The sequence below is a fragment of the Marichromatium sp. PS1 genome, from assembly GCF_041155115.1.
GTDB lineage: Bacteria > Pseudomonadota > Gammaproteobacteria > Chromatiales > Chromatiaceae > Marichromatium > Marichromatium gracile.
The window spans coordinates 83,399-141,069 of record NZ_BAAFHB010000006.1 but is presented as its reverse complement, the minus strand read 5'-3'; the positions used below and the strand labels follow the sequence as shown (position 1 = coordinate 141,069).

The 57,671-nt window shown below is 66.7% G+C and carries 41 protein-coding genes, 1 tRNA gene, 2 pseudogenes and 1 CRISPR repeat array (2 of these 45 running past the window's edge); of the genes and pseudogenes, 22 read left to right on the top strand and 22 right to left on the bottom strand.

Annotated elements, in window-relative coordinates; translation table 11 throughout:
* From cobM to cbiB, 3 genes are all read left to right on the top strand, one after another.
* Nucleotides 1-658 carry part of the coding region annotated (cobM, locus tag ACAM26_RS16230; protein WP_369614112.1) for a precorrin-4 C(11)-methyltransferase on the top strand (this coding region is incomplete at its 5' end). Its footprint begins 120 nt before the window's first position, so 658 of the 778 annotated nt are shown.
* Nucleotides 659-1,028: 370 nt separating this feature from the next.
* A complete protein-coding gene (locus tag ACAM26_RS16225; protein ID WP_132230686.1) occupies nucleotides 1,029-2,180 on the top strand; it encodes an adenosylcobinamide amidohydrolase in 1,152 nt (383 codons plus the stop codon).
* Entirely contained in the window at nucleotides 2,171-3,115 is a 945-nt protein-coding gene (gene cbiB / locus ACAM26_RS16220; protein ID WP_369614111.1) for an adenosylcobinamide-phosphate synthase CbiB, read from the top strand. The genes ACAM26_RS16225 and cbiB overlap by 10 nt, the downstream gene beginning before the upstream one ends.
* 282 nt (nucleotides 3,116-3,397) lie before the next feature.
* Here the strand turns inward: cbiB and ACAM26_RS16215 are convergent, their stop codons facing one another.
* A complete protein-coding gene (locus tag ACAM26_RS16215; RefSeq protein ID WP_123140663.1) occupies nucleotides 3,398-3,724 on the bottom strand; it encodes a multidrug efflux SMR transporter in 327 nt (108 codons plus the stop codon).
* Between the two features lie 258 nt (nucleotides 3,725-3,982).
* On the bottom strand, nucleotides 3,983-4,345 hold the full coding sequence (folB, locus tag ACAM26_RS16210; RefSeq protein ID WP_369614110.1) for a dihydroneopterin aldolase: 363 nt from the start codon (nucleotides 4,343-4,345) through the stop codon (nucleotides 3,983-3,985).
* A gap of 99 nt (nucleotides 4,346-4,444) precedes the next feature.
* Here folB and plsY point away from each other — a divergent pair, with 99 nt between their 5' ends.
* Complete coding sequence (gene plsY, locus ACAM26_RS16205; protein ID WP_369614109.1) at nucleotides 4,445-5,038, top strand: glycerol-3-phosphate 1-O-acyltransferase PlsY; 594 nt, start codon at nucleotides 4,445-4,447, stop codon at nucleotides 5,036-5,038.
* 75 nt (nucleotides 5,039-5,113) lie between these two features.
* On the opposite strand, the gene ACAM26_RS16200 is transcribed toward plsY, so the two are convergent.
* Entirely contained in the window at nucleotides 5,114-6,259 is a 1,146-nt protein-coding gene (locus ACAM26_RS16200; RefSeq protein WP_369614108.1) for a TMEM43 family protein, read from the bottom strand.
* A 6-nt stretch (nucleotides 6,260-6,265) separates the two neighbouring features.
* Nucleotides 6,266-7,321 (bottom strand): tRNA (adenosine(37)-N6)-threonylcarbamoyltransferase complex transferase subunit TsaD, encoded by a 1,056-nt coding sequence (gene tsaD / locus ACAM26_RS16195; protein WP_369614107.1) that lies wholly within the window; start codon nucleotides 7,319-7,321, stop codon nucleotides 6,266-6,268.
* Nucleotides 7,322-7,515: 194 nt separating this feature from the next.
* Here tsaD and rpsU point away from each other — a divergent pair, with 194 nt between their 5' ends.
* The 6 genes from rpsU (at nucleotide 7,516) to ACAM26_RS16165 (ending at nucleotide 13,016) form a co-directional block, all read left to right on the top strand.
* Nucleotides 7,516-7,731, top strand: coding sequence for a 30S ribosomal protein S21 (gene rpsU, locus ACAM26_RS16190; RefSeq protein WP_005220880.1), 216 nt, complete (start codon nucleotides 7,516-7,518; stop codon nucleotides 7,729-7,731).
* A 130-nt stretch (nucleotides 7,732-7,861) separates the two neighbouring features.
* Nucleotides 7,862-8,305, top strand: a complete 444-nt coding sequence (locus tag ACAM26_RS16185) for a GatB/YqeY domain-containing protein (protein ID WP_234525067.1) — start codon at nucleotides 7,862-7,864, stop codon at nucleotides 8,303-8,305.
* 41 nt (nucleotides 8,306-8,346) lie between these two features.
* On the top strand, nucleotides 8,347-10,077 hold the full coding sequence (gene dnaG, locus ACAM26_RS16180) for a DNA primase (protein ID WP_369614106.1): 1,731 nt from the start codon (nucleotides 8,347-8,349) through the stop codon (nucleotides 10,075-10,077).
* A gap of 73 nt (nucleotides 10,078-10,150) precedes the next feature.
* The gene (rpoD, locus tag ACAM26_RS16175; protein ID WP_062275170.1) at nucleotides 10,151-12,022 is read left to right on the top strand and encodes an RNA polymerase sigma factor RpoD; all 1,872 of its coding nucleotides are present in this window, start codon (nucleotides 10,151-10,153) and stop codon (nucleotides 12,020-12,022) included.
* Between the two features lie 163 nt (nucleotides 12,023-12,185).
* Nucleotides 12,186-12,262: transfer RNA gene (locus tag ACAM26_RS16170), tRNA-Ile, on the top strand.
* A 115-nt stretch (nucleotides 12,263-12,377) separates the two neighbouring features.
* Complete coding sequence (locus tag ACAM26_RS16165) at nucleotides 12,378-13,016, top strand: type II toxin-antitoxin system RnlA family toxin (RefSeq protein WP_369614105.1); 639 nt, start codon at nucleotides 12,378-12,380, stop codon at nucleotides 13,014-13,016.
* A 55-nt stretch (nucleotides 13,017-13,071) separates the two neighbouring features.
* Here the strand turns inward: ACAM26_RS16165 and ACAM26_RS16160 are convergent, their stop codons facing one another.
* The gene (locus ACAM26_RS16160; protein ID WP_369612975.1) at nucleotides 13,072-13,782 is read right to left on the bottom strand and encodes an IS1 family transposase; all 711 of its coding nucleotides are present in this window, start codon (nucleotides 13,780-13,782) and stop codon (nucleotides 13,072-13,074) included.
* 238 nt (nucleotides 13,783-14,020) lie between these two features.
* On the opposite strand from ACAM26_RS16160, the pseudogene ACAM26_RS16155 reads away from it, so the two are divergent.
* Both ACAM26_RS16155 and ACAM26_RS16150 read left to right on the top strand, forming a co-directional pair.
* Nucleotides 14,021-14,461: pseudogene (locus ACAM26_RS16155) on the top strand (RNase LS family HEPN domain-containing protein); the annotation flags it as partial.
* Entirely contained in the window at nucleotides 14,458-14,796 is a 339-nt protein-coding gene (locus ACAM26_RS16150; RefSeq protein WP_369614104.1) for a type II toxin-antitoxin system RnlB family antitoxin, read from the top strand. The pseudogene ACAM26_RS16155 and the gene ACAM26_RS16150, both read left to right, overlap by 4 nt.
* A gap of 379 nt (nucleotides 14,797-15,175) precedes the next feature.
* On the opposite strand, the pseudogene ACAM26_RS16145 reads toward ACAM26_RS16150, so the two are convergent.
* Nucleotides 15,176-16,283: pseudogene (locus tag ACAM26_RS16145) on the bottom strand (IS3 family transposase).
* 147 nt (nucleotides 16,284-16,430) lie between these two features.
* Nucleotides 16,431-17,012: a class I SAM-dependent methyltransferase gene (locus tag ACAM26_RS16140; protein WP_369614103.1), complete on the bottom strand. Its 582-nt coding sequence runs from the start codon at nucleotides 17,010-17,012 to the stop codon at nucleotides 16,431-16,433.
* Nucleotides 17,013-17,546: 534 nt separating this feature from the next.
* Between ACAM26_RS16140 and ACAM26_RS16135 the strand changes: the two genes are divergently transcribed.
* From ACAM26_RS16135 to ACAM26_RS16120, 4 genes are all read left to right on the top strand, one after another.
* Nucleotides 17,547-18,839, top strand: coding sequence for an HNH endonuclease domain-containing protein (locus ACAM26_RS16135; RefSeq protein ID WP_369614102.1), 1,293 nt, complete (start codon nucleotides 17,547-17,549; stop codon nucleotides 18,837-18,839).
* Between the two features lie 245 nt (nucleotides 18,840-19,084).
* On the top strand, nucleotides 19,085-19,585 hold the full coding sequence (locus ACAM26_RS16130) for a GAF domain-containing protein (RefSeq protein WP_369614101.1): 501 nt from the start codon (nucleotides 19,085-19,087) through the stop codon (nucleotides 19,583-19,585).
* A 109-nt stretch (nucleotides 19,586-19,694) separates the two neighbouring features.
* A complete protein-coding gene (locus tag ACAM26_RS16125; RefSeq protein WP_369614100.1) occupies nucleotides 19,695-23,003 on the top strand; it encodes a PAS domain S-box protein in 3,309 nt (1,102 codons plus the stop codon).
* On the top strand, nucleotides 23,003-24,184 hold the full coding sequence (locus ACAM26_RS16120; protein ID WP_123140673.1) for an EAL domain-containing protein: 1,182 nt from the start codon (nucleotides 23,003-23,005) through the stop codon (nucleotides 24,182-24,184). Before ACAM26_RS16125 ends, ACAM26_RS16120 begins: the two co-directional genes overlap by 1 nt.
* A 163-nt stretch (nucleotides 24,185-24,347) precedes the next feature.
* Nucleotides 24,348-24,885: a CRISPR direct-repeat array (repeat unit 37 nt; unit sequence GTCCGAACCAGAGACCCGATCTAAAGGGGATTAAGAC).
* A 107-nt stretch (nucleotides 24,886-24,992) separates the two neighbouring features.
* Here the strand turns inward: ACAM26_RS16120 and murF are convergent.
* The 3 genes from murF to ACAM26_RS16105 are packed head-to-tail and all read right to left on the bottom strand — an operon-like array spanning nucleotide 24,993 to nucleotide 30,483.
* Nucleotides 24,993-26,345 (bottom strand): UDP-N-acetylmuramoyl-tripeptide--D-alanyl-D-alanine ligase, encoded by a 1,353-nt coding sequence (gene murF, locus ACAM26_RS16115; RefSeq protein ID WP_369614099.1) that lies wholly within the window; start codon nucleotides 26,343-26,345, stop codon nucleotides 24,993-24,995.
* The gene (locus tag ACAM26_RS16110) at nucleotides 26,324-28,864 is read right to left on the bottom strand and encodes a YbcC family protein (protein WP_369614098.1); all 2,541 of its coding nucleotides are present in this window, start codon (nucleotides 28,862-28,864) and stop codon (nucleotides 26,324-26,326) included. Before ACAM26_RS16110 ends, murF begins: the two co-directional genes overlap by 22 nt.
* Before the next feature lie 14 nt (nucleotides 28,865-28,878).
* Nucleotides 28,879-30,483 (bottom strand): NADH-quinone oxidoreductase subunit L, encoded by a 1,605-nt coding sequence (locus tag ACAM26_RS16105; protein WP_369614097.1) that lies wholly within the window; start codon nucleotides 30,481-30,483, stop codon nucleotides 28,879-28,881.
* A gap of 964 nt (nucleotides 30,484-31,447) precedes the next feature.
* Here ACAM26_RS16105 and ACAM26_RS16100 point away from each other — a divergent pair.
* Nucleotides 31,448-36,607, top strand: a complete 5,160-nt coding sequence (locus tag ACAM26_RS16100) for a RecQ family ATP-dependent DNA helicase (RefSeq protein WP_369614096.1) — start codon at nucleotides 31,448-31,450, stop codon at nucleotides 36,605-36,607.
* Nucleotides 36,608-37,046: 439 nt separating this feature from the next.
* Here ACAM26_RS16100 and ACAM26_RS16095 read toward each other — a convergent pair whose 3' ends face one another.
* From ACAM26_RS16095 to ACAM26_RS16085, 3 genes are all read right to left on the bottom strand, one after another.
* Nucleotides 37,047-37,505: a hypothetical protein gene (locus tag ACAM26_RS16095; protein WP_369614095.1), complete on the bottom strand. Its 459-nt coding sequence runs from the start codon at nucleotides 37,503-37,505 to the stop codon at nucleotides 37,047-37,049.
* 160 nt (nucleotides 37,506-37,665) lie between these two features.
* Entirely contained in the window at nucleotides 37,666-38,106 is a 441-nt protein-coding gene (locus tag ACAM26_RS16090; RefSeq protein WP_123142088.1) for an NUDIX hydrolase, read from the bottom strand.
* A gap of 22 nt (nucleotides 38,107-38,128) precedes the next feature.
* The gene (locus ACAM26_RS16085) at nucleotides 38,129-39,064 is read right to left on the bottom strand and encodes a DUF808 domain-containing protein (protein ID WP_369614094.1); all 936 of its coding nucleotides are present in this window, start codon (nucleotides 39,062-39,064) and stop codon (nucleotides 38,129-38,131) included.
* A 127-nt stretch (nucleotides 39,065-39,191) separates the two neighbouring features.
* Here ACAM26_RS16085 and ACAM26_RS16080 point away from each other — a divergent pair, with 127 nt between their 5' ends.
* Entirely contained in the window at nucleotides 39,192-39,662 is a 471-nt protein-coding gene (locus ACAM26_RS16080; protein WP_005220913.1) for an SCP2 domain-containing protein, read from the top strand.
* A gap of 101 nt (nucleotides 39,663-39,763) precedes the next feature.
* Here ACAM26_RS16080 and ACAM26_RS16075 read toward each other — a convergent pair whose 3' ends face one another.
* The 9 genes from ACAM26_RS16075 to ACAM26_RS16035 form a co-directional block, all read right to left on the bottom strand.
* Nucleotides 39,764-40,261, bottom strand: coding sequence for a universal stress protein (locus tag ACAM26_RS16075; protein ID WP_082805985.1), 498 nt, complete (start codon nucleotides 40,259-40,261; stop codon nucleotides 39,764-39,766).
* Complete coding sequence (locus ACAM26_RS16070) at nucleotides 40,258-41,658, bottom strand: TRAP transporter large permease (protein ID WP_123140680.1); 1,401 nt, start codon at nucleotides 41,656-41,658, stop codon at nucleotides 40,258-40,260. Before ACAM26_RS16070 ends, ACAM26_RS16075 begins: the two co-directional genes overlap by 4 nt.
* Nucleotides 41,655-42,200, bottom strand: a complete 546-nt coding sequence (locus ACAM26_RS16065) for a TRAP transporter small permease (protein WP_123142086.1) — start codon at nucleotides 42,198-42,200, stop codon at nucleotides 41,655-41,657. The genes ACAM26_RS16070 and ACAM26_RS16065 overlap by 4 nt, the downstream gene beginning before the upstream one ends.
* 179 nt (nucleotides 42,201-42,379) lie before the next feature.
* Nucleotides 42,380-43,387 (bottom strand): TRAP transporter substrate-binding protein, encoded by a 1,008-nt coding sequence (locus ACAM26_RS16060; RefSeq protein WP_132230467.1) that lies wholly within the window; start codon nucleotides 43,385-43,387, stop codon nucleotides 42,380-42,382.
* A 626-nt stretch (nucleotides 43,388-44,013) separates the two neighbouring features.
* On the bottom strand, nucleotides 44,014-45,375 hold the full coding sequence (locus ACAM26_RS16055) for a sigma-54 dependent transcriptional regulator (RefSeq protein WP_005220922.1): 1,362 nt from the start codon (nucleotides 45,373-45,375) through the stop codon (nucleotides 44,014-44,016).
* Nucleotides 45,372-47,240 carry an ATP-binding protein gene (locus ACAM26_RS16050; RefSeq protein ID WP_132230469.1) on the bottom strand — a complete coding sequence of 623 codons (1,869 nt, stop codon included), beginning with the start codon at nucleotides 47,238-47,240 and terminating at the stop codon, nucleotides 45,372-45,374. Before ACAM26_RS16050 ends, ACAM26_RS16055 begins: the two co-directional genes overlap by 4 nt.
* Nucleotides 47,241-47,325: 85 nt before the next feature.
* Nucleotides 47,326-48,264 carry a U32 family peptidase gene (locus tag ACAM26_RS16045; RefSeq protein ID WP_369614093.1) on the bottom strand — a complete coding sequence of 313 codons (939 nt, stop codon included), beginning with the start codon at nucleotides 48,262-48,264 and terminating at the stop codon, nucleotides 47,326-47,328.
* A gap of 148 nt (nucleotides 48,265-48,412) precedes the next feature.
* Nucleotides 48,413-49,408, bottom strand: coding sequence for a peptidase U32 family protein (locus ACAM26_RS16040; RefSeq protein WP_123140684.1), 996 nt, complete (start codon nucleotides 49,406-49,408; stop codon nucleotides 48,413-48,415).
* A gap of 20 nt (nucleotides 49,409-49,428) precedes the next feature.
* Nucleotides 49,429-50,403 carry a TIGR01212 family radical SAM protein gene (locus ACAM26_RS16035; protein ID WP_369614092.1) on the bottom strand — a complete coding sequence of 325 codons (975 nt, stop codon included), beginning with the start codon at nucleotides 50,401-50,403 and terminating at the stop codon, nucleotides 49,429-49,431.
* 205 nt (nucleotides 50,404-50,608) lie between these two features.
* Between ACAM26_RS16035 and ACAM26_RS16030 the strand changes: the two genes are divergently transcribed.
* The 4 genes from ACAM26_RS16030 to ACAM26_RS16015 all read left to right on the top strand — a co-directional run.
* Nucleotides 50,609-54,466: a DUF3683 domain-containing protein gene (locus ACAM26_RS16030; RefSeq protein WP_369614091.1), complete on the top strand. Its 3,858-nt coding sequence runs from the start codon at nucleotides 50,609-50,611 to the stop codon at nucleotides 54,464-54,466.
* A 308-nt stretch (nucleotides 54,467-54,774) separates the two neighbouring features.
* The gene (locus tag ACAM26_RS16025) at nucleotides 54,775-55,704 is read left to right on the top strand and encodes a chemotaxis protein CheV (RefSeq protein ID WP_123140687.1); all 930 of its coding nucleotides are present in this window, start codon (nucleotides 54,775-54,777) and stop codon (nucleotides 55,702-55,704) included.
* 108 nt (nucleotides 55,705-55,812) lie between these two features.
* Nucleotides 55,813-56,106, top strand: a complete 294-nt coding sequence (locus ACAM26_RS16020) for a PilZ domain-containing protein (RefSeq protein ID WP_123140688.1) — start codon at nucleotides 55,813-55,815, stop codon at nucleotides 56,104-56,106.
* Nucleotides 56,107-56,183: 77 nt separating this feature from the next.
* Nucleotides 56,184-57,671, top strand: partial view of an AAA family ATPase gene (locus tag ACAM26_RS16015; protein WP_369614090.1) — the 5' portion only. The gene runs 231 nt beyond the window's last position; 1,488 of the gene's 1,719 nt are visible here — the first part of the coding sequence; the start codon lies at nucleotides 56,184-56,186; its stop codon lies off the right edge, out of view.

Here is a 57,671-nt window from a genome sequence, read left to right as displayed (position 1 = left end):
CGCGCTGCAGTGGGCCTCGCCGGAGTGCGAGATCGCCGACTCCAAGTCGATGGACCTGGCGCAGGTCACCGAGTGGCTGCTCGATCGCGCCGCGCGGTGCCAGACGGTGGTGCGTCTGCAGACCGGCGACCCGACCCTCTACGGCGTGGTCGCCGAGCTGGCGCGCCCGCTCGACGCCGCCGGGGTCGAGGTCGGTATCGTCCCCGGGGTGTCCTCGGCGATGGCCTCGGCGGCGGCCGCCGGCGAGTGCCTGACCCTGCCCGAGGTCACCCAGACGGTGATCTTCACCCGCGTCTCCGAGCGCACCAAGATGCCCGAGCGCGAGCACTTCGCCGGGCTCGCCGCGCACGGCTGCACCCTCTGCATCTTCCTCTCGATCGAGCGTATCGAGTCGATCGCCCAGACCCTGGAGGAGGCCGGTTGGGCTGCCGATGCGCCGGTGGTGGTGGTGCACAAGGCGACCTGGCCTGGCGAGGAGCTGGTGCTGCGCGGCACCATCGCCGACATCGCCGCGCGTTGCCGCGAGGCCAAGGTCGAGCGTCAGGCGCTGATCCTGGTCAGCCCCGCGCTCGGCGCCCGCCAGCACGCCCCGCGTGCCACCTCCAAGCTCTACGACGCCAGCTTCCCGCGCCGCTTCCGCCCGGCGCGCGAGGATTGACAGTGAACCGCAAAGGCGCAAAGGACGCGAAGCAGAGAAGCGCGTGATGGGCTTCCAGGCGGGGGCAGTCGACAGTGTGGCGGTTCATCCTTCCGATGACTGTCTCGCGATGCAGGCGTCCACTGGCGGCTGAGGGCTGATTGTTTACCCGGTAACCAAGGTCACTTCGCGCGTCCCTTGATTGCAGGGGGCGCGGTCGAATCATCCTCGGCCATCGCCACTGTTCATCGGCCTTTTTCGCCAAGCATGCCGCGCCTTATCCGGCCCGTCCGGCTCATCTTTGCGCCCTTCGCGGCTTTGCGGTTCAATCCCGCTGGCCGCCGAAGACCTTTCCTCGCCCCCACGATTCAGCCACTCTCAGGTCCCGCCCATGTTGCTCGAAGAGACCGATCGTTATCAGCTCCATCGTCGGGGCCGCTATCTGTACGCCGCGCTGGCGCGACCGCACCGGGTGCTCAGTACCTGCCGGATCAACGGCGGGCTGCGCGAGGATCTGAGCCATGTGGCCAATCACCAGGGCTGCGAGGGCGTGGCGCACGATCCGCGCGGGGCCACCGCGGTCGACGAGGGGCCGGGTGGCTATCATGTGCGCGCCTGCGAGGATGCCGGGTTGCCGCCGTCGCGCACCGCGCTGATGGCCACCGCCGCCAACATGCAGTGCGCGGTGCTCGGGCGCGCCGCCGAGGGCGATCTGGCGGTGACCGTGGCCGCCACCGCCGGGGTGCTCGGTAACGCCACCCGTGCCGGGGATCGCGCCGGTTGGGTGGAGTGCGAGGAGGGCTGTCGGGCACGCGGTGCCGCGTCCGAGACCGCGCCACCCGAGCGTGGCGCCGGTACCATCATCACCCTGGTGTTCATCAATCAGCCCTGTACGCCCGCCTGTCTGGTGCGCGCCGCGACCCTGGTGACCGAGGGCAAGAGCGCGGCGGTGCTCGATCTACGTGTGCCCAGCCTGCAATCGAGCGCGCTGGCCACCGGCACCGGCACCGATCAGCTCGCCATCGCCGCGCCGCTGGCGCGCGAGGGCGAATGGGAGCGGCAGTGGGCCGGCGGGCACAACCTGCTCGGCGAGCTGCTCGGGCACGCCACCCATCAGGCGGTGACCCGCTCGCTGCTGTTGCAAAACGGGCTCTGTCCCGAGCTGCGGCGCAACCTCTGCGGCGCGCTCGGGCGTCACGGCTGCGACGAGCAGGCGCTGTGCCGCGCCGCCGAGCGCTGGCTGTCGGCCGAGCTTGCCGAGGTCTTCGCCCGTAACCTGCAGGCGCTGGTGCACGATCCGCTGAGCGCGGCGGCGGCCTTCGCCCTGGCCGAGGTGCTGGATCTGGCCCGCGACGGGGTGTTGCACGCCGAGATCGCCCGCGAGGCGGTGCTCAACCAGGCCGCGCAGCTCGGCGCGGCGGTGGCGGTGTGTCCGGATGCCTTCGTGGCGCTGCGCGAGCGTCTGCTCGCCGAACCGGGGCTTGCGCCCGCCGAGCTGGCGGCACTGGCGGTGGTCGAGGGGTTTGCGCGCAAATGGAACTGACCTCTTCCGTCGCGCTGGTCCTCGGCGCCTGTCTGCTCGATGCCTTGCTCGGTGATCCGGTCTATCGTCTCCACCCGGTCCGGCTGATCGGCGCCTGGATCCAGACCTGCGAGCGCGTGCTCTTCGCGCGCGGGCTCGATGGCTATCTCGGGGGCGTGCTGCACTGGCTGCTGGTGGTCGGCGGCGCGCTCGGGGTGTGGTGGGTCGGCCATCTCGGGTTCGCTGCGCTGCACCCGGCGCTCGCCTTCGGCTGGGATCTGTTCATCGCCTACAGCCTGCTCTGTACCCGCGACCTGCTGGGGCAGGGGCTGCGGGTGCTGCGCGCGCTCGATGATCTGCCGGCGGCGCGACGGTACATGGTGATGCTGGTCGGGCGCGACACCGACCGGCTCGATCGCGCCGGGATCGTCCGCGCCACCATCGAGAGCCTGTCGGAGAATCTCACCGACGGCGTGCTCACGCCGCTGTGGGCCTTGTGTCTGTTCGGGGTGCCGGGGCTGGTGGTGGTCAAGGCGATCTCCACGCTCGATTCGATGATCGGTTACAAGAACGATCGCTATCGTCGCTTCGGCTGGGCCGGGGCGCGTTCGGATGATGTGGTGCACTGGCTGCCGGCGCGCCTCTCGGTGCCGCTGATCGCGCTCGCCGCCGCGCTGTTGCGCGGCCATCCCCGGCTGGTGTGGCCGGCGTTGCGCTATCGCACGCTGCTGCCGAGCCCGAACTCGGGCTGGAGCGAGGCGGCCTGCGCCGGGGCGCTGCGGGTGCGGCTGCTCGGTCCGGTGTGGTACGGCGGCGTGCTGATGGGTGAGGCCTACATCGGCGACCCCGACTGGCCCGCCGACCTCGACGGCGCCGACCTGCGCCGCGCGCTGCGGCTGATCCTGGTCGCCGCGCTGCTGGCGCTGGGGTTCGGGTTGATGGTCGTTGCGAGCTGAAGACGAATCAGCCGCCAGCGGATTGAACCGCAAAGCCGCAAAGAACGCGAAAGGGAAAGTGACCAGCTATCAGTCTCCAGCTTTCAGCCGCCAGCCTCCAGTCGGCGTCCTCACTCAGCGACCGTCGCAAACGGCAAGCCGCGTAGGATGGGCAAAGTGCAACGTGCCCATCTTCACACGCCATCCGCCTCTTCGCCCGGCACGCTGCGCGTTGCCCGGCCTACCGCACTGGAGGCTGATAGCTGGAGGCTGGCGGCTGAAAGCCGGCGGCTCGCCTCCCCCTTACTCCGGCGAGACCAGCTTGAGTCCGACGATGCCGATGACGATCAGGCCGACGAAAAAGAAGCGGGCGAGGGTGGCCGGTTCGGCGAACAGCCAGATGCCGATGGCGAAGGCGCCGACGGCGCCGATGCCGGTCCAGATTGCGTAGGCGGTGCCGATCGGGATGTCGCGCTGGGCGAGCAGCAGCAGTGCGCCACTGGCGACCATGCAGGCGGCCGCGAACAGGATCCAACCCCAGCGCATGCCCTGATCGGTCATCCCGAGCTTGAGTCCGACCGGCCACCCCCATTCGAACATGCCGGCGATGACGAGATAGATCCAGGCCATTTTGGTGTCGCGTCTCCGTGATGCGTGGGTGGTGAAATCAGGCGAGTTGGCTCTGTGCGAGCCGTGAAGTAGGAGCCGCCAGCCGCCAGTGGCCGTCTGCCCTCACGCGGCTCGGCTTTCTTCGCGTCCTTTGGGTCTTTGCGGTTCAATCTCCTGGCGGCTGGCGGCTGGCGGCTGGCGGCTGGCGGCTGGCGGCTGGCGGCTGGCGGCTGATCGCTGGAGGCGCTTCTCTCCAGCACGTTCTTGGGTCTCAGCGGCTCAGCCGTTCTGACGCGAGCCGCGCTCGATTTCGATGCCGACGTCGATGCCCACGCCGATGGCGCCGGGTTTGTTGATGCGCAGTCGTACCCAGGGGATGCCGAACTCCTCGCGCAGCACGGCGGCGCAGCGCTCGGCCAGGGTCTCGATCAGCTCGGCGCGGTTGTCGGTGACCTCGCGGCGGATGCGGCGGGCGACGGCGTCGTAGTCGAGGGCGTCGTCGATGTGGTCGGTGGCGGCGGCGCGGGCGGCGTCGGTGGCCAGCTCCAGGTCGAGGATCAGCGGGCGTGGCTGCTCCTTCTCCCAGTCGTGGATGCCGATGACGGTGTCGACGCGCAGGCCGCGGATGAAGACGGTGTCCATGACAGGCTCCGGTGGCGGCGAAAAGCGAGAGAGGATACGCCCCCGCGCCGGTACGCGCGAGGCTTGACCTGTGGCGGTATCCCGGGTCCAATGCGCGCCATGATCACATCCATCCTGCTCATCATCGTCGCTTATCTGCTGGGCTCGCTCTCCAGCGCCATCATCGTCTGCCGTCTGATGGGGCTGCCCGATCCGCGCACCCAGGGCTCGAACAACCCCGGCGCGACCAATGTGCTGCGCTTCGGCGGCAAGAAGGCCGCCGCCATCACCCTGCTCGGCGACAGCCTCAAGGGGCTGGTGCCGATGCTCGCCGGGCACCTGCTCGGGCTCGACCCGGTGGCGCTCGCCGGGGTCGGTCTGGCCGCCTTCATCGGCCATCTCTACCCGGTGTTCTTCGGCTTCAAGGGGGGCAAGGGGGTCGCCACCGCGCTCGGCGTGCAGTTCGGCCTCTACTGGCCGATCGGGCTCTGTGTCGCCGCGGTGTGGCTGTTCGTCGCCAAGGTGCTGAAGATCTCCTCGCTCTCGGGGCTGATCTCGATGGCGCTGGCGCCGCTGTTCGTATGGCTGTTCTGGGACGAGAAGCCGCTGATCGGTATGCAGCTGATCATCACCGGGCTGCTGATCTGGCGTCACCGCAGCAACATCCGCAACCTGCTCGAAGGCACCGAGGGACGGATCAGCGCGGGCGACTGAGTCGTTCGCCGCCGCCCAGCTGTCGCGCTCACCACGAACGCGCCGCCTGCCGATGCAGGCGGCGCGTTCGTGCGTTCAGGCGGTGGTGCTGGTCGCGGCCTGTCGTGCGCCCTTGCGCCACTGTCCGGCGCCGAGCACGGCGAACAGCAGTGCGGCGACCAGCAAGGCGCCGCCGAGCAACGGACGATGTGCGATCCAGGCCAGGGCGATGACCAGGCTGCCGGTGGCCAGTGCGAGCAGCGCCGCGACCAGTCCGGTGGCGAAGCCGACCAGGCTGCCGAGCATCGGGATCAGGTCGGCGATGACCTTGAGCGGTGCGAGGATCAGCGCCAGGCCGATCCACAGCGCCACCACGCCGCCCACGCGCAGCCCCCAGGTGAGCAGGGCGTTGGCGCTGTGGGCGTGCTCGAACATGGTGATGGCGTCGATCTGCCCCGGCTCGAGCAGGGCGATGGTGCCGTGCTTGAGTCGCGCGGTGACCAGGGTGTCGCCCTGCTGGCGCCCGATCGCGCTGATCTCGCCATCGGGGTCGACCACCCGGAAGCTGACTCGCAGGTCGCCGACCTCGGGGTTCGCCGGTGTGCCCTTGTAGAAGCCGCTGCCGTCGCTGACGAAGCCCGTCGGTGCCTCCTCGGCGTCGACCGGGAGCGTCCGCGCGCCGCCGATCTGCGAGACGAACGCGGGTGCAAGGCGAAAGGCGCCGAGGGTCACCCGGTCGGCCTGCCACTGCTCGCTGGTGTAGGGCATCGTCGGGTTGTGATGGCCCTCGGGGTGACGGAAGCCGCTGGAGTCGATCGGTTGGCTCGACCAGGTGCGCTGGTAGCTGTAGGTGGTCCGCGTGGTCTCGCCGCCGCCGAGTTCCTTGACCGTTTCCGATTCGCGCTGCTCGCTCCACTGATACATCTCGACCTGGCGCTCCAGGCGGATCGCCGGGACCTCGATGGCGAAGATGGGGTCGCGCAGCCGTGCATCGGTGTGGGTCGCGCCGCTGAGATGGACGAGTTCGCCATCATTGGCCGGGTCGACCGGTGTGGCGGCGATCGAGACCACGGCCTCGGCGCCGGCATCGAGGGTGCGGGTGCGATCGATCGCGCGTCCCTCGTTCCACCACAGCAGCGAGCTGGCGACGACCACCAGGATGAGGCCGAAGAGGATGCCGGTGAGCGCGCCGCCGATGCGGCTGAACCAGGAGCGGTGGGTGGTCTCGGTGAAGCTGTCCATCGTGCTCTATATCTCCGTTTCGATGGCAGGGGTGAGCGGTGCGAGCTCTTCCATCGGCCAGCGCGCGCGGGGTTTGAACAGCAGCGGCTCACTCGCGCCGGCGGCGAGACGCTGCCAGCCGGCATAGGCGATCATGGCGCCGTTGTCGGTGCAGAGTTCGGGGCGGGGGTAGTGCGCCTCACAGCCCTCGGCGGCGAGCGCCTCGCCCATGCGTGCGCGCAGCCTGCGGTTGGCGCTGACCCCGCCGGCGAGCACCAGGCGGCGGCGCCCGGTCTCGCGCAGCGCGCGGCGACACTTGATCACCAGGGTGTCGACCACCGCCTCCTCGAAGGCGCGGGCGATGTCGGCGCGGGTCTGTGCGTCGATGCTGCCGCCGCTTTCCGCCTCGGCCTCGCGCAGGGTGTTGAGGGCGAAGGTCTTGAGGCCGCTGAAGCTGAAGTCGAGTCCGGGCCGGTCGGTCATCGGGCGCGGGAAGCGATAGCGCGTCGGATCGCCCTGCTCGGCCTCGCGCGAGAGCGCCGGTCCGCCGGGGTAGGGCAGACCGAGGATCTTGGCGGTCTTGTCGAAGGCCTCGCCGGCGGCGTCGTCGAGCGACTCGCCGAGGATGCGGTAACGCCCCACCCCGGTGACGTCGACGAGCTGGGTGTGTCCGCCCGAGACCAGCAGGGCGACGAAGGGGAAGTCGGGGGCCGAGTCCTCCAGCAGCGGTGCGAGCAGGTGCCCCTCCATGTGGTGCACGCCCACCGCCGGCACGCCGAGCGCCCAGGCGAGGCTGCGCCCGAGCGCGGCGCCGACCAGGAGCGCGCCGATCAGCCCGGGGCCGGCGGTGAAGGCCACGGCGTCGATGTCCTCGCGCGTCAGTCCGGCCTCGTCGAGCACCTCGCGGATCAGCGGCAGCGCCTTGCGGACATGATCGCGCGAGGCCAGCTCGGGCACCACGCCGCCGTACTCGGCGTGGATCGCGATCTGGCTGTAGACCGCGTGGGCGAGCAGACCATGCTCGCCGTCGTACAGGGCGACGCCGGTCTCGTCGCAGGATGTCTCGATACCTAACACACGCATGCCGCAATGGCCCTCGAACACTGGAATCGCAAACGGTTTAGTATACGCGCTCGGGCCCACAGGCCCCGGTCCCCTGGCGAGGTTTCTCGCCGGGGTGTATGTGCTTTCGTCTTTGCAATCGACTCGGGGTTCTCGTAAAATCCCCCTTCTTTGTATTGCCCAATCAACCCACTTGGAGCCATAAAGGACAATCCATGCCCAGCGTTCGCGTCAAAGAAAACGAGCCGTTCGAGGTCGCCATGCGACGTTTCAAGCGTTCCTGCGAGAAGGCAGGGGTGCTTGCTGAGGTCCGCCGTCGCGAGTTCTACGAAAAGCCCACCTCCGAGCGCAAGCGCAAGAAGGCTGCGGCCGTCAAGCGCCACCAGAAGAAGCTGCAGCGCGAGGCACGTCGCTGGGAACGCCCGTACTGAGGTTCCATCCCCGGCGTATCCCTGACCGAGGTCGACGGACCGGCGCCTGTCTCGCCCTGTCGGTTCCGTTGCGCGTCCAGAGCGAAACGATCTCGGCCTGACCCCATCCCTCAGGCTTCCTGAAAGACACATGCTCAAGCAGCAAATCCAAGCGGATATGAAGTCCGCCATGAAGGCGGGCGACAAGGACCGGCTCGCGGTGATCCGGCTGATCATGGCCGCGATCAAGCAGCGCGAGGTCGACGAGCGCATCGAGCTCGACGACGCCCAGGTGCTGGCGGTGCTCGACAAGATGGTCAAGCAGCGTCGCGACTCGATCGATCAGTACACCCAGGCCGGTCGCGACGACCTGGCCAGCGGCGAGCGCGCCGAGGTCGAGATCATCCAGACCTATCTGCCCGCACAGCTGACCGAGGCCGAGATCGCCGCCTGTATCGACGAGGCCGTCGAGACCACCGGTGCCGCCGCGATGAGCGACATGGGCAAGGTGATGGGCGTGCTGCGCCCGAAGATCCAGGGGCGTGCTGACATGGGCGCGGTGAGCGCGCTCGTCAAGCAGCGGCTCGGGGGCTGAGTACCGGATCGTCGCGCGCCTCCGGGCGTTGGCATCCGCGCATGGCTGGCAAGATCCCTCCGGAGTTCATCGATGATCTCCTCACGCGCGTCGACATCGTCGATGTCATCGGCGCGCGGGTCCAGCTACGCAAGGCCGGAAAGGAATTCCAGGCGCGTTGTCCCTTCCACGAAGAAAAAACCCCGTCCTTCACCGTCAGTCCGGCCAAGCAGTTCTATCATTGTTTCGGCTGCGGCGCTCACGGTACCGCCATCGGTTTCCTCATGGAGCACGATGGTCTGCCGTTTCGCGAGGCCATCGACGAACTGGCCCGGCTCGCCGGTGTCGAGGTCCCGATCGAGGGCGGGGAGCAGGTGCGCGGGCCGGATCACGGCCCGTTGTTCGCCCTGCTCGACGAGGCCGACGGGTTGTTTCGCCGCCAGCTGCGCGAGCACCCGCAGGCCGCGCGGGCGATCGATTATCTCAAGTCGCGTGGGTTGAGCGGCGAGATCGCCGCCCGTTACGGTATCGGTTTCGCGCCCGGGGGTGGTGATTTCCTGCTCTCGCGTCTGGGGCGTACGCCTGAGCGCTGTCGCCAGCTCGTCGACTGCGGTCTGATCGGCGAGCAGGACGGGCGGCGCTACGATCGCTTTCGCGATCGCATCATCTTCCCGATCCGCGATCGGCGCGGTCGGGTGATCGGGTTCGGGGGGCGGATTCTCGGTGACGGCCGCCCCAAGTATCTGAACTCGCCGGAGACGCCGCTCTTTCACAAGGGTCGCGAACTCTACGGACTGTTCGAGGCTCAGCGCGGTGTCCGGCGCGGGCTCGAGCGGGTGCTGGTGGTCGAGGGCTATCTCGACGTCATCGCCCTGGCGCAACACGGTATCGACTGCGCCGTGGCGACCCTGGGGACCGCGACCACCGCGGACCATCTGCAGCGCCTCTCGCGCACCGCGCCCGAGTTGGTGTTCTGCTTCGATGGCGACCGAGCCGGTCGCGACGCGGCCTGGAAGGCGTTGGAGACCACGCTGCCGCTGGCCAGCGGCAGCCAGACCCAGCGTTTCCTGTTCCTCCCCGAGGGCGAGGACCCGGACACCCTGGTGCGCAAGGAGGGCGCCGAGGGCTTCCTTGCCCGGGTCGAGCAGGCGACGCCGCTGTCGCAGTTCCTGTTCGACCAGCTCACCGCCCAGGTCGACATGACCACCATCGATGGCCGGGCGCGGCTCGCGCCGCTGGCCCGGCCATTGATCGATCGGGTGCCCGCGGGGGTCTTTCGTGACCTGCTCGAGCAGCGCCTGAGCGAGCTGGTCGGGCTGGAGCGGCGCGCGCCCTCGTCGCGACGTCGAACATCGCGGGCGCCGCGTCAGAGCGCGCTGGAGCAGCAGCGCCCGAGCCGTACCGCCTGGGCCATCGCGCTGCTGCTCAATCACCCGTCACTGATGGCGCGGGTGGACGAGCTGCCGACGGACTGGCGACGCGCCTCGAATCAAGGGGTCGGAATCCTCGTGGAGTTGCTTGAAACCATTCGGCAGCACCCAACTCTCACCAAGGCTGCGTTGATCGAGCGCTGGCGTGATCACCCGCACTTCGATTATCTGCAGCGCCTGAGCGTACATCCGTTCCTGCGGCATGTCTCCGAGGAGGGCGCGGGGGCGGAGTTCGATGGGGCGCTGGAGCGGCTCGGTGCCGAGGTCCGCAAGCGCGAATGGTTGCGCAGCCTCGACGACAAGCTGCGTGCACGGGTCGGGCGGGACCCGGATGATCCACGCACTCATCGCGATGACTCATAACTTTGTGATTTTTCGTGCTACAATCGGAAGTTTGCTCAAAAGCCGCCTTCCGCAGCATTAGTCAAGGTATCCCATGGACCAAGAACATCATCAGTCGCAGCTGAAGCAGCTGATCGCCAGGGGCAAGGAACAAGGGTTTCTGACCTATGCCGAGGTCAACGATCACCTGCCTCCCGGTATCGTCGAGGCCGAGCAGATCGAAGATATCGTGCGCATGATCAACGACATGGGGATCATGGTCCATGAAACCGCGCCCGATGCCGATGACCAGACCCTGAGCGATTCTGCGGTCTCCGACGACGAGGCTGCGGAGGCGGCGGCGGCGGCGCTGGCCTCGGTCGACAGCGAGTTCGGTCGCACCACCGACCCGGTGCGGATGTACATGCGCGAGATGGGTTCGGTCGAGCTGCTCACCCGCGAGGGCGAGCTGATCATCGCCAAGCGCATCGAGGACGGCCTCAACCAGGTGCTTGCCGCGCTGTCGGTCTACCCGCGTGCAGTCGAGCGCCTGATCGAGCTGTTCGACCAGGTCGAGCGTGAGGAGAAGCGCCTGACCGATGTCATCTCCGGCTTCAACGATGCCACCGATGACGAGCCGGCCACCCCGGTCCAGCACGGTCAGTCCGCCCAGCAGAAGGACAAGAACAACGCCGCTGCCGACGACGACGCCGATCACGATGGCGACGCCGACGATGACGACGACGACGAAGACGACACCCCGGTCGACACCGGCCCCGATCCTGAGGATGCGGCACGCCGCGCCAAGCTGCTGCGCGAGCACTTCGCGGTGATGCGCGAGGCGCTGGAGCAGTACGGTCGCGACGACGAGCGTTCGCGCAAGGCGATGGCCGAGACCTCCGAGGTCTTCCTCCAGTTCAAGCTGGTCGCCGCGGTGTTCCAGGAGCTCGCCGAGCTGCTGCGCGGCACCATCGAGCGCATCCGCGCCCAGGAGCGCCAGATCCAGTCGCTCTGTGTGCGTCAGGCAGGCGTGCCGCGCAAGGCCTTCATCGAGGGCTTCAGCGGCAACGAGAGCAGCCCCGAGTGGCTCGACAAGCTGCTTGCCAGCGGCAAGCCCTATGCCGCGCGTCTCGAGCCCCTGGCCGCCGACGTGCGTCGCGCCCAGCGCAAGCTCCAGGACCTCGAGCGCGAGAACTTCCTCACCATCACCGAGGTGAAGGACGTCAACCGCAAGATGTCGATCGGCGAGGCCAAGGCCCGTCGCGCCAAGAAGGAGATGGTCGAGGCCAACCTGCGACTGGTGATCTCGATCGCCAAGAAGTACACCAACCGCGGGCTGCAGTTCCTCGATCTCATCCAGGAAGGCAACATCGGCCTGATGAAGGCGGTCGACAAGTTCGAATACCGTCGCGGCTACAAGTTCTCGACCTACGCCACCTGGTGGATCCGTCAGGCGATCACCCGCTCGATCGCCGACCAGGCGCGCACCATCCGTATCCCGGTGCACATGATCGAGACCATCAACAAGCTCAACCGCATCTCCCGTCAGATGATCCAGGAGATGGGCCGCGAGGCCACCCCCGAGGAGCTGGCCATCCGCATGGACATGCCCGAGGACAAGGTGCGCAAGGTGCTCAAGATCGCCAAGGAGCCGATCTCCATGGAGACCCCGATCGGTGACGACGAGGACTCGCACCTCGGCGACTTCATCGAGGACGCCGGCGTCGTCTCCCCGGTCGACTCGGCCACCTCCGAGGGGCTGCGCGAGGCCACCCAGAACATGCTCGCCAGCCTCACCTCGCGCGAGGCCAAGGTGTTGCGCATGCGCTTCGGCATCGACATGAACACCGACCACACCCTCGAAGAGGTCGGCAAGCAGTTCGACGTCACCCGCGAGCGCATCCGCCAGATCGAGGCCAAGGCCCTGCGCAAGCTGCGCCACCCGACCCGCTCGGAACGCCTGCGCAGCTTCCTCGACGCCGACTGATCGGCTATCCTTTCGACCCGCCCATCCGCGGCGGGTCAGACCCCATCGGGCCGTTAGCACAGCGGTTAGTGCAGGGGACTCATAATCGATTAGTCGAGGCCCGAAGGAAGCGTTAGAATTTCCACCTTCGAAGCCTTGGCTGGCGAAGGTAAAATCAGAAAAAGGGCCTATAGCTCAGTTGGTTAGAGCAGCCGACTCATAATCGGTAGGTCGCAGGTTCAAGTCCTGCTGGGCCCACCATATCAAAGCCCCGAGCCGCAAGGCTTTTGGGGCTTTTTGCTAGCAGTTAAGCTTTCCTATAATGTGCTTACACGAGCTTACATTTGAGCTTGGCAACACTCATAGGGAGTGATCAATGTCCGACTACAAAGACCTAAACCTAAACCGCGAAGCGCTTGATGCAAATATCCAGCGCTTCTTAGAGTTGAACGGCCACCAACTAGACGGGCAGATTCAAAATACAGCCGTAAAGAAACGTGTTGTGTTCGGTTCAGCTGGCGCAGAGTTTGCGATGGTAGACCTGCATCTGAACAACACAGGCACTACAACCATCCAATGGAAACTGGGAAAGAATAAGCCTCTTGGCGAGACGCTGGCTGTCTTCCTAAAAAACACAATTGACCCTGCTGAGTTCGAAAATGTGAATTACTCTCTTAAGGGGATAACCACAGATTCCTTCGAGCCGATATTGGACTGTGTTACCGAGTCGGATGATATTGAAATCAACGTCTTGCGAGACGAAAAGCTGTGCAAGCAAGTAACACTGAAAAGCATTGCGCACCAAGATCAATTGACCCTCACTCATCATCGGGGTACACGAGTCTTGCAAATTCAGGGCAAGCCTCTGTCATGTTACCGCCGTGTCGTTTTCATGCTGACAGACCTGTTAGACCTTAAGGGTCTTGAGCAAGTGTTATATCGTAAAGACGAAAGTAGTGCGGAGATCGTTAGAACTGAGATGGCAGAGGATTATCTAAATAACCTCTTTCGGTAGTGCCCTGACCGATAGGGTTTTGAATCTCTCGATGTGTTTGGCTTCCCACAATGAATCACACGCACATCTTGGCGTTGTAGTGATGAATGAAGTTCCAGAGTGCACCAAGATGGTTTTCCTGGTTCTTCGAGAACGCGAGCGACTTTCTCACCAAGCGGGAGATACGCTGCCGGAGTGTACCGTTAAACCGTTCGATATGGTTGGTTTCCCCTTGTGACTTCGCACTGGGATAATGTCGGTGTGCCGGGATGATCCGCGCATAGGCGCTCCAAAAATCTGTGTAGACGGGAGCGGAAGTCTGATATTGCGCTGGGATGGAATCCCACAGAGCCTGTGCGGAGCGCTCCGTACGATCGCCAACATGGACCCCGACGATACGCCGGGTCAGGCGATCCATAGCGAGCCAGATCCATTGTTTGTTCAGGCGTTTTCCGACAAAGGACCACAGTTCGTCGCACTCCAGGATTACTCCGTAGGATGTGGTGTTTTTTTTTAGCGCGACCTGACGAGGAACCTTCTTGTACTTCTCGTTCACGTAGTTCTGCAGCCAAGCCTCGGAGACCTTCACCGCACGGGCAATTCCGGCCAGGGAGATTTTTTCCAGCAGCAACCGATCGATCAGTTCGCGGGTTTCCTGAGAAACCTGCCCCTTGGCAGGATGGATAACGAACTGGCGACCGCAATCTTGACACTTGTATAACTGCTTTTTCAGCCGGTTGAATCCATTTTTGGTCACATGGTTGGAGTGACACTGCGGACATGTCAGATACATTTTCTTCAACCTTAAAGAAATGGATTCTGATCTTATCGAAACCTATCGGTCAGGGCACTACCCAATCTTGACACTTGTATAACTGCTTTTTCAGCCGGTTGAATCCATTTTTGGTCACATGGTTGGAGTGACACTGCGGACATGTCAGATACATTTTCTTCAACCTTAAAGAAATGGATTCTGATCTTATCGAAACCTATCGGTCAGGGCACTACCCCTCTTTCCAACCACCTACGATGCACTACCTGAAAAAATACGGCGACTGCTTATCTCTGGGTGCTGCATAAAGCTAGCATCGCCAAAGCTTCCAGATTATTGCTTGCTGCTCTATCCGGATCTGAGGGCGCTAGAAGGTGCACTTAAAGCTCTTTTGAGCGACTACGGAATGTCAGTAGCCCAAGAGGATAACAAAATTGGCACATTCTTTGATAATAAAAAAGGAATATGCACATTAAAAAAAGAACACAGTGCACAAGTACCGAATGCCAAGATGGTCGATGCACTGAATGAAGGCTATGGTTTTTATATAAAACATCGCCATACCCTTTTCCATATGGAAGAGTTTACTGGCGCAAGCTCAATGATTGATTCACTAGAGAGAGCAGTTGGCCTCTCTAAAGACGCATATGCAGCCATCAATAGTCTGTATGTAGCAAAGCTGGAAACACCATGATTCGGAAGATACGCATGGTCGGCGGAATTGCTGTGGTTACTGCCACAGCGGACTTCCACCCATTGCGCAAATTGAAGCAATTAACCTCCGAACTCGAAAGCCTGCATTTCGAGGGGATGGTTCTATTCGATTTGCTAGCCGTAAATGGCTTAGCAGAAAATCGCTTTGCATCAGTGAAATTCACAGGACAAACTTTCGATAAGTCCACTTTCGCTGTAGAGTCTGAAATAAATCAAGACATCAAGAGCGAGCAAGACACTATCGCCAAGCAGGATCACACATTTCTTCTTGGTAGCGTCCTTTCATCCAGCGAGATTGAAAAATTTACTCATTAAGCGATTTGCTTACACAACGCTTGCTCGTCACGTCAATCACTCCAAAATAACTAACTACCTCAATCACCTATCCCAGTTGAGTCACTGATTAATACTTATTGGTTTGGACTTTCCCTATTTCGGCTATGCAGCGCTTACCCTTGCCCTACTACTACAGCCGCATATCATCACGGCGGCCCAGTCCCACGCGCTCGATAGTGACAGACCCTGGCCCGCGCCTGATGTCGTCGTCGCCAATCCGACCAGGCGATGACGGCATCCGGCGGGGCGCGTTCGCGCCACAACAGTGCCTCAAGCAGGCGCCGGATCTCAGGGGCGGTCAGTGCGATCCGCCCGGCGACAGCGCCCCCTTTTTCGCCCGTCTGTCAACTCCCCCTTTTTAAGTCCATCCATAAATAGACACTGCGGCATGTCCGCGGCGGTTAAGAAACTCGATTGGTGAAAGATCGCCGAGCGATTCGTGCGGTCGGCGCAGGTTGTATTCGTCGAGCCAGTCGTCTGCCTGTTGGCGAACCTCCTCGAGGGTGTTGAAGAGCTAGGCATCGAGGACCTCGCGGCGGAAGCTGCCGTTGAAGCGCTCGATGAAGCCGTTCTGGGTCGGTTTCCCGGGGCTGATGAAGTCGAGGGCGATGCCACGTTCGGCGGCCCAACGCTGGAAGGCGGTGCTGGTGAACTCCGGTCCGTTGTCGAGACGCAGCCGCTCGGGGCGCCCCCGGACGCTGATGACCTGTTCGAGCACGCGGATGACGCGCGCCGAGGTCAGCGAGACGTCGACCTCGATACGCAGCGCCTCACGGTTGTAGTCGTCGATGAGGTTGAAGGTGCGATAGCTCATGCCGCTGCTCAGCGCATCGCTCATGAAGTCGGTCGACCATTGCAGGTTGGGACGGATCGGTTGCACCAGCGGTTGCGGCGGGCGGAGCGCCCGGAGTCGCTTGCACCGACGCCGCAGATTGAGCTTGAGTGCGCAATACACCCGCCAGACCCGCTTGTGGTTCCAGGGATGTCCGGCGCGGCGCAGCCGCACATAGAGCTTGCGAAAACCGGCGGATGGATGGCGCTCAGCCAGCGCGCTCAGCGCCTTGATCAGCGGCCCGTCGTCACGCGGGCGGGCGTGATAGTCGAGCACCGAACGGCTCAGCCCGAGCAGTCGACAGACGCGCCGCTTGCTCACGCCTTCGACCATGGACTCACCCGCCAGGGCGCGCCGCGCCCTGGCGCTCAGCGCTTTTTTCGACGATCTCCTTCAGGATCTTGTGATCCAGGCTCAGATCCGCGTACATGTGCTTGAGCCGGCGATTCTCCTCCTCCAGCGCGCGCAGCCGCTTCAGGTCCGAAGCATCCATCCCCCCGTACTTCGAGCGCCATTGATAGAAGGTCGCCGCGCTGACGCCCAGCTCCCGGCACACGTCCTTGACGGCTACTCCAGACTCAGCGCGACGCAGTGCGTCAACGATCTGCTGCTCGCTGTACTTGCTCTTGCGCATGTGGGCTCTCCTCTGCTCGGCCACCATCATGCCGTCGGTCTCTACTTTTCGCTGGACCTATTTTTGGGGAAGGGGACAGGTAGTCGATATCATTTTCAGGATGACTGCTGCGTCTGGCCCTATCATGTCCCGCTAAACTTCAACACCTTACGGATGTCGTAGCAGCGCATTCAGCCAGTATTCAGACTCCCGCCCCGGTCGCCGATCGGCCGTTGTCCAGACCTCCACAGTCTCCAGTTCCTCGGTCTCGGACACCAGTGTGGCAAGCCTATCCTCATCGAGATCGGTGAATCGTCGACCGTTGTGCTCATGCTCGCCCGTGCCGTACTTGAACGAGGCATAGAGCACACCGGCAGGTTTGAGCGATCGTGCGAGTCGGTGCAAAGCGGCTGGCAGCTCGGTCAGCGACACATGCAGCAAACTCGCACAGGCCCAGATGCCGTCGAAGGTTGCAGACCATTCGACCTCCTGGAAGCGGCGAATCTCGACATCGATCCCGCAATGGGCGGTGGCGAGCGAGGCCAGAGTCGGCGAGGCATCGAAAGCGGTCACGGTATAGCCGCGTTCCAGGAAGGCGCGGGTATCACGGCCAGAGCCACATCCGGCATCGAGCAGTCGCCCGCCCGGCCGGACATGAGCGAGAAAGCGTGCGTAGAGCGGCTCCATGTCGACGTCGTGCGTCGCGGCGAAGAAAGCGCTGGCATGGGTGTTGTAGTAGTCAAGATTCATGCGGGGATTGTGTGTGCGCTACAACTGCGCGTCTAGACGCCGCCGCCCCGGAACCGCCATCGGCCTTGCGGCCCCATGTCTCTGGAACTCGCCCGCGATCGCATCGAATACCTCGCCGAACCATGGCCACTCGGGATTTCGAGAGGGTCTTGACTGCGTTCGACGGTTTTCTCGCGGCGGCTGCCAAGGTCATCGACGAGACCGCCGAGCCGCTCCCCTGTGCCATCGGCTGACGATGGATGCTTGTTGGGTCAGTATGCTCGCCCCTTCGTGGGGGAAGTGCCCGACACTGGAGCACTCGGTCGAGCACGACATCCCAAGCTGGATCGAGTCCAACGCTCCCGAGCTGGGCCGCTTGTTTCAATGTCGAGACCTTGACGCTGGCCCTTCTGGATGATGGGATGCTGGGGACATTGCCCCTCGTTTGGGTTTCGCCAACCTGGAAGGTGACCAGCTGGCCATGATGGAAGAGACTTGGCGCTCATCGAGCACCTACATCGATGCGCTGCTCAGGTCGATAGGGTACGCCGAAGCATGATCGATCCGATCGAGAACAACTCGCTACCTCCCGCACCCGACCTCGACATCAGCGCGCTCTCGGCATTGTTCCGGCACACCACGAACTCTTACAAGTTCGTTTTCTTCCTCGCGCTCCTGGATCTGCTCAAGCGTCATAGCTTCGACGCCGAACGGCCTTATACATACGATGAACTCACCGTCGAGATGCTGGTGATCGCGTGGTATCCGCACACCTTCTTCAAGCTGTCGTTCGGCGCTCAGGATACGATCGCGCAGAAGCTCGATGGGCTAGAGCTAAACTTGGGCTGCGCCAATCACAGCGTTGTGGATCACAAGGCGCTGCGTGCAGCCTTGGAAGCAGCCTCGCTCAAGGAGGCTGGACGGCTGATGGAGTTCGTCCCCTATCGTCTGCTGGCTCCCTTCCTTGAACCGCACTTGCAGGGCGTCGACCGCGGTGCCTGGATGGTATTCGAACGCGCCATGCCCGCGATCACCAATACCCACTTCGAGACGGCACGCCCACTCTATCGCTTCGATAGTGACGACTATCAGCACTGCTCGGCCATACGCTGGCATCCAGCCTGGGTGGCCTATTTGGAGCGACACTGGTCGATCATCAAGAGCTGGGCGGCGTGGCGCTGGCTGCACTACATGCAGCGACGCAATCCAACCACGCCGAGTCTGTCGAGCAAACTCTTTCCGCCGGCCAAGCGCGAGGCGCTGACCAAGCAGACGAAGTATTGGCGCGGGATCCTGGAGCAGGAGACCGATCCCCCGCTGACCTGCATCTATTCCGGCGAGCCGCTGACTGCCGCGAGCTTCGCCCTCGATCACTATCTGCCGTGGTCGTTCGTGGTTCACGATCAGCTCTGGAACCTGATCCCAACCCCGTCGGCGGTGAACTCGGCCAAATCCAACCGGCTCCCGAGCGTTGACTATCTGCCGGGCTTCGTGTCCTTACAGCATCGCGGTTTGTTGATCGCCCGCCAGTCGCTCGGCGAGGCGCGCTTCGGCAAGGTGGTCGAGGACTATCTGGCCGATTTGCATCTACCGTCGCTGGAAGCGCTGTTGGACTTCGATCAACTCCAGAATGCCTACGCGCGCACTCTCGGTCCTCTACTGACTCTGGCCACCAACCAGGGCTTCATTCCCGACTGGCACTACAGGTCCCTGAGTGTGGACCCCATGACTGCCCCGAGTGTGGTGGCCCTCCCGCACCCGATGCGCCTGGAAGCGGCGACCGATCAGGTCGCCGACAGTCAGGATCTCGGGCACGCGCCCCCGCCCTCAGCGCTTTGCCCATCCTGATCGACGAAACCATCCCGACCGAAGCGCTCATCAACATCGTTCCCGGATTGCACGATCTGTTCGTTCATCACTTCGGGTTTTCAGTGCTCTGAGGCTTCCCCCGCCCCCCATCGCCTCCGGCTTGGCTTCCCCCCCCACTGCCACCATCCCTGTAGCTACGGTCGCATCACGCCGTTGACCGAGGGTCGCTGCGTGTCGTGTGCCTGGGCCGAGCGGGGATCGTCATGGAGGTCAAGCGGGGGATTATGAGCGAAGACAGCAACGAAGCGGATCGTCTGGCCGCGCTCGCGCGCTACGGTCTGCTCGATACGCCGCCCGAGGAAGGGTTCGATCGGTTGACGCGGGTCGCGGCCTTTCTGTTCTCGGCGCCGATCGCGCTGATCTCGCTGGTGGATCGGGATCGACAGTGGTTCAAGTCGGCCTGCGGGCTGGCCGGGCGCGAGACCCCGCGCGAATGGGCCTTCTGCGCGCACGCCATCCGGGGCACGGAGGTGATGGTGGTGCCCGATGCCACGCGCGACCCGCGCTTTTGCGACAACCCGCTGGTGACTGGGCCGCCGCACATCCGTTTCTACGCCGGGGCGCCCCTGCTCACCGCCGACGGCTTCGCGCTCGGCACCCTGTGCGTGATCGCCGCCACGCCCCGCCCGGGGATGTCCGGCGGGCATCAGTTGATCCTGCGCGACCTCGCGCGCCTGACCATGGATCTGCTGGAATTGCGTCAGGTGCGTGGCGGGATCCATTGATATCGCCCGGATGAACCTGGGACGAGCATGACAGGGGAGGCAGCGGGCGATGCCTGGTCGAGCTGACAGCGCGTTCACGGTCGCCGGTAGTCGTGCCGGTGGACGTGTCTTGCTGCCGAGGACGGTCGGTGCTGGTGAGGTCTTCGCCCTGCGTGGTTATCTGATCGCCAGCCTGACGATCATCGCGCTGTTGCTGAGCGCCAGCTTTCTCGTCCTCTCCGAGGGCTTGCGCGAACTCGAGGGGGCGAGCCGGGTGGTCAATCTCTCGGGGCGGCAGCGGATGCTGGTGACCCGGGTGGATGCCCTGATGACCCGGCTGCCGCTGACCGAGGAGCCGGGGCAGGTGAAACGCCTGCACGATGAACTTGCGGCCAATCTGGCCCAGCTCGAACGGGTGCATCGCGCGTTGATCGACGGCTCCGCCGAGCTGCGGCTGGCACGCCCGGAGAGTCATGCGGTGGAGGCCATCTATCACGAGCTGCCCTATCGGCTCGATGACGCCATGGTGCGTTATCTTGCCCGGGTGCGCGAGGCGCTGGCATCCGGTCTCGGCGAGCGCGGCGGCACGGGGGGCGTGCTCCCGGAGCTGTGGGCGTTGCGCAATGAGGTGGTGCTCGGGCTCGAGGCGCTCACCAAGCAGTTCGAGCGAGAGGTGAGTGATGGCGTCCGCGCGGTCCGTTGGTTCGGCGTGGCGCTGTTTCTCTCGCTGCTGCTGTGTCTGGTCGGGATCTGGCATTTCAGCTTCCGCCCGATGGCGCGCCGTATCATGCGCGAGCGTGAGCTGCTGCGCGGTATCACCGAGCACGTCGCCGAGGGCATCATCACCGTCGATGCCGAGGGTCGGGTGCGTTCGGCGAATCCGGCCGCGGCGCAGATCTTCGGGCGCGCGGCGAGCGCCATGGTCGATCACGATGTCCAGACGCTGATCCCCGGCCTGGCCCTGGACGATGTCGATTTCTCGTGCGAGATGCGGGGGCGTCGGGACGACGGCAGCGAGATCCCGCTCGAGGTCTCGCGCAGCGCCATGCACGCAGCCGGTCTGCGGCTGTCGATCTGCGTGGTGCGGGATGTCTCGGTGCGCCATGATGCCGCGCAGGCGTTGCGCATGGAGCGCGCGCGGCTGCAGACCTTCGTCCGTCATACCCCGGCGGCGGTGGCGATGTTCGATCGCGAGATGCGTTATCTGCTGTGCAGCGAGCGCTGGCGCATCGATTACGGGCTCGGTGATCGGGCGTTGCTCGGCCACTGCCATTACGACATCTTCCCCGAGATCCCGGAGCGCTGGCGCGCCATCCATCAGCGTTGTCTGAAGGGGCAGATCGAGCGTTGCGAGGAGGACCCATTCACCCGGGCCGACGGTACGGTCGATTGGGTGCGCTGGGAGATCCACCCCTGGTTCGACGGCGAGTCGGTCGGCGGGATCATCATGTTCACCGAGGTCATCACCCCGCGCAAGCTGGCCGAGGCCGCGCTCAATCTGCGCGACCGCGCGATCGAGGCGGCCAGTTGCGGAATCCTCATCACCGATGCGCGCCGCGCCGACAACCCGCTGGTCTATGTCAATCCCGAGTTCGAGCGCATCACCGGCTATCGCGCCAGCGAGGTCGTCGGTCATAACTGCCGACTGTTGCAGGCCGGCGACTCGGCTCAGCCCGGTGTGGAGACGCTCCGGGAGGCGCTCGGCGGGCGGCAGCCGGTCACGGTGTTGCTGCGTAACTATCGCAAGGACGGCAGCCTGTTCTGGAACCAGATCTCGCTCGCACCGGTCTTTGACAACGACGGCGAGTTGGTCCATTTCGTCGGTATCCTCACCGACGTCACCGAGCGCATCCGTGCCGAGGAGGCGTTGCGCGAGAGTCGCGAACGCTATCGCTCACTCTATAACGACACCCCGGTGATGCTCAGCTCGATCGATGCCGAGGGTCGGCTGGTGGCGGTCAGCGATTACTGGTTGCGCAAGCTCGGTTATACCCGCGAGGCGGTCATCGGTCGTCCGGTGGTCGAGTTCCTCACCGCGGCGTCACGCCACTTCTACACCCAGCAGGCATTGCCGATGCTGGTGCGTCAGGGCAGTTGCGAGGGGGTGGCCTATACCCTCGTGCGTCGCGACGGCACGCCGCTGGAGATCGAGCTCTCGGCGATCGCCGAGGTCGACGCCGAGGGGCGGCTGGTGCGCGCCCTGGCGGTGATGAACGATGTCACCGACAAGAAGCGCACCGAGGACGAGTTGCGTCAGGTGCAGAAGCTCGAGGCGATCGGTCAGCTCACCGGTGGCATCGCGCACGACTTCAACAACCTGCTGGCGGTGGTGATGGGCAATCTGCAACTGGTCGAGCGCCGGGTACACGATAACGACCGGGTTCGCACCAACGTGCGCAACGCCCTGGAGGCGACGGCCAGGGGCGCCGAGCTGACCCGGCAGTTGCTCGCCTTCGCTCGTCGTCAGCCGCTTGCGCCCCGGCTCACCAACGTCAATACGCTAGTCTCGGGGATGACCGACCTGCTGCGGCGCACCCTCAGCTCGCAGATCGAGGTGGAGCTGCGGCTGTGCGAGCGGATCGCGCCGGTGATGGTCGACCCCGTGCAGCTCGAATCGGCCCTGCTCAACCTGGCGATCAATGCCCGCGATGCCATGCCCGAGGGCGGACGCTTGCTGATCGAGACCGACAACATCGAACTCGACGCGCGTTATGCCGCCACCCATCCCCAGCTCAATGCCGGCGAGTTCGTGATGATCGGCATGACCGACACCGGTGCCGGTATCCCCCGCGAGATCCAGGGACGCATCTTCGAACCCTTCTTCACCACCAAGCCCGCCGGTCAGGGCACCGGGCTCGGGTTGAGCATGCTCTATGGCTTCGTGCGCCAGTCGATGGGCGATCTCCAGGTCTACAGCGAGCCCGGACAGGGGGCGACCTTCCGCATCTATCTACCCCAGGCCAGCGACGACGATCAGGCGGGCGGGGCCTGGCGCGCCGGTGGTGCCCGGCGCGCGCTCGTCCGTCATGGCCAGGGTGAGCTGATCCTGCTGGTCGAGGACGATCGCCGGGTGCGCGAGACCCATACCGCGCTGCTGGCGGAACTCGGCTATCGGGTGATGAGCGCCGAGGATGGTGAGCAAGGGCTGGCGTTGCTGCGTGCTAACCCCGAGATCGCGCTGCTGTTCTCCGACGTCGTCATGCCCGGCGGTCTCTCCGGTCCCGAGCTGGCCGAGCAGGCGTGCGCCCTGCGTCCGACGTTGCCGGTGCTGTTGACCTCGGGGCATCCTCGCGACCATCTGGCCGGCGCACTCGGCGCGTACCCCTTCATCTCCAAGCCGTTCTCGGAGCGCAAGCTCGCCGAGGTGCTGAGCACGCTGCTCGACCCGGAGGGCGGCGCCATTGTCGAATCGGTCAATTCAGCGAAGGATGATGCTTGATGAGGCATAGCGAGCGACTTCTCGTCGTCGATGACACCCCCGGGGTGTGTGATCTCATTCGCGACGTCGCCGAGGACCTGGGCTACGAGGTTCAGGTGGTGATGTCTCGCGATGACTTCGAGACGGTGTTCACGGCGATCGATCCGACCCTGATCACCCTCGATCTGCAGTTCCCCGGTGGCGACGGGGTGGAGATCCTGCGTTATCTCGCCGACCAGGGCTGCGCGGCGCCGATCGTCGTCATCAGCGGCTTCGACACCCGCGTGGTCAGCTCGGCGATGCGCATCGGCCAGACCCACGGGCTGCGGATGCTCGGCTCGCTCAGGAAGCCGTTCTCCATCCAGGATCTCGAAAACCTGATCGCGCCCATCGGCGTGCGCACATTCAAGCCCGGCGCGGCGGATCTGCGCGAAGCGCTCGATCAGGGCGACATCCTGCCTTTCTTCCAGCCCAAGGCCTGTCTGGTGCATCCCGGTGGCCCGGCCATCTGCGAGGCCGAGGCGCTGGCGCGCTGGCAGCATCCGCAGCATGGTCTGATCGAGCCGGCGCAGTTCATCCCGCTGGCCGAATCGACCGGGATGATCCTGCCGCTGACCTGGACCATGGTCGAGCAGAGCGCCCGCCAACTGGTGCAGTGGCGGGCCGAGGGGCTGCACCTGTCGGTCGCGGTCAATATCGCCCCGGCGGTGATCCAGGACCTCGACTATCCCGACCGCCTCGCGGCCTTGGTGGAGCGCGCCGGCGCCTCGCCCGAATGGTTCACCCTGGAGGTCACCGAGTCCGGGGCGATGCGCGACTCGGAGCGCGCCATGGACATCCTCACGCGGTTGCGGCTCAAGGGCTTCAATCTCTCCTGCGACGACTTCGGCACCGGTTACTCGTCGCTGGTGCAGCTCTATCGCATGCCCTTCTGCGAACTCAAGATCGATCGCTCCTTCGTGGTCGACTGCATCGACCAGCCAGAGGCGCGGGTGATCATCCGTGCCAGCATCGAACTCGGCCACAACCTCGGCCTGACCGTCTGCGCCGAGGGCGTGGAGACGCAGGATGTGTTCGATTATCTCCATGCTCAGGGCTGCGACTCCATCCAGGGCTATCACGTCGGCTACCCGGTGCCGGCGACCGACCTGCCCGAGCTGGTCCGCGAGGCCTCGCGCCGACTGCTCGAGATCGAGTCTTGAGTGGGGCGGTGGACAGCGGGCATCGGGTCGCTTACCTTGAGGCCCTTGGACCTTTGGCACAGCCCTCGGAGAGCCACGCGTGCACGTCAACTTTCCGGTTGCCGGAATTTTTGCGAACCACCCTCGCAGGTGCTTGTTTGGAAAGCCTTTCTGGCAACTGGCAGTCCGAACCAGAGACCCGATCTAAAGGGGATTAAGACGCTCTCGCGTGACCTCGTCGAGCGCCGCTACTGCCGTCCGAACCAGAGACCCGATCTAAAGGGGATTAAGACGCGGCTCGACCGAGTCCGGCTCGAACCGGACCCGGGTCCGAACCAGAGACCCGATCTAAAGGGGATTAAGACAGTTCAATCATCCAGTCCGGTGCATAGTAGGGGGTCCGAACCAGAGACCCGATCTAAAGGGGATTAAGACACAGAACGCCACGGACGGCGCGGATGGTGGGCGACGTCCGAACCAGAGACCCGATCTAAAGGGGATTAAGACAGGGTCGTACCGGAGCTGGAAGTTCCCCTGAATGGTCCGAACCAGAGACCCGATCTAAAGGGGATTAAGACTCCGGGGATTAGGCTTAATAAAATTTTTATTAAGGTCCGAACCAGAGACCCGATCTAAAGGGGGTGGTTAGGACACGACCTGCTCGCGCAGCGCGCGTTGCTCGGTGGTCCAAACCAGAGGTCAGAGATGACTGGTCTACCCCTAAACACCCCCTGCTTGTGCGCCGCCCCTGGGCGGTTTTTTTCTGTCTGGACGTGATCGAAAGGGGCCGGGAGACGGGTCCGTCTGACTGTCGGCGAGGGTGGGATGGTCAGTCGCCGGCAGGGAAAGCAATGCGCTGACTCAGCTCCTCGACCAGCCGGTCCAGCGCCATCGCGCGTGATCCCTTGACGAGGATGCAGGTCGCTGGATCGGTGTCGGCGAGGATCCGTGCCGCCAGTGCCGGCGGTTGACTGCAATGATGCTCGACCTGGGCTGGTGGTGTGGGTGCGGCGGTGGCGGCGAAGCCGGGGCCGATGAGGATGCAGCGCTCGGCGCTGGCGGCGGCGAGGGCGGCGATCTCGCGATGGGCGGTGGGCGCGTGCGCGCCCAGCTCGTGCATGTCGCCGAGCACGGCGAGGCGTGGGGCGGGGCAGGTGCGCAGCAGCGCGAGCGCGGCGCGCATCGAGTCGGGGTTGGCGTTGTAGCTGTCGTCGATCAGGGTCGGCCGGTCGGGGGTTGCGGCGAACAGGACCCGGCTGCGCCCGGGTAGCGGCTGGGCGGTGTCGAGCGCGACGCGGATGCGGGACTCGGCGATCCCCAGGCGCCGTGCGACGGCGACCGCCGCCGCGGCATTGAGCTGGTTGTGGACACCGGGCAGCGCCGCTGCGGCCAGCCCCGCTTCGGGGGCGAAGCGCGCGATCCGGGCGCGACAGGCCGGTGGCTCGATCGCCAGCCAGGGGGGCGCCGGGAGCAGCGCCAGGGCGTCCGGGGCGAGCTGGTCGAGCAGCGCGAACTCCTCGCGCGCGACCCCGGCCAGATCACCGAGGAAGGCCAGGTGCTCCTCGCCGATGTTGGTGATCACCGCGAGATCGGGCTGGACGAGTGCGCCGAGCGCGGCGATCTCGCCGGGGTGGTTGGTGCCGATCTCGCAGGCGACGAAGTCGTCTCCGGGGCGTGCCGCGAGCAGGGTCAGCGGCACCCCGAGGTGGTTGTTGAAGCTGCGCGGGCTCTGGGTGCCGGTCAGGCCACCGGCGCTCAGCAGCTGGTGGATCAGGTGTCGGGTGGTGCTCTTGCCGTTCGAGCCGGAGACGCTGATCACCCGGCAACCGGCGGCGCGCAGGCGCGCGCGCTGGGCCATGGCCAGTCGGTGCAGCGCTCCGAGGGTGGAGTCGACCGCGAGCAGCGCCAGTCCCGGCGGCGGGTCGGGCGGGGTGCGCTCGACGATGGCGAGCGCGGTCCCCGCGCCGGCGGCCTGGGCAAGAAAGTCGTGGCCGTCGTATCGTGCCCCGTTGATGGCGACGAACACCTCGCCCGGGCGCAGTCGCCGTCCGTCGATGCCGAACCCGGAGAGCGGTCGCGCGGCGGGCATCGGGCCGAGCCAGTGTCCCGCGACCACCCCGGCGAGATCCGCCGGGGTCCAGTGCGCCGCGCTGGGCGTGCTCAGTGCGACTCGACCGTGCACCAGTCCCCGTCCTCCGTCCGTCGGGCGCAGTCGCCGCTCGACTCGATGCGGAACAGGTGCAGCCAGCCGTGCTCGACCAGCTCGCGCACCAGATCGTGGCGCGCGATCACCGCATCGATCTCGCTCTGCGGCGCCTCGATGAACACGCTCAACCGGATCGGCTCGTGGATCCAGCGTCGGCCGTCGTGCAACGACTGCAGCGGCAGCCCCACCCGCAGATCGCCGCCGTTGCCCTCGATCACGCCGATGGCGCCGCCGACGACGTTGTGCAGCACCTTGTTGCCACTGCCGAAACGGCGGTTGTCGACGCAGGAGGCGTAGTACTGGAGGTTGATCCAGGCGGCGACCACCATCGGCGCGGTCATGATCAGCTCCAGGGTCGCGAAGCCGTGATCGGCGCGCCAGTCGTAGTCGTGGAGGAAGGCGCGGCCACCGAGGTCGAGACCCTGGGTGCGCGTGCGTGGCGCGGCGACGAAGCAGGCGTTGCCGGCCAGCCCCCACTCCGGGCGCACCTGCGACCAGTCGCGGGCGCGGTGCTCGACCCGCCTGGTCAGCGCCCGACCCTCGCGTCCGCCGAGTCCGAGCAGCGTGGCGCGTTGCAGCCGGGTCAGCTCGCCGGCCTGATCGAGCCGACTGCCGAGTTCGGCCAGTTCCTCGGCAGAGTCGGCGGGGAGTCGCTGGTGGTCGAACAGCCGGATGCGGTCGGTGGTGGTGTCGTGGAGCGCGGGCAGGAACCAGGTGTCCTGCGGGATCGCGATACCGCGCTCGGCGAGTCCCGCGCGGACCTCCGGGGTGTTGAGCAGCGCCGCCACCACGCGGGCGTTGGTCTCGCCGCTCTGGCCGCCGCAGGCGCCGCAGTCGAGCCCGGTGGCATGGGGGTTGTTGACGCTGCTGCTGCCGTGTCCGACCAGCAGCACCAGTCGGGCGAAGCCCGCGGTCAGCGACATGCCGCGGAGGATGCCCTCGGCGAGCGCGACGCGCTCGGCCTCGGGGATGCCGAGTGCGTGATCGGCATGAGGGTGGCCGCAGGGCGCGAGGCTGGGGGCGAGGCGCGCGGCCTGCTCGGGGTCGAGCCTGGGATCGTCCGGGGCCGGCACCGGGCGGCTCCAGCCGAGGCTGTCGCCGATGAGCTTGGGCACGTAGAGCCAGAAGCCGGCGGCCTCGACGAAGGAGAAGCACGAGGCCGCGCCCATCTTGAAGGTCTTCCATGCCTTGCCGATGCCGAGCCGCCGGTGCTGGGCGGTCAGCGCCTCGGCCTGCTCCTCGGGTTCGGCCTCGTGCAGCTCGGAGCAGACCCGGTAGCGCGGTGCGAGCAGCACCGGGAGCTGCGGGCGTGCTCGATCGGCGCCGAACGGCTGGTGGGCGATGGGGGCGCCGAAGAAACCGGCGAAGCCGAGGGTCTGGACCCGGGGGCAGACGGTCTCCAGCGCGCGGCGGATCACCTCGGAGCGCACGTCGATGCAGAAGGCGGCCTGGAGCGGCGGGCGGGTGGCGGGCGCGCTGTGGCGGTGTGCGCGCAGTCGCGCGATCAGACCGCGTTGATAGGCCAGCTCCTGGGCGCACAGCAGCACCCGGTCGATGGCGTCCTCGGGGTCGGGCGCGTCGGGGTCGCCGGCGCGTCGTTCGAGGTCGGCGCAGAGCGCGTGCCAGCGGGCGGTGAGACCGGGGCTGGCCTTGTGCTCGTAGACCAGGACCTCCCAGGCCAGACGGATGGCGAGCAGCGCCTCGATGTGGTCGTCGCTGCCGCCCTCGAGTTCGGCCTCCCAGCGCAGCAGCCGGGTCCAGGCCGCCCAGCCGCCGACATCGAGCAGCGCGGCATGGAGATAGTCGGCCCAGGCCGCCTGGGGGATGCCGAGCCGTCCCAGGGCCGCGCCGATACAGGCGCGCGGCGCCTCGGGCAGGGCGCGCACCCGGGCACGGATGCCGCTCTGGCCCATCATGTCGGCGCTGTAGTCGAGTGCGGCGAAGGCGCGCCAGGCGTCGTAGAGCCGCATCCCCGACCAGGGGTGCTGCCAGGTCGCCTGACCCATGTCGAAATAGGCCGCGCAGTGATGGCTGATGCGATCGATCACGAATTCCGACCAGTCGTCGGCGTCGAGCTCGTCGACCAGCGCGGTGATCAGCGGCACCCCGGTGCGTGGCGCGCGCTCCCGGTCGAGCGCGGCACGCAGCTGCTCGGGGGTGAGCGTGCTGGCGCAGCGTGCGGCGGCCTCGACGAGGTCCTGCTCGCCGATCTCGCCGCGCTCGAGCCGCTCGCGGAAATAGCCGCGCGGCATGTACATCCGCACCCCGGCGATGCGTCGCAGCAGATCCCCGGCGTGGTCGAAGTCGAGTGCGCGCAGGCCGTGGAAGGGGTTGACCGCGACGAAGCGGTCGAGCGGCCACACCGGTGCGATGCGCGCGCAGGCCGTCTCGATCGCCTCGATCAGGTCGTGCTCGCCGGGACGCGGCGTCTCGGCATCGCGTGGCAGTTGGCCGGCCATGCGTGGCTCCGGGGTGTGCAGGTCATTGGGTTTCATCGGGAATCCCTCCATCAGGCCGTGACGGTCGCCGGACGCGGCGGCCACAGACGGGTGATCAGCCGGGTCACCAGGATGTCGACATAGAGTCCGTTGTAGAGATGGACCTGGATCGTCTGGCGCAGCGGTCCGTGCAGCCGGGTGAACAGATGCTGGAGCAACAGCAGGCCGACGAAGACGGCGACGATCGCCAGCGCGGTGAGGGTGCCGAGCCGCGCGGCGGTGGCCGGCAGCGCCATCACGTCGTCATTGATCGCTAGCTCGAACAGGCGGTGCAGCCCGAAGTAGCCGACGCAGACCAGGGCGCCGATCAGGGTCGCGCGCGGTAGCAGCGCCGCCTCGGCGCCGAGGCGCAACGCCTGCAGCAACAGTTGGGCGACGGCGACGGTGACGATCGCCCCGGCGACGAGCAGCGCCGGTTGGTGACCTGGATCGATGCCGAAGGCCAGCGCGGCGAGCAGCGCCATCAGCAGCGCCCCCTGGAAGGCGACCAGCCACTGCCAGGACGCGAGCGGGGCCTGGGCGAGCTGCGGCGTGGGGGCGCGGAAGCCGTCGACGCTGCTGCCCGAGGCGAGGAAGGCGTGCGCCTTGTAGAGCGAGTGGGCGACCAGGTGCAGCAGCGCCAGGCTGTAGAGTCCGAGCCCGGCCTCGAGCAGCATGAAACCCATCTGCGCCGAGGTCGACCAGGCCAGCGAGACCTTGATGCTGGTCTGGGTGAGCATCACCAGTGAGGCGATCACCAGGGTGACGAGCCCGATCAGCGCGAGGGCGTCGAGCGCCGCCCCCGAGAAGGACATGATCGGGCTCATGCGGATCACCAGAAAGGCACCGGCATTGACGATCCCGGCGTGGAGCAGCGCCGAGACCGGGGTCGGCGCCTCCATTACCTGCAACAACCAGCCGTGGAAGGGGAACTGGGCGCACTTGAGCATCGCGCTCAGCACCACCAGCCAGGCCGCCCACTGCAAGGGTGCCGACAGCGGTCCGAGATGCCCCGCCATGGCCGCGTGCAGCCCGGCGAACTCCAGGGTGTGCAGCTCGGCGCCGATCAGCACCACCGCGATCAGCAGGCTGACATCACCGATGCGACTGAAGACGAACTTCTTGTGCGCGGCGAGCTGTGCGCCGGGCCGCTCCGGGTAGAACAGCAGCAGGCGGTGCAGGCTCAGGCTGGTGGCGATCCAGGCGAGCGCGAACAGCAGCAGGTTGCCGGCAACGATCAGGGTGAGGATCGCCGCCAGGGTCAGCAGCAGCCACTGGTGAAAGCGCCCCTCGCCGGGGTCGCCGGCCATGTAGTTGCGCGCATAGCGGGTGACCACGGCGCCGACCAGCGACACCAGACAGAGCATGATCGCGGTCACCCCGTCGAGATAGACCCCGAGCCCGAGGCTGCCGAACAGCGGTACCGGCAGTGACACCAGGGTGATCGACTGCGCCGGGCCGAAGCCGTGCCCGAGAAGCGCGACCAGCGCCAGCGCGAAGGCCGTCCAGGCCGCCAGCCCGGAGAGCCGGGCCATCCCGGGCCCGGCCTCCCGCGCGCGCAGCCCGGGCAGCGCCCCGGCGGTCCAGAGCACGGTGGGCGCGAGCAGGGCGGCGAGGGTGGAGAGCGTGAGCGTCATACCGAATCCTCCCGACTGAGCAATCCATGGGCGATGTACTCAGGGTAGGTCGGTCATCCCTCCTTAAAAAATCGATCTTTTAGCTGATTTGTATCGATTTATTTCGATGGGTCAGCGTTTGCGCTGAGCGATCGACAGGGAAGTGAACCGCGATGACGCGAAGAACGCGAAGGGTGGGTAACGATCGTAGGGTGGGCAAAGCGCAGCGTGCCCACCGTGCGCCAGCCGCCAGAAGATTGAACCGCGATGACGCGAAGGACGCGAAGGGATTTCGCAAGGTGGACAAAGGCACCGTTGTTCCAGGATGGCGTCCCGCGCCCCGCCGCCAGCTGTAGGTTGGGTTGCCGTCGGCAACCCAACACCGGCGCCGTTGCCCGATGATGGCGCGCCGATGCCGGGTGACAGGTCCACGGGCGTTCCCAGCTCGTCGACTGAGCGGTGCGCGGACGAGACGTCGAGCCCGGGTTGATCGCAATCTCTTCGGATCGAATCCCCCCAACCCCCTTTGACCAAAGGGGGCTTTCAAGCCCTTCGCGTTCTTCGCGTCATCGCGGTTCGATCCCCTGGCTCCTGGCTCCTGGCTCCTGGCTCCTGGCTCCTGGCTCCTGGCTCCTGGCTCCTGGCTCCTGGCTCCTGGCTCCTGGTTCCTGGCTCCTGGCTCCTGGCTCCTGGCTCCTGGCGGCTGGCTCCTGGCTCCTGGCGGCTGGCTCCTGGCGGCTGGCTCCTGGCGGCTGGCGGCTGGCTCCTGGCGGCTGGCGGCTGGCGGCTGGCGGCTGGCGGCTGGTGGGCACGCTGCGCTTTGCCCACCCTACAAAAAGCCTTCGCGTCCTTCGCGTCATCACGGTTCAATCTTCTGGCGACCGATCTTGCATCGGTCGCGATCTGCGTCTAACGTCCACGGTTTGCGGCGCGCCCGGTGGTTGGCGGTCGAGGATGCAGGATTCGAGCAGGAGCTGGGCGTTCGGTGGATGGGTTGATCGTCGACCTCGAGGTGGTTCCCGCAGGCGACGAGGCGCCTGCCCGGATCTTCAAGATCGGTGCGCTGCGCCAGGGGTCCGGCGAGGCGCTGGAGCTCGACACCGACGGCTGTCTCGATGCCGCGCTGCGGCGCCTCGATGCCCTGGCCGAAGGGGCCGACTGCGTGCTCGGTCACAATGTCCTCGACCACGACCTGCCGCTGTTGCGCGCTGCCGCCCCCGATCTGAGGCTGTTGCGCCTGCCGGCGATCGATACCCTCAGGCTCTCGCCGCTGGCCTTCCCCCAGGACCCCTATCACCAGTTGGTCAAGGACTACAAGGCCGTTGCGGCAAGCCGTAACTCGCCGCTGGCCGACTGTCGCGCGACCGCGACCCTGTTCGATGCCGAGACCGAGGCCCTCGCCGCGCTGGGCGCGCGCCGTCCCGTGTTGCTCGACTGCTATCAGACCCTGCTCACGGAGCGCGCGGATGGCGGGCTCGGCGCCTGGTTCGCCGGCCTGACCGGGCACGCGCCACACGCGGCGGAGTGGTTGGTCGGGGCGCTGCGCGGGTTGCTCGTCGACGAGACGACGGCGGCGGCCGTCCGGGTCTGTCCCGCCGCGCTGGAGACACTGCTCGCCGGGTTGGTCATCGACACCGAGCGGCGCTGGTCGCTGGCCTATGCGCTGTCCTGGCTGCTGGCGGGTGCGGGCGAGGCGGTGCTCGCGCCCTGGGTGCGCCATCAGTTCCCCGTCACCGCCGAGCTGATCGCGCGGCTGCGCGACACCCCCTGTGGCGATCCCGCCTGCGCCTATTGCGCGCAGGTCCACGACCCGAGGACTCAGCTCCGGCGCTATTTCGGCTTCGAGGATTTCCGCCGCGAGCCCGAGGGCGGCAGCCTGCAACACGATCTGGTGCTCGGTGGCATGCGCGGCGAGTCGCTGCTGGCGGTGTTGCCCACCGGTGGCGGCAAGTCGCTGTGCTACCAGCTCCCGGCGCTCAACCGCTATCAGCGCAATGGCGCGCTGACGGTGATCGTCTCGCCATTGCAGTCGTTGATGAAGGATCAGGTCGACGGGCTGCTGGCGCACAACCTGCACTGCGCGGCGACGCTCAACGGCCTGCTGACCCTGCCCGAGCGTGCCGACGTGCTCGATCGCATCCGGCGCGGCGCGGTCGGTCTCCTGCTGGTCTCGCCCGAGCAGTTTCGCAACCGCGCCTTCCGCGCCGCCATCGCCCAGCGCGAGGTCGGTGCCTGGATCTTCGACGAGGCGCACTGTCTGTCGAAGTGGGGCAACGACTTCCGGCCCGACTATCTCTATGTCGCGCGTTTCATCCGCCGCTTCGGCGGCGACGATGCGCCGGTGGCGCCGGTCGGTTGTTTCACCGCCACCGCCAAGCCCGATGTGCTGGAGGACATCCGCGCCCATTTCACCGAGGTGCTGGGGATCGGCTTCCGCGACCTGATCGGCACGCCCCGACGCGCCAATCTCGACTACGGGGTGCTGCCGGTCGGCGCCGCCGAGAAGCCGGTGCGCATCCATCAGCTGCTCACCGAGACCTTTCCCGAGTCCGACTCGCCCGGCGGTGCCGTGGTGTTCGCCGCCAGTCGGCGCCATGCCGAGGAGCTGGCCGAGTTCCTCAGCGGGCAGGATTGGGACTGTCGGCACTTCCACGCCGGGCTGGCGCCGAACGCCAAGAAGGACATTCAGGACGCCTTCAAGCGCGGCGCGCTGCGGGTGATCGTCGCCACCAACGCCTTCGGCATGGGGGTCGACAAGCCCGATGTGCGGCTGGTGGTGCACGCCGACATCCCCGGCTCGCTGGAGAACTATCTGCAGGAGGCCGGTCGCGCCGGGCGCGACCAGCAACCGGCGCGCTGCGTGCTGCTCTACGATCCGCAGGACATCGAGACCCAGTTCGGGCTCGCCGCCCGCACCCAGCTGAGTCTGCGCGATATCCAGCAGATCCTCCGTGCGCTGCGCCAGATCCACGGGCGGCGTGGCGATGCCGCCGAACTGGTGGTCAGCAGCGGCGAGATCCTCCAGCACGCCGCGCTCGATGCCGGGTTCGACGCCGATGCCGATCACGCCGAGATCAAGGTGGTGACCGCGCTCGCCTGGCTGGAGCGCGCCGCGCTGCTCGAACGCGACGTCAACGAGACCCGCATCTTCCCCGCGCGGCTGCACGAGCCGGATCGCGCGCGCGCCGCCGCCCGTCTCGACCGGGCGGGATTGCCGCGCCGCCAGCGCGCGATCTTCGACACCGTGCTCGACTGTCTCTACGCCGCCGCGGCCGATGCGCGGATCGACACCGACGCCCTGGCGCGGGCGACCGGGACCAGCGGTGAGGAGGTGACCGGGGTGCTGCGCCAGCTCGAACAGCTCGGGCTGGTGGACAACGACACCCAGCTCACGCTGTATCTGCGTCATGGCGTCAGTGGTGCGGCGAAGGGGCGCCTGGAGCGCTGTCTCGCGCTCGAACAGGCGCTGTTCGCGCTGTTGCCGGAGCTTGCCCCGGATGCCGACCAGGGCGAGTGGCAGGACCTCAATCTGCCCCGGCTCACCGCGCGACTGCGCGATGAGACCGGGCAGCACGGGCTCAGCCCGCCACGGGTGCTGCGGCTGTTGCGCGGGCTCGCGCAGGATCGCGATGGCGACAGTCGCCAGCCCGGCGCCTTCGAGCTGGATGCCTTCAGCCGCGACCATCTCCGATTGCGGTTGCGCGGGCGCTGGGGCTGGAGGCGGATTCACGCCTTCGGCGAGCGCCGGCGCGCGCTCGCGGTGACCTTGTTGCGTTTCCTCATCGCGCGGATCCCTGAGGGGGTCCGGCGCAAGGACGTCTTGGTCAGCACCACCTTCGGTGAGCTGCTCGGCTGCATCGAGGGCGATGCGGTGCTTGCTGCCACCCTGTGCCCGGAGCAGCGCCGCGCGGCCATCGAGCACGTGTTGCTCTATCTCCATCAGCAAGAGGTGCTGGCGCTCAATCACGGCATGACGGTGATGCGTCGGGCGATGACCATCGAACTCGCATCCGAGCGCATCGGTGGCTACCAGCGCAAGGACCATGATCGGCTCGATGCCCATTACCGCGAGCGCCGTTTCCAGATCCATGCCATGCGCGAGTACGCCGAGCGCGCCCTCGACAGCGGCATGGAGGCGGCGCGGGCGCTGCTGGCCGACTATTTCAGCCAGTCCCGCCAGGCCTTTCAGCGTCGCTACTTCGCCGGCAAGGCCGAGGTGTTGAAGTTGGCCACCAGCGAGGCGTCGTGGCAGGCGATCGTCGAGCCGCTCAACGCGATCCAGCGCGGTATCGTCACCGCCCACGACGATCGCAACCGGCTGGTGCTCGCCGGGCCGGGTTCGGGCAAGACCCGGGTGGTGGTGCACCGCATCGCCTATCTGCTGCGGGTGTTGCGGGTGCCGGCGGCGAGCGTCATCGCGCTCACCTTCAACCGTCACGCCGCCAACGAGATCCGCCGGCGTCTGTTCGACCTGGTCGGGCGCGATGCCTGGGGGCTGACGGTGCTGACCTATCACGCCATGGCGATGCGCCTGACCGGCACCAGCTTCGAGCGGCGCGACAGCGTCGACGAGGCCTGCCTGGGCGAGGTGCTCGACCGCGCCGCGGCGTTGCTCGAGGGCGCGGTCGAGGTCGACGGCGAGGACGATCTGCGCGAGCAGCTGCTGCGCGGTTATCGCTACATCCTGGTCGACGAATACCAGGACATCGACGACCGTCAGTACCGTCTGGTCAGTGCGCTGGCGCGGCGGCGCGCCGAGGGCGAGCAGGACGCCGGGCTGTGCATCTTGGCCGTCGGCGACGACGACCAGAACATCTATGCCTGGCGTGGTGGCAACAACCGCCACATCGAGCGCTATCGCGAGGAGTACGACGCCGAGATCGCCTATCTGGTGGAGAACTATCGCTCCAGCGGCGCCATCGTCGCCGCCGCCAACCGGCTGATCGCGACCAATCCCGACAGGCTCAAGGAGGCGCACCCGGTGCGGGTCGATGCCGCGCGCGAACAGGCGCCGTCGGGCGGGCGCTGGGCGGGGGTCGACCCCGTGGCGGCGGGGCGGGTGTGTTGTCTGCGTCTGCCCGAGCACGACCGCGCCAGCGGTAACCAGCAGGCCCAGGCCGCACTCGGCGAGCTGCGCCGGCTGCTCGCGCTCGAGGGCGAGGGCGAGTGGCAGGGCTGTGCGGTGCTGGCGCGCAGCCATCGCTATCTGCGCCCGCTGCAGGCCTGGTGCGAGCGCGCCGGGGTGCCCTATCACCTCGCTGCCGAACAGGGGCGGGCGCTGCCGCTGACCCGCGAGCGCGGCTTCCTGCGGGTGATCGACGCGCTGCGCGCCTTGCCTCGCGAGCAGGTGCTCGATGCCGCCGCAGTACGGGCGCGGATCGCGACGCTGGGGCTCGATCCGCGCTGGCGGCGCTTCTTTGCCGAGGCGTTGGTGGCGCTGGCCGGCGAGCTCGGCGATTGCCAGCTCGCACCGGCGACGCTGATCGACTGGCTCTACGATCATGCCCGCGAGATCCGCCAGCAACCGCGCCCCGGGCTCTTCCTCGGCACGGTGCACGCGGCCAAGGGGTTGGAGTTCCGCCATCTGGTGCTGCTCGACGGTGATTGGCGCGCGGCGCCCGAGGCGATCGATGAGATGCGCCGACTCTATTACGTCGGCATGACCCGTGCCCGCGAGACCCTGACGCTGTGCGCCATCGGCGCGGGGAACCCCTGTCTCGATGCGCTCGGCGAGGGGGTGTTCGAGCGCCAGGTGCGGCTCGCGCACGCCCCCGAGCTGGAGGTGTGTTATCAGCCGCTGGGGTTGCAGGAGATCGACCTTGGCTATCCGGGGCGCCAGCCCGCAACGGCACCGATCCATGCCGCGATCGCCGCGATCGCGCCGGGCGAGCGTCTGCTCCTGGTCCCGGAGGGGGAGCGTTATCTACTGCGTCGCGCCGACGGTCAGGTGGTCGGACGGACCGCACGCGCCTTCCGGCTGGGGCTGGTCGATCCGGTCTGCGAGGTCGTCGCCATCATCCGTCGCGAGGCCGAGGACAGCGAGCCGCAATTTCGCGGCAAGCTGCGTTGCACGCGCTGGGAGGTGGTGGTGCCGCGGCTGATCGGTCGGCCGCGGAGGCGGGTGGCGGCGCTGTCGGCGGGTTGATCGCGCGGGGCACCAGGGGCGGCGTCCCGCGCCGGTCGGTGTCTCTGGGCTGCGGCATCATGCCCATGCCGCCGGGGGATTGAACCGCGATGACGCGAAGAACGCGAAGGGTTTGAAAGTGTTGGGTTGCCGTTGGCAACCCAACCTACTTTGATAGCTGGAAGCTGATTCGAACCGTCATGACACGCGGGCCTGAAAGCCCCCTTTGGTCAAAAAGGGGGGGGGATTCGATCCGAAGGGATTCCGAACAACCCCGCCTCGACGACCTGTCTCTCAGATCACGTCTTCGCCAGCACGCGGTGGGCACGCTGCGCTTTGCCCACCCTACGAACCCCCTTCGTGTCCTTCGCGCCATTGCGGTTCAATCCCCCGGCGGCTGGCGGCTGGCGGCTGGCGGCTGGCGGCTGGCGGCTGGCGGCTGGCGGCTGGCGGCGCTGACCTATCCGTTGCGGGTGATACGGATGCTGAAGTCGATGCGCTCGCCGCGTCGTGCCGAGGCGCGGGGCTGGAAGGGGCGGATCAGCCAGACGGTCGGGCCGGTGGCGGTGAGGGTGGCGGTGCGACCCTCGAACTCGCCGCGGAAGACCGCGGTGGCGCTGCCGTCGGCGGCGTCGTGGACGTTGAAATAGACGTTGCTGCTCGCGCTCTCCAGGGTGATCTTCAGGCGCTCGCCGGGGGTGCTGCGGATGGCGTAGGCGGGACCGGCATAGCCCTCGATGCGGCCTTCGAGGCGTAGTGGCTCGGTGTCGCTGGTCTGGACCTCGACCAGGGTCTCGTCGGGACCGAGCAGGCGGGGGATGGCGGTGTCGGTGAGGTCATCCTCGGTGGTGGGCATGCCGGTGCAGGCGACGAGGAGCGCGAGCAGTGGCAGGGTGGCAAGATGGCGGATCGGGCGCATACCGATGGTGCTCCTGGTGATCGGTTGACGGGGCTTGATGTTGACGCCCAGGCGATCTCGATCAAGTGGTCTGTTCACCCAGGCTGTGCCGTCACGAGGTGCCGAGCGGCTCGGTGCTTGCCGGTCTGGTCGTGGCGCCGTCGGATTGTGTGACGGTGGATCAACCCAGGCGTGGCGGGGGCAGGGTGCCGACCAGGCGGAAGCGGCGATAGTCGGTGAGGATCTCGGCGTGATCGAAGGCGAGACGCTCGGGAAGCGTATCGGGATGGAACAGTTCGACGCCCTTGGCATCATCACGGGCTTCGGGCTCGCCGCTGGCGGTGGCGATATAGACCGCGCTGGCGGTATGGGCGCGCGGGTCGCGCAGTGGCGACGAGTAGACGCCGAGCAGTGCGTGCAGCTCGACCTGCAGCGCGGTCCCCTCCAGCGCCTCGCGGACCGCGGCGCGCTCGACCCGCTCGCCGGGATCGACGAAGCCTCCGGGGATGGCCCAGCCGTGGGGCGGGTTGCGCCGCTCGATCAACACGATCGGACGCTCGGGTCGGTCGATCAGCTCGATGATGACGTCGACGGTGAGTAGCGGGGTGACGGGTGCGGGCATCGTTGACCTTCCTGGGTTGGGGCTATGCGCGACGCAGCCGACCGATGGCCTCGACCACGCTGAGTACCAGGGCGCCGGCGAGGATGCCGATCAGGGCGTTGATCAGCAGCGGCACCAGGGTTGCGAGCGGAGCGCCGAGCACGGGCAGCCCGGCGAGGACCTCGGCGAGATGGTGGAGCGGCTCGCCGATGATCGGCAGGCCATGGACGAGGATGCCGCCGCCGACCAGGAACATGGCGATGGTGCCGACGATCGACAGCCCCTTCATCAGCCGTGGCGCGGCACGCAGGATGGTCTCGCCGAGTCGGCGTCGCGCGCTGGCGAGTGCCCCCTCGCCGCCGCTGCGACTGAGATAGAGCCCGGCGTCGTCGAGCTTGACGATGGCCGCGACCAGACCGTAGACCCCGATGGTCATCAGCAGCGCGATGCCGGCGAGAACCAGCACTTGGGTGAGGAAGCCGGCCTGCTCGACGGTGCCCAGGGTGATGACGATGATCTCGGCCGAGAGGATGAAGTCGGTGCGGATGGCGCCGGCGATGCGTGTGCGCTCGACGGCGGCGAGATCGGTCGCGGGGTCGGCGAGGGCCTGTTCGAGCTCGGTCTCGCGCGTCTCGCCCTTGGGGTTGCCGTGGAGACGGTGGGCGACCTTCTCGAAGCCCTCGTAGCAGAGAAACAGTCCGCCGAGCATCAGCAGCGGCATGATCGCCCAGGGGGCGAGTGCGCTGATCAGCAGCGCGGCCGGGACCAGGATCAGCTTGTTGCGCAGCGAGCCCTTGAACACCGCCCAGACCACCGGCAGTTCACGTTCGGCGCGCAGCCCGTGGACCTGTTCGGCGTTGACCGCGAGGTCGTCGCCGAGGACGCTCGCGGTCTTGCGCGCCGCGACCTTGGTCAGCAGCGAGACGTCGTCGAGCACGCTGGCGATGTCGTCGAGCAGGGCGAGCAGGCTGGTGGCCATGGTGACGGGTCTCCCGGTAGCGAACGGCCAAAGTGGCTATTTGACATGCGTCATTCGCTTGTGTCGAGAGAGCAGCGAAAATCCAATGTTAATCTGATAAAAGTCCTTGATAGAGATCACTACCACCATGTCGTCTGTCCTTCCCCCCCGTCTGCTGCGCCCGCTCTCCCTGCCGCTGCGCCTGATGCCGACGACCTTTCACAGCCGCGCGCTGGCACGCATCCTCAATCAGGTGATGAAGGAGGCGATCGCCGATGGCGAGCTCGACTTCCTCGAGGGGCGTCAGGTCGCCATCGAGATCGCCGACATGGGCGTGCGCTATCGCCTCGGCTTCGAGAATGGCCGCATCCAGGGCTACGGCGAGCAGCGCCCGGCTGATGCCAGCATCGCCGGCGACACCCGCGAGTTCATGATGCTGGCGGCGCGTCAGGAGGACGCCGACACCCTGTTCTTCCAGCGTCGGCTGCGGATGTCGGGCAGCACCGAGCTCGGTCTGTATCTGAAGAACTTCCTCGACGCCTTCGAGCCGCCGGAGCGCTGGCAGCCGCTGACCCGTGCGATCGATCGCATGGCCGGGGTGCGCTTCCCCGGTCACTGAGCCGATGCCGCTTCGGCGCAGATGAAAACGCCCCGTCAGGCCAAGCCTGACGGGGCGTTTTCGTTGCGATGCCGTCCTGGCGCCGTCCCTGGCGCGTCCTCTCAGTGGTTGGGCACGATCAGCACCGGGATCGGGCTGTTGTGCAGCACCTTGCGAGCGGTCGAACCGATCGCACCCAGCCCCATCTGCGCATGGGTGCGGGTACCGAGCACGATCAGATCGGCCTCGCGCGCCTTGGCCACCCGCAGGATCTCCTCCGAGGGCAGGCCGCTGGCCACTTCCAGCGCCTCGACGATCTCCGACTCGGCGTTGCACGAGCCGGGGACCTCGGCGCAGTACTTGGCCAGGCGCTTGTGGAGGGTGGCGAGCACCTCCTTGAGCACCTCCTGCTCGTGCTGCTTGCGGTTCATGTCGGGCAGATAGGCGCCGACCACCGTCTGGCCGGTGCTGCCCATCGGCTCGACCACGTGCAGCATGGTGATCCGCGCGCCGGTGCTCTTGGCCAGTGCCACGGCGTTGTGGAAGACCGGACGGGTGTGGGTGCCGAAGTCCGATGCGTAGAGGATGTGCTGATAGGTCGGCATCTGGTTCGTCATCATTTATAACCCTGCAATTGGTCGATGTATTCCGGCAGGAACAGCGAGATCTGCGGGATATAGGTGATCAACATCAGGAAGCCAAGGAGCAGCAGCATCCACGGCAGCACCGCCTTGATGACCCAGCCGATGCTCTCGCCGGTGATGCCGGCGGTGACGAACAGGTTGAGCCCGACCGGCGGCGTGAGCATGCCGATCTCCATGTTGACGACCATGATGATACCGAAGTGGATCGGGTCGATACCGAGCTGCATGGCGATCGGGAAGAGGATCGGCGCCATGATCAGCAGGATCGCCGAGGGCTCCATGAAGTTGCCGGCGATCAGCAGCAGGATGTTGACCACGATGAGGAACATCCACGGCTCGAGGCCCCACGCGACGATCGACTCGGCGATCTGGTGCGGGATGCGCTCGGTGGTCAGCACATGGGCGAACAGCATCGCGTTGGCGATGATGAACAGCAGCATGATCGAGACCTTGGCCGCATCCAGCACCACCTTGCGCACCTCGGGGTGGGCGAAGCTGGTGGCCAGCGCCGTGGGTACCTGCCAGGTGTTGCGCCCGAGCATGCGGAAGAAGCCCTCGCCCTGGTAGCGCCAGGGCACGGTCTTGAGCGGACCCATGTCACGGTAGCCGATGACCGCGACCAGGAAGGCATAGACCGCAGACACCGCCGCCGCCTCGGTGGGGCTGGCCACGCCGCCGTAGATCGAGCCGAGCACGATGACGATCAGCAGGATGCCGCCGGAGGCGCTGAAGGCGGCGCGGAAGATCTCGCGGAAGCCGGGCCAGGGCTGCGAGGGCAGCTTCTTGATGCGGGCGACGATATAGATGGCGATCATCAGGATCAGGCCCATCATCAACCCGGGGATGAAGCCGGCCATGAACATGCGCGCGGCCGAGACCTCGGTGGCCGCGGCATAGACCAGCATCACGATCGAGGGCGGGATGAGGATGCCGAGGGTGCCGGCATTGGTGATGACGCCCGCGGCGAACTCCTTCGGATAGCCGGATTTGACCATGCCGGCGATGACGATGGTGCCGATGGCGGCGACGGTCGCCGGCGACGAGCCGGAGACGGCGGCGAACAGCATGCAGGCGAGCACCGAGGCCATTGCCAGACCGCCACGGATGTGTCCGACCACGTCGGTGGCGAACCGGATCAGGCGTTTGGCCACGCCGCCGGTCGAGAGGAACGCCGAGGAGAGGATGAAGAAGGGGATCGCCAGCAGGGTGTAGTGCCCGGAGAGCGCCTCGAACAGCTTGAGCGCGATCGAGGCGAGCGAGTCGTTGGAGAACAGCAGGATGGTGGTGATGCTGGACAGCCCGAGCGCGATGGCGATCGGCATGCCCAGCAGCATGCAACCGAACAGCAGCAGGAACAGGGTTGCAGTGGTCATTTATCGGCCACCTCGCGCTTGAGTTCTTCGGCCAGGTGCATGCTTTCCTCTGCCTCGTTGGTCTGGTGGAAGCCGGTGGCGCGACCGGTGGCCACGGCCCACAGCAGCTCGAGCAGGCGGATCGAGAGCATGGCCAGTCCGATCAACAGGATGCTGTCGGCGATCCAGGCCTGGATGGCGATGTCCTCGAGTTCGATGCCGATCATCTTCATCTTGCCCAGATAGATCCAGGCGCCGTAGATGAACAGTCCGCAATAGGCCAGCGCGAGCAGGATGGCGAGCGCCGAGATCAGCCGCTGGACGAGCGGCGAGAACAGGCGCACGAAGGCGTCGACCCCGATATGGGCGCCGACCTTGAGGCCGTAGGAGACGCCGAACAGGACGAACCAGGCCGACAGGTGCAGGGTGGCCTCCTGGCCCCAGGAGACGCCGGTGCTGAAGCCGAAGCGCATGACGACCTCGGCGAACACCAGGAGGGTCATCGCCACCAGCAGCAGCGAAATGATGGCCTCCTCGGTCTTGTTGATGAAGCGCAAGAACATGGTCAATGACGCTCGAGTTGAATGAAGGTGGTCAGATTGAGGGTAGACACTGGCGCGCCGCTTGGCACGCAAGGTCGGGCCGTCGATGATGCGATGCGCCCCGCGGGCGGGGCCGCGGGGCGCGCTGATTGAGCCTGACGTGACGACCCGTCCTGGAGGTCAGGACAGGTCGGCGGGGCTCAGTTGCCGCGGTTCGAGGCGTAGGCGGCGTCGATCAGCTCGGCGCCGATCTCGTCCTCGAACTCCTCCCACACCGGCTTCATCGCCTGCAGCCACTGGGCGCGCTCCTCAGGCGTGAGGGTGATGATCTCGGTGCGACCGGAGTCGACGATCTTCTGGCGATAGTCGAGGTCCTTCTCGCGGGCGACCTGGTTGCCGTAGGCCACCGCCTCATCGATCGTGGCCTTGAGTTCGGCACGGAGATCGTCGGGGAGACCGTTCCAGAACTCAGCCGAGGTCACCACCATGTAGTCGAGCAGACCGTGGTTGGACTCGGTGATGTAGGGCTGCACCTCGAAGAACTTCTTGGTGTAGGTGTTCGACCAGGGGCTCTCCTGACCGTCGATCGCGCGGGTCTGGAGCAGGGTGAAGACCTCGGAGAAGGGCTTCTTCAGCGGGGTGGCGTCGACCGCCTTGAACTGCGCCTCGAGCACCTCGGAGGACATGATGCGGAACTTCATGCCGGCGGCGTCCTCGGGCACGCGCAGCGGCTCGTTGGAGCTGAACTGCTTGAGGCCGCTGTGGAGGTAGCCGAGACCGATCAGCCCCTTCTTCTCCATCGAGCTGAGCAGCTCCTGACCGGGCTCGCTCTGCTGGAAGCGATCGACCGCGTCGAGGTCCTCGAACAGGAAGGGCAGGTCGAAGAGGGCGAGCTTCTTGGTGTAGCGACCGAACTTGGAGAGTGCGGGCGCGGCCAGCTGCACGTCGCCGAGCTGCATCGCCTCGAGCACCTTGTCATCGCCGAACAGCTGCGAGTTGGGGTAGACCTCGACAACGACGCGGTCGCCCATGCGCTCTTCAACCAGCTCCTGGAGCTTCAGCGCCATCTGGCCCTTGGGGGTGTTCTCGGCCACGACGTGCGAGAACTTGATCACGATCGGATCATCGGCGGCGCTGGCGGTGCCGGTGACGAGCGTGGATGCGGCCGTGATCGCAGCCAGGGAGAGTGCGGCTAAGGTCGGTTTCATCAGTTCCTCCGCAAGAGGCCCCGCCTTTCTGGTCGGGGTGGGTTAGCGGGCCGCCCGGTGGGCGGCGGTTTTTCACTCAAGTGCCGGTCTGTTCCAGGGCGGGCGTCCTGCTGGCGCTGTCGGCTCGGCAGGGTTCGCCCTCGGGAAGAGTAGCGCGGGTCTCGGCGCTCTTCGCGCCCATCCGTGGCGCAGACACCTCGTGCCGTTCTGTTCAGAGCGGTCGATGGTGTCCCATGTTCCTGATTGTGAAGGCCTGTTTTCCCGCTCGCCTTCCTGTCGGATTCACTCCGGGCCCCGGGGCATGGCCGTCCCCGCCGAGGCGGGAGTAGCCGTTTCGCACGAGAATGGGTGATGTCTCGCCGATCCAGTTGGATCGAACGCCACATTAAAGCAATTCGTGGGCCAGGTTTTTTCAGCGCCGGGGCGGTGCCATTTCGGTGTTCCCTGACTTTCGAATATTACTTTTTTCTTTCAGCAGGTTGCGCTGTGTGTGCGCTGCTCGGCGGGGTGATGTCGCGGGGCGCTGTCGACGATTCCACGGCTGGCGCGTGGCGGGGCGTGGTGGAGTGGGTGGAATCCCACCCATTGCGGGGTGAGCGGCACGGCGGATATCCGCCGATCCGTGCTCAGTCCTTGTAGTCGTCCTTGTCGAGTCCGTGCTTCTGCATCTTGTCGTAGAGCGTCTTGCGGGGGATGCCGAGGGTGGTCATGGTGTCCTTGATGCTGCCCTTGTTGGCCGCCAGCGCCTGCACGATCAGACTGCGCTCGAAGCACTCGACCTGGGTCGGCAGGGTCTGCGGCAGGCCGCTGTCGGGGTCGCCGGCGAACAGGGTCTCGAGCGACCAGTCGTACTGCTCGCCGATCAGCACGTAGCGCTCGGTGAGGTTGCGCAGCTCGCGCACGTTGCCGGGCCAGTCGTGACCGAGCAGACGGCTGATCTGGTCCTGCTCGGGGAAGGGCGCGTCGCGCTGGAAGCGGTCCTGGGCGACGAGCAGGAAGTGATGGAACAGCAGCGGGATGTCCTCGCGACGCTCGCGCAGCGGCGGGATGTGCAGGGTGAGCACGTTGAGCCGGTAGTAGAGATCCTCGCGGAAGTCGCCGGCGGTGGCCGCCTCGCGCAGGTCGATCTTGGTCGCCGCCACCACGCGGAAGTCGAGCGGGATGAGCTGGTTGGAGCCGAGCCGCTCGATGGTGCGCTCCTGGAGCACGCGCAGCAGCTGCACCTGGGCCGGTGCGGGCATGCTCTCGATCTCGTCGAGGAACAGGGTGCCCTCGTGAGCGTGCTCGAACTTGCCGATGCGCCGCGCCTTGGCGCCGGTGAAGGCGCCGGCCTCGTGACCGAACAGCTCGCTCTCGATCATGCTCTCGGGGACCGCGCCGCAGTTGACCGGGACGAAGTTGCGGTCGCGGCGGTTGCTGTGCTCGTGCAGCGAGCGCGCCACCAGCTCCTTGCCGGTGCCGGTCTCGCCGAGGATCAACACGTCGGCGCCGGTGTCGGCGATCTGCGAGATGGTCGCGCGCAGCCGGCGCATCGCCGGGCTGTGGCCGATGATGCGTGGACCGAGCGCGGTGTTGGCCATCAGCTCGACGCGCAGGTTGCGGTTCTCCATCACCAGGGCGCGCTTGTCGAGTGCGCGCTGCACGGTGTCGAGGAGGCGCTCGGCGGGGTAGGGCTTCTCGATGAAGTCATAGGCCCCGGCGCGCATCGCGTTGACCGCGGTGCTGATGTCGCCGTGACCGGTGATCAGGATCACCGGCAGGTCGGGGTCGATGGCCTGAGCCTGGGCGAGCAGTTCGAGTCCGTCGATCCCGGGCAGGCGGATGTCGGTGATCAGCACCCCGGGCCAGTCGCGACTGAGCAGCGGCAGGGCACGCTCGGCGCGGTCGAACACCTGGGCGGTGAGCCCGGCGAGTTCCAGGGTCTGGCGGTTGGCGGCACGGATGTGTTGCTCGTCGTCGACGAAGATGACATGTGGCGATTGACTCATTCAGGGCTCTCCGCAGCCGGCAGGCGCAGTTCGAAGCAGGCGCCCGCGCGGGCGGGCTTGGCCACCAGCGCGCCACCCATCTCGGTGGTGATGCGCGAGGAGATCGCCAGCCCCAGCCCGAGCCCGTCGCCCGCGGCCTTGGTGGTGAAGAAGGGCTCGAAGATCACCGCCAGGTCGGACTCGGGGATGCCGGGGCCGGTGTCGCGCACCCAGGTCACCACGGTGTCGCCCTCGCGGCGGGCATCGATCTCGATGCGGCGCTGTTCGGCCTCGGCGATGGCCTGACAGGCGTTGCCGAGCAGATTGACGATGACCTGCTGGAGCAGCACGTCGTTGGCGCGGACCTGCAGATGGTCGGGGATGCGCGCGATCAGCTCGCCGTGACAGCGCGCGAGCATCGGCGTGATGATCCGTGTAGCCCCCTCGATCACCGCCGCCAGTGGCAGTGGCGTCAGCTCGCCCGAGGTCTTGCGTGCGAACAGCTTGAACTGGGAGCCGATCTTGGCCATGCGCTCGGTGAGCGCGAGGATCTGACCGAGGTTGGCCGCGACCTCCTGATGACGCTCCTTGGCGAGCAGCAGCCGTCCATTATCGGCATAGGTGCGGATTGCCGCCAGCGGTTGGTTGAGTTCGTGGTTGATGCTCGCCGACATCTGCCCGAGGGTGGCGAGCTTGGCCGACTGGATCAGCGCCTGCTGGGTCTCGCGCAGCGCCTGCTCGGCGCGCAGCCGCTCGTCGATCTCGGCGCGCAGCCGCCGATTGGTGCGGGTGAGCTCCTCGGTGCGGGTGGCGACCCGGGCCTCGAGTTCGAGGTTGATGCGCTCGAGGGTGGCGCGCGCGCGCTCGGTGAGTGCGGCATGGGCGCGGCGGCTGCGCTGGCGCTGTAACAGCAGCGCGACGCCGAGCGCGGTGACCGCGAGCAGTGCGCCGGCGAGGGCGGTGAGCTTGAGGCTGTCGCGCATCACCGTGCTGGTGTTGGAGAGCACGTGGACCTGCCAGCCGGCGTTCTGCATCGCGCGCGATTGCAGCAGGTAGGGCGGTGGCTCCGGCCAGGATGCGGGCGGGCCGAGCCGGACCAGGGTGCCGTCGGCGGTGGTGTCGCGCACCGCCAGCTCGAGTGGCTCGAGGCTGGCGTCGAGATAGCGGTTGCTCGCGCGGATGCGCCGTCTGACCTCGGGGGCGAGCGGGTGCAGGGTGCGAAAGCGTTGTGCCGGTTCGGTGGAGATGAAGATCACCCCGTCGGGGTCGGTGACGAGGAAGACATGCCCGGACTTCGCCCAGCGTCGCTCGGCCTCGGTGACGTCGATCTTGACCACCACGGCGCCGAGGATCTCGTGGTTCTCGCGCACCGGGTAGGCGAAGTAGTAGCCGCGTCGCTTGGAGGTGGTGCCGAGGGCGAAGTAGCGCCCGAGCTCACCGTCCATGGCGTCGTGGAAGTAGGGGCGGAAGCTGAAGTCGCGGCCGACGAAGGGGCGCTCGGCGTTCCAGTTGCTCGCGGCGATGGTCAGTCCCGCGGCGTCCATCAGATAGGTGTCGGTGGCGTCGCTGATGCGGTTGACCGTCTCCAGATAGCGGTTGAGCGCGACGATGCTCTCGCGCCCGCCCGGGGTGCGGAGGAACTCGGTCAGGCGCGGGTTGGTGGCGAGCAGCTCGGGCAGCGGTTCGTACTTGGCCAGCAGCCCCTGGAGATGGACGACGTAGAGGTCGAGGTCGGTGCGCGCCTGCTCGGCCAGCCGCTCGACGCCGTCGTGATAGGCCCAGCGCGCCAGCCCCCAGAGCCCGGCGCAGACGAGCGCGAACAGCGCCAGCCAGGGGAGATGGCGGGCGGGGTGCGGGCGGGGGGATGGCGGCTGCTCGACGATCAAGCGTGTCTTCCGGCCCGGGGCCGGACGCGCCGTCCCGCGTGATGGCGGGCGGCGCCTCGGGCCCCGAGGCGCCGGGGTGGCGGGATCAGGCCGGTCCGGGCACGGCGACGCCGGTGCCGCCGGCATAGCCCGCGGCACCGGTCCAGTAGCCGTCGCACAGCCCCGAAGGGGCGTACTCGCGTAGCTTGGCCAGGCCTTCGCCATGGCTCATGTCACCACGCAGACAGGCGTCGAACACGGCGATGATGTCGCTGGTGTGGCGCGACTGCGGGCTGATGCGCAGCAGCTCGACGCCGAGCGCGGTGACCTCGTCGAGCGCGCCGAGCAGGGTGTGGGTGCTCGCCGACTGGGTCTGGATGCCGTTGAGGGTGAGGAAGTGATCGCCCTCCTGGGTGTCGATGGTCAGTCCGTCGGGGTAGTCGATGCAGCAGAACTGGCAGTCGTCCTTGGCGAGATCGCGGTTGTAGGCGGTGAAGCAGCGTGCCGAGTAGGCCAGCGGCAGCCGCCCGAAGGCGAACAGCTCGCACTCGACGCCCTCGGGGCGGGTTGCGATCAGTGCGTGCGCGGTGTCGCGACCGAGTTCGACCGGCAGCACCCAGCGCTTGAGTCCGTGGCGGGCGAGAAAGGCCAGGGTGCGATCGTTGTAGAGGTTGATCGAGTGACCGGCGACGAAGGGGTGACCGTCGAGATACTCCAGCGCGCCGAGATCGTTGGCCTCGACCAGGAAGCGCCGGTCGGAGCAGAGTCGCTCCAGGGTCTTGAGTTCGCCGTCGGACTCGATCAGCGCCAGGGTCGAGATCACCGGCTCCTTGCCGGCGGCGGCGACGCGCTCGGCCAGCTCCCAGTAGTCCTCGGGACGCAGCAGGCGGCGCTTGGAGCAGATGGTCTCACCGAGATAGATGGTCGCCACCGGGGTCTCGAGCATCTCGGCGTAGAAGTCCATCACCTGTTCGCGCGGCCAATGGTAGAGCAGGGGGCCGAGCGAGAGACGGGGGCGCTGGTTTGGCGTGTGCTGGGGTTGCATGGCTATCGGGTGTCAGTGGGGCTGTTGGGATGGATTGACCGGGGCGGCGATCGTCGTCACGCCCCCGGCTGTGTCCGTTCGGGTCTGGCGGCCGGGGAGCGACGCGTCGACCGGAGCGTGGTGACGCGCCGCCGATTCCCGGTGATCGCTAGTGCCACTGGCGGTGGTAGGGGCCGAGCGTGGTCTGGGTGCCCTCGGAGACCTGAGCCAGTGCCGCCCGCCAGTCGTCGCGCGGGCGGAAGTTCTGGGGGTCGCGGCGGCAGGCGTCGATCGCCTCGCGCCAGACCCGGGTGACCTGGGTGACGTAGCGGGTGCTGCGCTGGCGTCCCTCGATCTTTATCGCGCTCACCCCGGAGGCGATGATATCGGGGAGGATCTCCATGGTGTTGAGGCTGGTCGGCTCCTCGATGGCATAGCGCAGCTTGCCGTTGACCTGATAGCGACCCTTGCAGATGGTCGGATAGCCAGCCGGCTCGCCGTGACCGCGGCGTTCGAGCAGCACCCCGCCGAGGCGCGTCTCCTGGCCCTCGGCGGTGTCGATCCACTCGACGTGGGAAGCCGGCGAGCAGGCGCCGAAGGTATTGGGCGACTGGCCGGTGGCATAGGAGGAGAGCAGGCAGCGGCCCTCGACCATCACGCACAGGCTGCCGAAGCCGAAGATCTCGACCGGTACGTCGCAGCGTTCGATCAGGTGTGCGACCTGGGCGAGCGAGAGCACGCGCGGCACCACCACGCGCTTGATACCGAACTGGCGGTGCATGAAGTTGATCGCCGCTGGGTTGGTCGCCGAGCCCTGCACCGAGAGGTGCAGGTTGAGCTGCGGGTGCGTGTTGGCGGCATAGTCGAGCACGCCCATGTCGGCGGCGATCATGGCGTCGACGCCGAGATCGGCGGCGCGGTCGACCGCCGCGCTCCAGCGCTCCCAGCCATTCGGTTGGGCATAGGTATTGACGGCGACCAGCACCTTGACGTTGCGATCGTGCGCGTAGCGCAGGCCGTCACGGATCTGCTTGTCGCCGAAGTTCAGGCCGGCGAAGTGACGGGCGTTGGTATCGTCGCGAAAACCGATGTAGACGGCGTTGGCGCCGTTGTCGACGGCGGCCTTCAGCGCCGGCAGGTTGCCGGCGGGACAGACGAGTTCCATGGTGGATGGTCTCCAGCGAGTCAGGCGGTACTTGCAAGTTTGCGGCAGGACGAGGGCGTGATCAGGTCACCCTGTCGGGTGCCGCGCCGATACAGCTCGGCTTCGATGCCGTTGAGCACGGCCCATTTCTGGCTACACCAGTCGGGGGCGAGCAGGATATCGCGCGAGGCGGTGCCGGTGACCCGGTGGAAGGTCACCTCGGGCGGGGTGCGCTCGATGATGTCGGCGCAGGTGGCGACGTAGTCCTCCAGCGCGAGCGGCTGGTAGTGACCGCGTCGCCAGTCGATCGCCAGGCGGGTGTGGCGCACGACGTGGAGGGCGTGCAGCTTGAGTCCTTCGACACCGACGCCGAGCACGCGCTCGAGGCTCTCGATGGCGTGGTTGCGTCCCTCGCCGGGGAGGCCGACGATGAGATGGGCGCAGACCGGGATGCCGCGGCGGTGTGCTGCCTGCACCGCGCGCTGGTAGTCGGCGAAGGTGTGGCCGCGGTTGACGCGCTCGAGGGTGCGATCATCGGCCGACTGCAGTCCGAGTTCGAGCCAGATCTCCTTGCCGCGGGCGCGATAGCGCGCGAGCAGGTCGAGCACCGCCTCGGGCACGCAGTCGGGGCGGGTGCCGATCGACAGCCCGATGACATCGGGGTGGACGAGTGCGCTGTCGTAGCGCTCGCGCAGCGCGTCGATCGGGTCGTAGGTATTGGTGTAGGCCTGGAAGTAGGCCATGAAGCGGCGCGCCCCGGTGCGCTTGGCGAGCACGGTGCGGCCCGACTCGATCTGCTCGGCGACCGAGGGCGGCTCCTTGGCGTTGGGGCTGAAGGAGACGTTGTTGCAGAAGGTACAGCCGCCCCGGCCCTTGGTGCCGTCGCGGTTGGGGCAGGTGAAACCCGCGTTGAGGGCGAGTTTGTGCACCCGCTGACCATAGCGGTTCAGCAGATACTGTCCAAAGGTATTGACGCGATCGCTGAGGATGCGCTGTTGAGCTTGGGGCGGGGGCATCCGACTAAAGCTAACCGTGCTCGATGAATAACCGTTTGATCCAGATCAACGAATGGGCAATCCGGGATCCGGGGCGAAGGCCGACGCGGTGGTCGGGATCTGGGGCGGAGGCTGACCCCTGACAACTCAGGGGCATGTTCGGGCCAGCTTTGCAGTACCATTTTGTAGTAATGCAAGAAAAACCCAATTCAAGAACTGGAACTTCATGATAGCCGAATCCCAGCCCCGCATCCGCGAGATCCCCTACAACTACACCTCGTACTCCGACCGCGAGATTGTCATCCGGTTTCTCGGCGAGCCCATGTGGCGGCTGATCGAGTCGCTGCGGGGGAGTCGACGGACCGGGCGATCGGCACGGATGCTGTTCGAGGTGTTGGGCGACATGTGGGTGGTCTCGCGCAATCCCTATCTGCAGGAGGATCTGCTCGAGAATCTCGATCGTCGCCAGCTACTGCTGCAGGCGATGCGTCACCGGCTCGATCAGTTCGAACAGCGACTCAACGACAATCAGCGTGCTGCCGAGCTGCTGGAGGCGGCGCGCGGTGCGGTCGCCCGGCTCGAGGACTGGTTCACCCAGGAGACGGCCCATCGCGACCGCTTGCGCAAGGCGCTTGCCGGCATCACCCACCCCGACAACCTCGACTTCGGCGGGCTGGCGCGGGTCTCGCACGCCACCGATGCCACCGACTGGCGCGTCGAGCTGCCCTTCGTGGTGATCTCCCCCGACAGCGAGGCCGAGGTCGCCGCCATCGTGCGCGCCTGCATCGACTGCGGTCTGTCGCTGATCCCGCGCGGTGGCGGCACCGGCTATACCGGTTCGGCGGTGCCGCTGCATCAGCACACCGCGGTGATCAACACCGAGAAGCTCGAGTCGCTCTCGGGCGTCGAGCGAATCGAGTTGCCCGGGGTCGAGGGCCGGGTGCCGACGGTGCGCTGCGGCGCCGGCGTGGTCACCCGGCGGGTCTCGGACCTGGCCGACAGCAACGGCCTGGCCTTCGCCGTCGACCCGACCTCGCAGGACGCCTCCTGCATCGGCGGCAACATCGCGATGAACGCCGGCGGCAAGAAGGCGGTGCTGTGGGGCACCGCGCTCGACAACCTCGCCTCGTGGCGGATGGTCACCCCGGATGCGCAGTGGCTCGAGATCGAGCGGCTCGATCACAACCTCGGGCGCATCCACGATCAGGCGCTGGTGCGCTTCCGTGTCTCGCGCTACGACACCGACGGGCGCACCCCGGTCGGTGAGCCCGAGATCCTGGAGATGCCCGGCGCCTCGTTCCGCAAGGTCGGGCTCGGTAAGGACGTCACCGACAAGTTCCTCTCCGGCCTCCCGGGGGTGCAGAAGGAGGGCTGCGACGGGCTGATCACCTCGGCGCGTTTCATCCTCCACCGCATGCCCGATCACGTGCGCACCGTGTGCATGGAGTTCTTCGGCACCGATCTCGATCTCGCGGTGCCGGCGATCGTCGAGATCAAGGACTATATCGAGTCCTTGCCCGAGGTGCTGGTCGCCGGGCTCGAGCACCTCGACGAGCGCTATGTGCGCGCCGTCGACTACAGCACCAAGGCCTCGCGCCGCGAGTTGCCGAAGATGGTGTTGATCGCCGATCTGGTCAGCGACGACGAGGCCGCGCTCGATGCCGCCGCGGCACGGGTGGTGGAGCTGGTGGGGGCGCGCGACGGCGAGGGCTTCATCGCCGTCAGCCCCGAGGCGCGCAAGCGTTTCTGGCTCGATCGCGCGCGCACCGCGGCGATCTCGCGCCACACCAACGCCTTCAAGATCAACGAGGACGTGGTCATCCCGCTCGATCGGCTCTCCGATTACAGCCGGGGCATCGAGCGGATCAACATCGAGCAGTCGATCCGCAACAAGGACGCGATCATGGCCGCGGTGCTCGACTACCTCGGCAGCGGACTGGAGGAGGCGCGGCGTGCCGGCGACTACGAGGTCTCGGAGGAGGACGTCGCCATCCTCGCGGCCAAGCGCGATGCCGCGCGCGAGGTGCTGGAGACGGCACGGGCGCGCTGGCGCGCGATCCTCGAACACCTCGAGGCCCCGGCCGCCGAACATCTCGAACTGCTTCACGAGAAGGAACGCGCGCGGGTGCGTGAAGGCGACACCCTGTTGGCGATGATGCTGCGTCGCGACCTGCGTCAGTCCTATGTCCGCGAGGTCGCCGCGCAGCTCAACGAGATCTTCTCCGGCAAGGACCTGGAGCGGGTGCGCACGCGTCTGGTCGAGATCCATCGCCGGTTGCGCGATTCGCGACTGTTCGTGGCGTTGCACATGCACGCCGGCGACGGCAACGTCCACTCCAACATCCCGGTGCACTCCTCGGACTACGCCATGCTCCAGGAGGCCGACGAGGTGGTGGCACGGATCATGGCGCTCGCCTCCGGGCTCGGCGGGGTGATCTCGGGCGAGCACGGCATCGGTCTGACCAAGCTGCAATATCTCGAACCCGAGAAGCTCGAGGCCTTCGTCGCCTACAAGGAACGGGTCGACCCGGAGCAGCGCTTCAACCGCGGCAAGCTGATGCCCGGTGCCGGGCTCGAGGGCGCCTATACGCCCTCGCTGCGGCTGGTGCAGCAGGAGGCGATCATCCTCGAGGAGACCGAGCTCGGCGCCCTCAACGACGACGTCAAGAACTGTCTGCGCTGCGGCAAGTGCAAGCCCAAGTGCATGACTCACGTGCCGCGTGCCAACCTGCTCTACTCGCCGCGCAACAAGATCCTCGCCACCGGGTTGATCATCGAGGCCTTCCTCTACGAGGAACAGACCCGGCGCGGGCTGTCGTTGCGTCACTTCGACGCGATGAACGACGTCGCCGATCACTGCACCGTGTGCCACAAGTGTCTCGCCCCCTGTCCGGTGAACATCGACTTCGGTGACGTCACCATGCGGCTGCGCCGCATCCTGGTCGCGCGCAAACGCAACCGCTTTTCCCCCGGGGCCTGGGCGGCAATGCGCTTTCTCAACGTCACCGATCCGCGGGCGATCCGTCTGCTGCGCACCGCGCTGGCACGCTGGGGCTTTGCCGGGATCAATCTCGGACACCGGGTGGCGCGGTTGCTGGGGCTGACACGCGCGCCCAGGCGTCATCCGGGGATCACCACCGGCAAGCCGAAGGCGGTCGGTCAGGTGGTCGAGCTGGTGGCGCGACCGATCCGGGTGGAGCTGCCCAAGCAGACCTTCCGCCAGGTGCTCGGGCTCGAGGACAAGACCCAGATCCCGATCCTGCGTGACCCCGGGATCACGCAGGAGGAGGCCGAGGCGGTGTTCTACTTCCCCGGCTGTGGCTCGGAGCGGCTGTTCTCCGACATCGGGCTGGCGACCCTGGCGATGCTCTGGCGCGGCGGTGCCCAGACCATCCTGCCGCCGGGCTATCTGTGCTGCGGCTATCCGCAACGCGCCGCCGGGCTGGAGGCGCGCGGTCAGCGCATCACCATGGAGAACCGGGTGCTCTTCCATCGCGTGGCCAACACCCTCAACTACATGGATATCCGTACCGTGGTGGTCTCCTGCGGAACCTGCATGGATCAGCTGCTGAAGTACGAGTTCGAGCGGATCTTCCCGGGGTGCCGGCTGCTCGACATCCACGAGTGGCTGATGGAGAAGGGGATGAGCCTGCGGGGCGTCGACGGGGTCAAGTATCTCTACCACGATCCCTGCCACACCCCGATGAAGACCCACGCGCCGATCAAGGTCGCGTCGAGTCTGATCGGCGACCCGGTGACGCTCTCGGATCGTTGCTGCGGCGAGGCGGGTACCCTGGGTGCACAGCGCCCGGACATCGCCAACCAGGTGCGCTTCCGCAAGCGCGAGGAGCTCGAGGCCGGGGTGCGCGCACTCACCGGCGCCCCTCGGGTCGAGCACGGCGAGGCCAAACTGCTCACCGCCTGCCCGGCCTGTCAGCAGGGTCTGGCCAAGTATCATGACGAGACCGGTCTCGAGACCGACTACATCGTGGTCGAGATGGCGCGTCGCCTGATCGGCGAGGACTGGCAGCAGCGCTTCATCGCGCAGGCCCGCGACGGCGGCGTCGAGCGCGTGTTGCTCTGAGTCAGCCGCCAGCCGCCAGTCAGCGGGGAGTGGTGGCTGGTCGCTGCTGAGCTGGCGGTTGGCGGTCTTTTCGCCGGACGCGCTGCGCTTTTCGCGACCTAACTGGGTTCAGAAGGCTTGTTCCCCTTTGCGCCCTTCGCGCCTTTGCGGTTCAATCCTTCTGGCCGCTGGCCGCTGGCCGCTGGCCGCTGGCCGCTGGCCGCTGGCCGCTGGCCGCTGGCCGCTGGCCGCGCAACCTTGAAAGCGTGTGTGTGCGCCGTGTAGCATCGCGCGATACCCTGTGACGTCAGAAGCGATTGAATTTCCTCATGTCGAAGAACAATACCGGGTCGACCCTCGAGTCCAATCAGGCCGCTGGCACCCGGCTCGAGTTGCTGCTGTTCCAGCTCGAACACAAGCAGCTGTTCGGGATCAACGTCTTCAAGGTCAAGGAGGTCATTCCCTATCAGCCGCTGACGCGCCCGGCCGGCGCCCACCCGCTGGTCAAGGGCATGGCGACACTGCGCGGCATCACCATGCCGATCATCGACCTCTCGCAGGCGGTCGGTGGTCCGGAGATGGCCGAGCCGGAAAAGGGCTATATCATCATCACCGAGTACAACCGCTCGGTACATGGCTTCCTGATCCGTCGCGTCGACCGCATCGTCAACACCCAGTGGGACCAGGTGCAGCAGCTGCCCTCGCATCTGGGCAAGAACGTCTATGTGACGGCGGTGACGCTGATCCAGGAGGAGTTGGTCGAGATCCTCGATGTCGAGAAGGTGCTCGACCAGGTGGTGCACGTGAGCACCGATGTCTCCAAGGACCTGAGTGGACGCATCCATGCCGAGAATCGCCGGGTGCTGGTGGTCGATGACTCGGCGGTGGCGCGCCACCAGATCCAGCGGGCGCTCGAGCAGCTCGGTATCGAGTGCACCCTGCTCACCGACGGCAAACATGCGATCGACCTGATCCACCAGATGCAACAGGAGGGCATCGACGTTGCCGAGCACTTCAGCATGGTCGTCTCCGACATCGAGATGCCGGAGATGGACGGCTATCAGCTCACCTCGGAGATCCGCAAGGATCCGCGTCTCGCGGATCTCTATATCCTGCTGCACTCCTCGATCAGCGGGGAGTTCAACGTCGACATGGTGAAACGGACCGGGGCCAATAAGTTCATCCAGAAGTACAGCCCGGACGACCTGGCCGAGGCGGTGCTGGAGCGGTTGAAGGAGCCGCCGGCGACCAGCGCCTGAGGGTTGCCAGGGGGGGGCGGGCTCGGAGCGGTGCATGAGCCGCCCCGAGCGGTAGACAGGGACGCTCGATCCATCATGAGGATCCCTTTTATCCATTGAGGAGGCGCTATGCTGGTCGATGACGAACGTCGTAAATTCCTGAGACTGAACGCCGATACCGAGGCCAACGTCAAGCGTCTGGATGGCGATGAGACGCTCTCGGTGCGCCTGACCGACCTCAGCCCGTCGGGTTGTGCGCTGGTCTGTGAGGCACCGCTCTCCCCGGGCGAGCGGCTCGAGGTCAGCATCAGCAGTCCGAGTGACCGTATTGCGCCGCTGGTCTGCAGCGGTCGTGTGGTGCGCGTCGATCGCGATGGCGAGCGCCAGGTCGTCGGGGTCGAATTCGTCTCCGACGCCGGCTGATCCCCTTACTTCACCTCTCAGGCGCGGGCCCGTCCGGTTATGGCGGGCCCGCGCTGGTTTTTGATGACGACTCTCTGATGGCGCTCGATCCCGATTGCTTGAGCCGCTTGCGGCTGACCCAGGACCCCTTCGACGAGCGCGCCGGCGAGGCCTTTCTCTACACCGACCTGCTGCTCGATCAGTTGCTCGAGTCCGCCGTCGAGCTGCTCGAGGCGCCGGGTGCGGTGCTGATGTTGACCGGCCCGGCAGGCAGTGGTCGAACGCTGCAGTTGATGCGTCTGCTCGGTCTGTTGCCGGATCGTTTCGAGCTGATCGCCTTTCGCGCGCGTCCCGGGACCTCGGTGGAGATGCTCGAGGCAACCCTCCGCGCCCAGCTTGGCGCCGATGGGCGGGTGGCGCGTTCGCTCGAGCAGTTGCTGGCGCAGCTGTTGAGAACCGGGGCCGAGCTCTGTATCGCGATCGATGATGCCCATCATCTCGGTATCGATCTGGTCCACGCCCTGATGCGGTTGCGTCATGGGTTGCTCGAGCGCACCGGTGAGCCGCCGCGTCTGGTGCTGACCGGCGACTCTGCGCTGGGGCGTTATCCACTCCAGCTCGAGTCCGACGATCCGGGGCGGATCAGCCGTCTCAGTCTGCGTCCGTTGAATCTCGAGCAGGCCCGCGCCTATCTCTGTCATCGGCTCGAGGCCGCCGGTCTGGACAATCCGCTCGGCCTGCTCGCGGATACCGATGTCGAGTCATTGCATGCCCGCAGCCAGGGCTGTCCGAAGGAACTCAATACACTCGCCGGCGCGTGGCTGGAGGCGCGCTGTTACGATGTCGAGACGGGGCCGCGCCAGCCCGAACCCGCTCCGCCTCCCCGGCAGCTCGCGCCTGAGACCGGCGAGAAGACCCCCGAGCAACTGATCGCCGAGCGTATCCGGGCGCTGTCGGCGAGTATCGATGAACACCAGGATGCGCCGCCGGCCGGGGCGGTGGCGCGGCGCGGCGCACCGGCCGAGGCGGTGGCTGGCGCGGCGCCGTCGGGTCGATCGATCAAGGCGCTGGCGTCGCTGCTGAGACGAACCAAAGGCGATCAGCCGGCGAGCAAAGCGGTCAGGGCGGGAAAGTCCGCCGCCGTCCCGGCGACGCCGATCTGGAACCAGCGCTGGTTCGTCCCGGCGATCGCCGGTGGCGCGGCCCTGGCGATCCTGTTGCCGGTGATCTTTCAGCTGCAGGGGCAGGATCCGCGTCCAGCCCCGTCGTCGGCGCCACGTGATCGTGCCCGTTTGTTGCTGGAGTCGGCAGAGGTTGCGCCACCACCGCGCCCGCGGCTGGCTCAGCCACCCGGGGAGCTGAGCCGTCCCGCGCCCGGCGCGGTGATGCCGCCAGCCCCTGAGCCCGCCCCACCACGTTCGTTGACGCAGCCGCCGCCCCGGGAGGAGCCGCCTGCGCCAGCTGCGCCGCCGCTCGAGCGCCCTCAGCCGGTCGCGCCGGCGCCGCAACCCCGATCAGGCATCGATCTGACGGCGGATCGAGACTGGCTGGTGGCGCAGAATCCCAATCGCTACACCATTCAGCTG

Coding starts and splice junctions, on each gene's coding strand:
- ACAM26_RS16225 (WP_132230686.1), top strand. CDS start 1,029: ATGTTGCTCGAAGAGACCGATCGTTATCAGCTCCATCGTCGGGGCCGC.
- cbiB (WP_369614111.1), top strand. CDS start 2,171: ATGGAACTGACCTCTTCCGTCGCGCTGGTCCTCGGCGCCTGTCTGCTC.
- ACAM26_RS16215 (WP_123140663.1), bottom strand. CDS start 3,724: ATGGCCTGGATCTATCTCGTCATCGCCGGCATGTTCGAATGGGGGTGG.
- folB (WP_369614110.1), bottom strand. CDS start 4,345: ATGGACACCGTCTTCATCCGCGGCCTGCGCGTCGACACCGTCATCGGC.
- plsY (WP_369614109.1), top strand. CDS start 4,445: ATGATCACATCCATCCTGCTCATCATCGTCGCTTATCTGCTGGGCTCG.
- ACAM26_RS16200 (WP_369614108.1), bottom strand. CDS start 6,259: ATGGACAGCTTCACCGAGACCACCCACCGCTCCTGGTTCAGCCGCATC.
- tsaD (WP_369614107.1), bottom strand. CDS start 7,321: ATGCGTGTGTTAGGTATCGAGACATCCTGCGACGAGACCGGCGTCGCC.
- rpsU (WP_005220880.1), top strand. CDS start 7,516: ATGCCCAGCGTTCGCGTCAAAGAAAACGAGCCGTTCGAGGTCGCCATG.
- ACAM26_RS16185 (WP_234525067.1), top strand. CDS start 7,862: ATGCTCAAGCAGCAAATCCAAGCGGATATGAAGTCCGCCATGAAGGCG.
- dnaG (WP_369614106.1), top strand. CDS start 8,347: ATGGCTGGCAAGATCCCTCCGGAGTTCATCGATGATCTCCTCACGCGC.
- rpoD (WP_062275170.1), top strand. CDS start 10,151: ATGGACCAAGAACATCATCAGTCGCAGCTGAAGCAGCTGATCGCCAGG.
- ACAM26_RS16165 (WP_369614105.1), top strand. CDS start 12,378: ATGTCCGACTACAAAGACCTAAACCTAAACCGCGAAGCGCTTGATGCA.
- ACAM26_RS16150 (WP_369614104.1), top strand. CDS start 14,458: ATGATTCGGAAGATACGCATGGTCGGCGGAATTGCTGTGGTTACTGCC.
- ACAM26_RS16140 (WP_369614103.1), bottom strand. CDS start 17,012: ATGAATCTTGACTACTACAACACCCATGCCAGCGCTTTCTTCGCCGCG.
- ACAM26_RS16135 (WP_369614102.1), top strand. CDS start 17,547: ATGATCGATCCGATCGAGAACAACTCGCTACCTCCCGCACCCGACCTC.
- ACAM26_RS16130 (WP_369614101.1), top strand. CDS start 19,085: ATGAGCGAAGACAGCAACGAAGCGGATCGTCTGGCCGCGCTCGCGCGC.
- ACAM26_RS16120 (WP_123140673.1), top strand. CDS start 23,003: ATGAGGCATAGCGAGCGACTTCTCGTCGTCGATGACACCCCCGGGGTG.
- ACAM26_RS16110 (WP_369614098.1), bottom strand. CDS start 28,864: ATGAAACCCAATGACCTGCACACCCCGGAGCCACGCATGGCCGGCCAA.
- ACAM26_RS16105 (WP_369614097.1), bottom strand. CDS start 30,483: ATGACGCTCACGCTCTCCACCCTCGCCGCCCTGCTCGCGCCCACCGTG.
- ACAM26_RS16095 (WP_369614095.1), bottom strand. CDS start 37,505: ATGCGCCCGATCCGCCATCTTGCCACCCTGCCACTGCTCGCGCTCCTC.
- ACAM26_RS16090 (WP_123142088.1), bottom strand. CDS start 38,106: ATGCCCGCACCCGTCACCCCGCTACTCACCGTCGACGTCATCATCGAG.
- ACAM26_RS16085 (WP_369614094.1), bottom strand. CDS start 39,064: ATGGCCACCAGCCTGCTCGCCCTGCTCGACGACATCGCCAGCGTGCTC.
- ACAM26_RS16080 (WP_005220913.1), top strand. CDS start 39,192: ATGTCGTCTGTCCTTCCCCCCCGTCTGCTGCGCCCGCTCTCCCTGCCG.
- ACAM26_RS16075 (WP_082805985.1), bottom strand. CDS start 40,261: ATGATGACGAACCAGATGCCGACCTATCAGCACATCCTCTACGCATCG.
- ACAM26_RS16070 (WP_123140680.1), bottom strand. CDS start 41,658: ATGACCACTGCAACCCTGTTCCTGCTGCTGTTCGGTTGCATGCTGCTG.
- ACAM26_RS16065 (WP_123142086.1), bottom strand. CDS start 42,200: ATGTTCTTGCGCTTCATCAACAAGACCGAGGAGGCCATCATTTCGCTG.
- ACAM26_RS16060 (WP_132230467.1), bottom strand. CDS start 43,387: ATGAAACCGACCTTAGCCGCACTCTCCCTGGCTGCGATCACGGCCGCA.
- ACAM26_RS16055 (WP_005220922.1), bottom strand. CDS start 45,375: ATGAGTCAATCGCCACATGTCATCTTCGTCGACGACGAGCAACACATC.
- ACAM26_RS16045 (WP_369614093.1), bottom strand. CDS start 48,264: ATGCAACCCCAGCACACGCCAAACCAGCGCCCCCGTCTCTCGCTCGGC.
- ACAM26_RS16040 (WP_123140684.1), bottom strand. CDS start 49,408: ATGGAACTCGTCTGTCCCGCCGGCAACCTGCCGGCGCTGAAGGCCGCC.
- ACAM26_RS16035 (WP_369614092.1), bottom strand. CDS start 50,403: ATGCCCCCGCCCCAAGCTCAACAGCGCATCCTCAGCGATCGCGTCAAT.
- ACAM26_RS16030 (WP_369614091.1), top strand. CDS start 50,609: ATGATAGCCGAATCCCAGCCCCGCATCCGCGAGATCCCCTACAACTAC.
- ACAM26_RS16025 (WP_123140687.1), top strand. CDS start 54,775: ATGTCGAAGAACAATACCGGGTCGACCCTCGAGTCCAATCAGGCCGCT.
- ACAM26_RS16020 (WP_123140688.1), top strand. CDS start 55,813: ATGCTGGTCGATGACGAACGTCGTAAATTCCTGAGACTGAACGCCGAT.